We start from the raw sequence: 57,671 nt of genomic DNA on the forward strand, positions 1-57,671 counted from the left end.
ATCGAGATATCGTGCGCGGTCAACAGCACCTGCCCCACGGTGCGGCCGTAGCGGGCAAAAGCGGCGCTCCAGGAGTTCACCAGGGCCACCTGCCCGACGCTGGCCGCGGCCTGTTTGGTCGCCAAATCCTTGGGCCGACGCGATAATCCGAGCGGCTCGATGCCTGCGGCGATGGCACCCGAGGACACGATGACGACGTCGGTGCCCGCCTTCATGCGGGTCTCGATGGCGTCGGCGAGGACCGCCAACCGGCCGGCGTCGAACATGCCGGTCTCGGTGGTCAGTGCGGTGGTGCCGACCTTGACGACGACACTGCGCGCCGTTCGGATGGCCTTGCGGTGCTCGCTGATCACGACTCGTGCTCGCGGCGTTGGCGCCGAGCGGCCTTTCGCTCCGCGGCGCCGACGCGATCATTGCGCTCCAGCCGGACATCGGTGCCCCGACCGGTCAGCGGAACCTGCACTCCCGCGGGAGTCTGCGGTTCCCAGTCGAACGTCATCTCACCGATCGTCACCGCGCAGCCGGGCCGCGCGCCCAGTCGCAGCAGTTCATCCTCGACGCCGAGGCGGGCCAGGCGGTCGGCGAGATAGCCGACGGCCTCGTCGTTGTCGAAGTTCGTCTGACCGATCCAGCGCTCGGGACGCGCACCGGTCACCACAAAGCCACCCGCGCCGTCGGGTTCGACGGTGAAACCGCTCTCATCGACAGGAACCGGACGGATCACCGGCCGGCGCGGCACCGGCGCCGGCCGCGCCGCATTGTATTCCGAGACCATCTTCCACAGCCCGAAGATCAACGGCTGCAAGCCTTCCCGCGTCGCCGTGGAGACCAGGAACACCGGCCAGCCGCGTTCGGCGATCTCGTCGAGGACGAACTCGGCCAACTCACGCGCCTCGGGAACGTCGATCTTGTTCAGCACCACCGCACGCGGACGCTCGGCCAGGTCACCGAGCACCGCATCGCCCTGCAGAGTGGGCGTGTACGCGGCGAGTTCGGCTTCCAGCGCATCGATGTCGGAGATCGGGTCGCGACCGGGATCTGCCGTCGCACAGTCCACTACGTGCACCAGCACCGCACAGCGCTCGATGTGCCGCAAGAAGTCCAGACCCAGGCCGCGGCCCTCCGAAGCGCCCGGAATCAAACCCGGCACGTCGGCGACGGTGAACGCATGCTCGCCGGCCGACACCACGCCCAGGTTGGGCACCAGCGTGGTGAACGGGTAGTCGGCGATCTTGGGTTTGGCCGCTGAGATCACCGATACCAGCGAAGACTTTCCGGCCGAGGGAAACCCGACCAACCCGACGTCGGCGACGGTCTTGAGCTCGAGGGTGAGATCCCGGGCCTGCCCGGGCTCACCGAGCAGTGCGAAGCCGGGCGCCTTGCGGGCACGCGAGGCCAGCGCGGCATTGCCCAGACCACCGCGGCCGCCGGCGGCGGCTTCGAACCGGGTGCCGATGCCCACCAGGTCGGCCAGCAGTCGGCCGTTCTCGTCCAACACCACGGTCCCGTCGGGAACCTTGACCTCCAGATCGGCACCCGCGGCGCCGTCGCGATTGTTGCCCGCCCCCTGCTTGCCGGACGGCGCGGTGACATGCGGTCGGAAATGGAAGTCCAGCAGGGTGTGCACCTGCGGGTCGACGACGAACACGATGCTGCCGCCGCGGCCGCCGTTGCCGCCGTCGGGCCCGCCCAGGGGCTTGAACTTCTCGCGGTGGACGGACGCGCAGCCGTTGCCGCCGGAACCCGCGCGTGCGTGAATGACCACCCGATCGACGAATCGAGCCATCGGGCTTCCCCTCAATAAGCCGGCGGGCGCACCCGCGGCACTCGGGCCCGGACTAGTCCGAGCTGGGCCCGACGATGCTGACGGTCTTGCGGCCGCCCTTGACGCCGAACTGGACCGCCCCGGCCGCCTTTGCGAACAGGGTGTCGTCACCGCCGCGCCCGACGTTGACGCCGGGGTGGAACTTGGTGCCGCGCTGGCGGATCAGAATTTCGCCGGCCTTGACGACCTGACCGCCGAACCGCTTGACGCCCAACCGCTGAGCTGCGGAATCCCGGCCGTTGCGTGAGCTGGAAGCGCCCTTCTTGTGTGCCATGTCTGCCGCCCTTTTACTTGATTCCGGTGACCTTGAGGACCGTCAGCTGCTGACGGTGTCCCTGACGCTTGTGGTAGCCGGTCTTGTTCTTGAACTTGTGGATCCGGATCTTGGGGCCCTTGGTGTGCTCGAGCACCTCGCCGGTGACGGCGACCTTCGCGAGCGCATCGGCGTCGGTGGTGACGTCGGCGCCGTCCACGACCAGGGCGACCGGCAGCGACACGTTCGAGCCCGGCTCGGATTCGATCTTCTCGACCTTGACGACGTCGCCGACGGCAACCTTGTACTGCTTACCGCCGGTCTTGACGACTGCGTAGGTAGCCATCGGTCTCACTCCTGCCTGTTCTGCTGCCTGCGTTGGCTCGCGCACGTGCCAGCGACTCTGCGCGGTGGGTGGTCTGGTGCGGGCTTGCGTGTCCCGCTGTCGTCGGCCAGCGTCCGCACGGCCTGACGACAACTGTCCTAGGGTACGTGACCAGCGGCTACAGGGTCAAACCGACCCCGGCCGTCAGTCCCCGTGGATGGGTGGCCCGGCCGGCCGGCCGGCCGCACGCCGCCGGCGCGGTGCGACCGACACCGGCGCGGACACCTGCTCGACGCCGGTGGCGACGCTGACCACGTCGTCCTCGTCGTCGTCGCTGTCCTCGTCTTCACCGTCCTCGTCGTCGTCGCTGTCCTCATCGTCGTTGTCCTCGAGGTCTTCGTCGTCGAGTTCGTCGACATCTTCGTCGTCGAGGTCCTCGTCATCGTCATCGAGGTCCTCGTCGTCGTCAGCATCTTCCTCGTCGTCCGTGTCGTCATCGTCCGTGTCGTCATCGTCCGTGTCGTCATCGTCCGCGTCGTCGTCGTCCTCGTCGGTGTCTTCGATGTCCTCGAAGACTTCGACGGCGGCATCAGCATCCGCAACCGCGCCCTCGGTGGTCTGCTCGGCCTCGACAGATGCGTCCTCGCCCGCGTCGTCGGCGTCATCGTCGTCGTCACGCGACGATGCGGCCATCGCCTTGAACATCGGGTGTTCTCCGGGCGCGTGCGTGGGGACCTTCGCCACCACCGCCTTCTCCACGGATTCTTCGGACCGGTTCTTCTTCGACCGCCGGTTGCGACGGCCGCTGGTCTCGGACTTGCGCCCGGTCGCCGGGGCCGAGTCGACCGGATCGGCGTGCAGCAGAATCCCACGGCCGGCGCAGTTGGGACACGATGACGAGAACGCCTCGATCAACCCGGTGCCCAACCGCTTGCGGGTGAGCTGGACCAGGCCCAGCGAGGTCACCTCCGACACCTGGTGGCGGGTGCGGTCGCGGGCCAGCGCCTCGGTCATCCGGCGCAGCACCAGGTCGCGGTTGGATTCGAGCACCATGTCGATGAAGTCGATGACCACGATGCCGCCGATGTCGCGCAGCCGCAGCTGTCGCACGATCTCCTCGGCCGCCTCCAGGTTGTTCTTGGTGACGGTCTGCTCCAGGTTTCCCCCGGAACCGGTGAACTTGCCGGTGTTGACGTCGATCACCGTCATCGCCTCGGTCCGGTCGATCACCAGCGTGCCACCGGAAGGCAACCACACCTTGCGGTCCATGGCCTTGGCGAGTTGCTCGTCGATGCGGTGCACCGCGAACACATCGGGCCCGTTGCCGTCCGCCGGCTCGTACTTGTTGAGCTTCGAAACCAGCTCGGGGGCAACAGAATTCACGTACTCGTTGATGGTCGTCCAGGCCTCGTCGCCGGACACGATCAGGCTGGAGAAGTCTTCGTTGAACAGGTCCCGGATGACCTTGACCAGGACGTCGGGCTCTTCGTACAGAGCGACCGCGGCGCCGGCCGCTTTCTGCTTGGTCTCGGCGGCCTTGGCGTCGATTTCGTTCCAGCGCTCCTGCAACCGGGTGACGTCGCCGCGGATGTCCTCTTCTTTGACTCCCTCGGATGCGGTGCGGATGATGACCCCGGCGTCCGACGGCACCACCTCGCGCAGGATCTCCTTGAGCCGTTGACGTTCGGTGTCGGGCAGTTTGCGGCTGATACCGGTCGACGAAGCTCCCGGCACATAGACCAGGAAACGTCCGGCCAGCGACACCTGCGTGGTCAGCCGCGCGCCTTTGTGCCCCACCGGGTCCTTGCTGACCTGCACCACCACGTAGTCGCCGGGCTTGAGGGCCTGTTCGATGCGGCGGTCGGACCCGCCCAGACCGGCGGCCTCCCAATTGACCTCGCCCGCGTAGAGCACGCCGTTGCGGCCACGGCCGATGTCGACGAACGCCGCCTCCATCGACGGCAACACGTTCTGCACGATGCCCAGATAGATGTTGCCGACCAGCGATGCCGAAGCCGCAGAGGTCACGAAGTGTTCCACCACGATGCCGTCTTCGAGCACCGCGATCTGCGTGTAGCGGTCGCCGGGGTGCGGCGGCTCGGTACGGACGCGGTCACGCACCACCATCACCCGATCCACGGCCTCACGGCGGGCGAGGAATTCGGCTTCGGTCAGGACCGGCGGGCGCCGCCGGCCGGCGTCGCGCCCGTCCCGGCGGCGCTGACGCTTGGCTTCCAGACGGGTGGAACCGTCGATTCCCTTGATCTCGTTGGAACCGGAACCGCTGCCGTTGTCGCCGCCCTGCTTGCCGCCACCGCTGCGCGGTGCCCGCTCGTGCACGACGGTGTTGGGCGGATCGTCCGGCGAAGGACTGTCGTCGCCTTCCTCGGCGGCTCCGGACTTGCGCCGTCTCCGGCGCCGCCGGCGGCGGCTACCGCCGTCGGCCGAACCGTTCTCGTCGTCGCCGTTGTCGGAGTCATCGGACTCGTCGGCATCGTCGGAGTCCTCGTCCTGGTCGGCACCGTCCGCCTCGCCAGCACGCTGGTCGCCGCTGGGGCCTGCGGAGTCCCCGTTCGGGCTGTCCTGGGGACCGTCGCCGCCCTGCTCGCCACGACCGCGACCACGGCCACGACGTCCCCGGCGACGCCGCTTGTTGGCCGGACGATCTCCCGCTCCCTCGTCGTCAGCATCGCCGGCGCCGTCACTGTCGTCGGAATCGTCGGCGGAGTCGTCGGTGGACTCGTCGTCATCCACTGCCACGTCGACTCTGGCCTCGACCCGCACCGGCTGGGGGGCGACGAACAGCGGCATGTACGGCGGTCGCTCGACGACGCCTTCCGCGGTTTCCAGCATCAGCCGCGATTCCGGCTCGGCACCGGCATCGGGTGCCGCAGCGGTCGCGGGGGCGTCGGGGACGGTGTCGGGCTGGGCCGCCAGGAGATCCCGAACCCGTACCGCGTCGACCTGGTCCACGCTGGAATGCGCGCTGCGGATTCGTCCGTCCAGCGCGGCCAGGGCATCGAGGACCCGCCTGCTGGTGGTCCCCAGGGTGCGCGCGAGCGAATGGACTCTCAGGCGGTCCGGCAGTTCCTGTGTCGGCTCATTTGTCTGGTCTGAAGATGGGGCACCGTCTACCACGTTTCTCCTCAGGCCCCCGGGCGCGTCCTATCGACGCGGCCACGCGAGGGCTTCGCTATGGGTCCGGGTCACTTCTCCCGGACTTGTGATGGTCTCGCGCCGAGCGACCCAGATCGGACCCACTCGGCACCGTACTGAATGACGGCTTGACATGCTGCGCCGCATAGCGGACTGGCGATGGTCGCGCTTGCCCAAGTCTTCATTCGGGTGTCCGCCGCCAGTTCGACGCCGTTCACCCGAGAGTCAGTATCCCACACCCGGGAATGAAGTCCGTCACCCCGGAGACCGATGGCCGGCAAACCGGCCTGAGAAGCGGTTAGGAGCTGGGGAACCAGAGGCCGATCTCGCGTTGCGCCGATTCGGCCGAATCGGACCCGTGCACCAGGTTGAACTGCGTTTCCAGCCCGAAATCACCGCGAATGGTGCCGGGTGTGGCCTTCTCCACCGGGTCGGTGCCACCAGCGAGTTGCCGGAACGCCGTGATGGCGCGGGGCCCCTCGACGACCGCGGCCACCACCGGTCCCGACGTGATGAACTCCAGCAGCGACCCGAAGAACGGTTTGTCCTCGTGCTCGGCGTAGTGGCTGCGGGCCAGCTCGTCGTCGACGTTCCTGAGCTCCAGCGCCGCGATGGTGAGGCCTTTGCGCTCGATGCGGCTGAGTATTTCGCCGATCAACTGCCGTTGCACACCGTCGGGCTTGATCAGTACCAGGGTCCGTTCGCTCACGGTGCCCAAGAGTAGAGGCCCGCCGGTCCTGGCACTAATCCGGCGGCGGTTCGAGGGCCTGAGCCGCCTGCCGGCGTTGCACCTCGGCCCGCAGATAGGCGATCAACGCCCACACCCCGGTGAACAGCAGCCCGATGAAGCCGACGGCCGGATCCAGCAGGAAGCCGGCCACCAGCGCCAGCTGGAACCCCAGATTGACCCAGATCGCCCAGGGCTTGCGCTGCAGTCCGGACAGCACCACCAGCAGCACGGCCACCCCGATCAAATAGCTCAGTGACGCCGCGTGCAAGCCGCCACCGACCGCGCCCACCACCGGTATCGCCAGCAGCACCACGATCGCTTCCAGGATCAGGGTCCCGGCCATCACCCCGGCGAAGCTCTTCCACGGGTCGGGCCGCGGCGGCCCCTGTTCAGTCACTGCGGATCACGCCCGAACAGGGTTCGTGCCGCCCCGGCGGTGACCACCGACCCGGTGATGATGATCCCGGCTCCTGACGCGATCCCGTCCTCGGCACCGGCATCGTCGACCAGGGCGGTTGCGGCGTCGATGGCGTCGCGCATGTTCTCGGCCGTGACCACCCGGTCCGGACCGAACCGCTGCTGCGCCGCCAGCTCGAGCGCCTCGACGTCCAGCGCGCGTGGTGAGCCGTTATTCGTGACGACGACGGAATCGAGCACCGGTTCCAGGGCCGCCAGAATGCCGTCGGCGTCTTTGTCGGTCAGCACGCTGAGCACGCCGACCAGCGTGCGGAAGTCGAATTCGTCGGTCAGCGTCCGGGCCAGCGCGGCAGCCCCGGCGGGATTGTGCGCGGCGTCGATGAAAACCGTTGGGGCGCTGCGCATCCGTTCCAGCCGTCCCGGGCTGGCGACGGCGGCGAAGCCGGCCCGCACGGCGTCGATGTCGAGTTGGCGCTGGGCGCCGGCGCCGAAGAAGGCCTCGACCGCGGCCAGCGCCAGCGCCGCGTTGTGCGCTTGATGTTCGCCGTGCAGCGGCAGGTAGATATCGGAGTACACCCCGCCCAGGCCCTGCAGTTCCAGCACCTGGCCGCCGATGGCGACCTGACGTTGCAGCACCGCGAACTCCGAATCCTGTCGGGCCACTGCGGCATCGGCGCGCACCGACTGCGCCAGTAGCACCTCCATGGCTTCGGGCGTCTGCCGGCCGATGACCGCGACGGTGTCGGGCGCGCCGTCGGGCGCGCGGGTGATGATGCCCGCCTTCTCCCCCGCGATCCCGGCGATGTCGTCGCCGAGATAGTCGACGTGGTCGACGCTGATCGGGGTGATGACCGCCACCGGCGCGTTGATCACGTTGGTGGCGTCCCACCGGCCGCCCATGCCCACCTCGACGACGGCGACGTCGACGGGCGCGTCCGCGAACGCGGCGAACGCCATTGCGGTGAGCACCTCGAACTTGCTCATCGCCGGGCCCCCGGTTGCCTGCGACTGTTCGTCGACCATCTGCACGAACGGCTCGAGCTCCCGGTAGGTTTCGACGTAACGCGCCGGGGTGATCGGCGTGCCGTCGATCGAGATGCGCTCGACCGCGGACTGCAGATGCGGGCTGGTGGTGCGCCCGGTGCGCATCTGCAACGAGGTGAGCAGCGCATCGATCATGCGGGCGACTGAGGTCTTGCCGTTGGTGCCGGCGATGTGGATGGCGGGATAGCTCAGTTGCGGCGAACCGAGCAGATCCATCAGCGCGCTGATCCGGGTCAGGCTGGGTTCGATGCGGGTCTCCGGCCAGCGCTGGTCCAGCAGGTGTTCCACCTGTAACAACGACGCGATCTCGTCCGGGGTCGGCGCCGCGTCGGTGGCCTGTTCGGACCAGTCGGATGCCTCGGAACTCACCGCAGCGCCGCCAATCGCGCGGTGATGCGGTCGGATTCCTCCTGCGCCAACTGCTGTCGGTCGCGAATCTTACCGACGACGGCTTCGGGCGCCTTGGCCCGGAAGTCTGCGTTGGCGAGCTTGGCGGCGGTGGACGCCAGTTCCTTTTGCGCCGCCGCCAAGTCCTTTTCGAGCCGACGCCGTTCGGCGGCGACGTCGATGGTGCCCGACGTATCCAGCTCGACGACCACCGTCCCCGCGCTCAGCCGCACCTCCAGCGACACCGAGGCCGCGAAGTCCGCACCCGGTGAGGTGAGCCAGGCCAGTGACGTCACGGCGGGCACCTGCTCGTTCAGATCGACGTCCTGGACACCGACCAACCGTGCCGGCACCTTCTGCCGATCGGCCAGACCCTGGTCGCTACGGAACCGGCGCACCTCGGTCACCAGTTTCTGCATGTCGGTGATCCGTTGTGCGGCAACGTTGTCCAGCTCGATGTCGGACGAACTCGGCCATTCGGCGATGACCAGCGACTCCTGACCGGTGAGCGCCTGCCACAGCGCCTCGGTGAGGAACGGAATCACCGGATGCAGTAGCCGCAGCAGGGCGTCCAGCCCAGCGGCCAACACCGCCGCAGTGTGCGGATTACCTTGCGCGAGTTGCGTTTTGGCCAGTTCGACGTACCAGTCGCAGAATTCGTCCCAGGCGAAATGGTACAACGACTCGCAGGCGCGGCTGAACTCGTAGCTGTCGAAGGCCGAATCCACCTCGGCCCGAACCTGTTCCAGCCTGCCCAGAATCCAGCGGTCGGCGTCGGTCAACTCGTCGAGGGCGGGGAAAGGTGCCCGGAAGGCTGCTGCCGCGCCGTTCATCAGCGCGTACCGGGTGGCGTTGAACAGCTTGGTGCCGAAGTTGCGCGACGCGCGGACGGCGTCCTCGCCGATCGCCAGGTCACCCCCGGGACTGGCCCCCCGCGCCAACGTGAACCGCAACGCATCCGCGCCGTATTTGTCGATCCAGTCCAGCGGGTCGATGACGTTGCCCTTGGACTTACTCATCTTGCGGCCGAATTCGTCGCGGATCAGACCGTGCAGGAACACGTCGGTGAACGGCACCTGGGGGCCGCGCTGACCGGCGAGGGTGATGGTGTCGTCGCCGCCGACGAACGTGCCGAACATCATCATCCGGGCCACCCAGAAGAACAGGATGTCGTAGCCGGTGACCAGAACGCTTGTCGGGTAGAACTTTTCCAGTGCGGCGGTCTGTTCCGGCCAACCCAGAGTGGAGAACGGCCACAGTGCCGAAGAGAACCACGTGTCCAGCACGTCGGGGTCCTGCTCCCACCCGTCGGGCGGTGTCTCGTCGGGACCGACGCACATCTGCTGGCCGTCGGGCCCGTACCAGATCGGGATGCGGTGACCCCACCACAGCTGGCGCGAGATGCACCAGTCGTGCATGTCGTCCACCCACGCGAACCACCGCGGTTCAAGACTGGCGGGGTGAATCACGGTGTGCCCGTTGCGAACCGCGTCGCCGGCCGCCTTGGCCAGCGACTCCACCCGGACCCACCACTGCAGCGACAACCGTGGCTCGATCGGCTCACCACTGCGCTCGGAGTGCCCGACACTGTGCAGATAGGGCCGTTTTTCGGCCACGACTCGGCCCTGCGCCGCCAGTGCCTCGCGCACCGCGACCCGGGCCTCGAAGCGGTCCATGCCGTCGAACTGCGTCCCGGTGCCGACGATGCGCCCCTTGGTATCCAGGATCGACGGCATCGGCAACTGATGCCGCAATCCGATCTCGAAGTCGTTCGGGTCGTGGGCGGGGGTGACTTTGACTGCGCCGGTACCGAATTCGGGATCCACATGCGCGTCGGCAACGACGATCATCTCGCGGTCGACGAACGGGTGCGGCAACTTGGTCCCGACCAACTGACGGTAGCGCTCGTCGTCGGGGTGTACCGCAATGGCGGTGTCACCCAGCATCGTCTCGACCCGGGTGGTGGCGACCACGATGTGGGGTTCGGCGTCGTCGAGGGAGCCGTAACGGAACGACACCAACTCGCCCTCGACGTCCTGGTAGTTGACCTCGAGATCGGAGATGGCTGTCTCCAGCACCGGTGACCAGTTGACCAGTCGCTCGGCTTGATAAATCAGCCCGGCGTCGTAGAGCCGCTTGAACATCGTCCGTACCGCCCGCGACAGACCTTCGTCCATGGTGAACCGGTCACGGCTCCAGTCCACGCCGTCGCCCAACCGGCGCATCTGACCGCCGATCGCGCCGCCGGACTCCCGCTTCCAGTCCCACACCTTCTCGACGAACAGTTCACGGCCAAAGTCTTCCTTGGTCTTGCCGTCGACCGCGAGTTGTTTCTCCACCACGCTCTGGGTGGCGATGCCGGCGTGATCCATGCCCGGCTGCCACAGCACCTCGTAGCCCTGCATGCGCTTGCGACGGGTGAGCGCATCCATCATGGTGTGCTCCAACGCATGACCCATGTGCAGCGTGCCTGTCACGTTGGGCGGCGGCAGCACGATCGAGTACGGCGGCTTGTCGCTGTGCGGGTCCGCGGTGAAGTAGCCGGCATCCAGCCACTTCTGGTAGATGGCGCCCTCCATCGCGGCCGGATCCCACGACTTGGGCAGCTGGTCGTCGGCGGGGCGGGGGCTGGCGGTCACCGCACAATTCTAGGAACCGCCAGCCGCGCCGCCGGGTTGGGCCTCCGAGACCGGAGCCGATTACGGAATCGTGAGCACCTGACCGGGGTAGATCAAGTCGGGGTTGGGGATGCCGCTGGCGTCCGCAATCAGCTGGTACTTGCTGCCGTCGCCGTAGAAGCGCTCGGCAATGGCCCACAGCGTGTCGCCGGACTCGACGGTGTGGGTACGGGCAGCAGGCTCGGCCGGGGGCGGTTCGGCGGGTGCCTCTTCGTGGGATTCAGCGACGGCGTTCTGGGCCGGCTCGTCTGAACCCCACCAACCGCCCTTGGCGGACTCGGAACCGGACTTCTCTGCCTCGGCGACCGGCTCGGGGGGCGGGGGCGCGTCGGTCTCGGTTTTGGTCGACCACGCGGCTTTACCGTCACCGGCGTAGAGCACCAGGTTGCGGTCGTCCTGCAGGACCAGCCGGACCTGCTTCTTGCCCTTGGTGTCGCTGTGCCACACCGGCTTGTCCGACGTGTAGAGCACGAAGTTGCCATCGGTCTGCACCTCGGCGCGCACCACATTCTGACCGTTGGTCCCGGTGTCCCACAACGGCTTTCCCCGAGCGGCCAGCACCAGGTTGCCGTCGTCCTGCAGGGTCAGGGTGTAGGCGCCGTTGTTGGAGACCAGCGACTCCCCTCTGACCAGCTTCTGTCCTTCGGTGAGCGTGTCTGACATGACTTACCCTCTCCATCCCTGTCGTTTCCAAGTACGGTCGACACCCGCCGACCGTCCGTCCTGGTACCCCTGAACACAGACTTACCCATCTTGCTGCGCCCGAAACAGGTTTGCACTCAGCGCAATCCTGTTGTCGCACAGTCTATTTCTTGCCACCGAGGAGCCCGCCGAGGATGTCCCCGAGGCCACCGCCCTTATTGCCCAGCACGCTGCCCAGGATGCCGCCGAGTGACTTGTCGTTGCCGCCGCCGAGGATGCTGCCCAGGATGTCTCCCAGCCCGCCACCGGACGTCCGTTGCTGCGACGCCGTGGTCTCGGCGGCGGCGCCGTCCGATCCAAGTTGTTTGCCTATGTACGCCAACACAATTGGCAGCACGACCGGCAGTAGTTGCTTGAGCAGGTCCCTGTTGCCCGCGCCCCCGCCGGCTAGCGCCGCCGCCACCTGGTCGGTGTCCTTGCCGCCGAATAGGGTCGCCACGGCCTGGTGCCCGTCCTGCTCGTCGACCTGGTCGACACCGCCGCCGGCGTCAAGCAGGCCGCGGGCGGCGTGGCCACTGGCTGCCGATTCGATCTTGCTGGCGTGCTCGGGATCTTGGGAATTGTGCTGCAGACCGCTGAGCAATACCGGCACCAGCGTGTGTACCGCCTTTTCGACTTCGCCTTGGTCGGCATCGAGTTTGGTGGCGATGTCTGAGGTGGGAATCTGCGCATACAGGTCATCGAGTCCGGCCATCGCTGTCCACCTTCGTTGCTGGTATGAAAGACGCCCCGATTCGACACTAGACTCGCGCGATCTGGTTCGTCACCCCTGGACGCAGCCCAATTTCAACCCGCACGTCAAATTAACCGTTCGGTCTCCAGCGAGATACCCGCGCCCGGGAAGCGGGCCAGCAGCGCATCACCCATGGCGGCCGCCGGGGTCAGCACGCCGTGCAGGTCAGGAAGCTTGTCGCGGTCCTGTGCCAGCGCGAGGCCGCATTCGCCCAGCATGACCGAGGTCGCCTTATACCCCGGGTCGCCCCGCTGTTCCATGCGCGCCACGTAGCGGGCGCCGGACGTCGTCGTGGTGTAGGTCTCGACTTTGTAGTAACCACGCTCGCGGGCCTGGGCACTGGGACCGGTGCCGGGTTTGGGCAGTACCCGTTCCATCAGGTTGGCGGGCAACAGACCGAGGAAGCGACTGCCCAAGCCGAACACCGCGTTGCTGGCACTGGTGATCAGAGCAGAGGCCACCGGGGAGATCGCGGAAGATCCGAGGTTCATGCTCTCGGCGTAGCGGAACTCGCGGCCGTACGCCCAGTCCAGCAGTGCGTTGCTCCGCCGCACGATCCGAGTGTTGTACGGGGCCATCACGAACCCCGCCGTCCACAAACCGTTGAGCTCCGGCGCGATCTGGCGACCACGCCGCAAGGGCAGATCGGGTTGCGGTCCGACATCGGGTTCTGCACCGCGGTCATCGCTGAGGGTGTAGGGATCCAGGAGCTGACGGCGCACCTCGGCATCTTTGGACGCAGCGCGCATCAGTTCGAGCATCGATGCGATGGTGCCGCCGGACAGTCCACCCCGGAAGGAACGCACCACGAGGTTGGTGTCGGTCAGATCTCCCGCGTCGTCCTGCTGAGCGGCGCGATGCAACGCAAATACGGTCAGATCGGATGGCACCGAGTCGAATCCGCACGCGTGCACGATCCGGGCACCGGTATCGGCGGCCTGCTTGTGGTAGACGTCGATGCTCTCCCGGACGAAGTTGGCCTCGCCGGTCAGGTCGGCGTAGTCGGTGCCGGCGGCGGCGCACGCGGCCACCAGCGGCAGCCCGTATCGGGTGTAGGGACCTACCGTGGTGATGACCACCCGCGTGCGGGCGGCCATTTCCTTCAGGCTCGACGGGTCGGTGGCATCCGCGGCTACTTCAGACCACTGCTCTGCCGACGCGCCGATGGACCGTCGTACCTCTGCCAGCCGCTCTTTCGACCTGCCGGCCAGGGCGATGCGCGCATCGCCACCGGCCCGGGCCAGGTATTCCGCAGTCAGCTTGCCGACGAAGCCGGTTGCGCCGTAAAGGATGATGTCGAATTCGCGTGGCGTATCAGTCACCCGCCCGACGCTACTCCCGGCGATGTGGGCAAGCTGGCGCGGTCTGCGTCACCGGCCCCGGTCACTGCTCGGCGGACTCGCCCCAGCCCGTCGTTTGACCTGCCAACAGCGACACCCGATACGACGAAGTGCCGGGCCCGAAGGCCCGGCACCCTGCCGTACATCAGTTGATCAGCCGCGTCGACCGCAGACCGGCCACGCGCCGATGCCCTGCGAGTGCAGCACATTCTCGGCCACGCGGATCTGCTCCTCACGGCTCGCGCCGGCAGCGGAACCCGCACCACCGTTGGCACGCCAAGTGCTCGGGGTGAACTGCAGACCACCGGAGTAGCCGTTACCGGTGCTGATGCCCCAGTTACCACCGGACTCGCACTGCGCGATCGCGTCCCAGTTCACGCTGTACGCCCTGGCCGGCGCGGGCGCCGGAACCTGGTCGACAGGCGGAGCATCCGGGGCGGGCAGGTTGGGGTCGAAACCAACCGGCGCATCCGGGGCCGGCGGCGCATCCGGGGACGGTGCGGTGGGGTCGAATGCCACGGGCTCGGGCGCCGGCGGCGCGTCGGGAGCCGGGGCGTTCGGGTCAAAACCAGGCGCCACGTTCGGGTCCACACCCGGGACATCCGCATGAGCGATGCCGGTAGTCGGCACGGTCACGAGCGTCCCTGTAATCGCGGCGACGATGAGCGTCTTGCGGACGTTCTTCAACCTATTTCCTTTCGTTGCGCGCGCGCTGAAACCAGCCCACCGAAGTGGGTTGAGGGTTGTGATTGGTGCATAAAATCGCTTCAGGGCGTGCCGTCTCGTTTCGGCACGACAGCGGAGGACTCAATCGTCCGGGGCGGCCGGTGGCCAGTCACCCGTCGGGGCGACCCACCTTGGCGTCGTCCCCAGTTCCGCTCACACGCGGGTCCGTGGATTCAATTTTTGATCTATTTACCGCGCCCGTTTCTGGGCTAAATGGACCGTACGATAACGATTTGAATTCGTCACCTCGATGATGCGGATATCTCGACCGGATCACGGACTGATCACGAGTCGAATCCAGAATGATCACTGCAGGTCATCAGCGCATTCCGGCACGACGAACAAGGGGCGGTGCGAGCAACGCTTCGTGAGCCGAATCACGCACTAATTGTGAGCTGGGACACCGGATTTCGATATCCGACATGCGAACAAAACCAGCCTCGCACAAAGCTTATCGGAGTGACCAGAGCCACAAACAAGTTCGATAGTGACCTAGACCAATTCAGCCGGCCGCAGTGCACTGATCCTCTAGATACCCACTTTTGCAACACTTCTCGCGAAGGCGCCCGAGTTCGAGCGGCATTAGCGCTGACGAGCAATGCCCGTCAAACGCCGTTGTATGCATCGCGTTTAGCGACAATGACCGCATCTACAAGCAGATCATCAACCAATAACGTAATGAAGTCCCCAAACGCGTTGGGGCGCCTCGGATGCCGGGTCAGCGGGCCGAGCGGGCCGGCGCCCGCAGGTCCGACTCGGTGTTCACATTGGTCAACACATCGGTGTCGGCCAGCACGATCTGCTGGGAGTCCGATGCGTCGATCAGCGCACTCATCTTGCGCTGGCCGGCAGCGACCAGCGCATCGATCCGGTCGGCCAGGTCCGTGCGGTACACCGCTGCCAGATAGTGGCTGCGGCCATCCCACGGCATCACCACCTCGGCGTCCGTCTCCGCGGCGAGACGCATCAGGTCGTCGATCAAATCCGCTGTGAGAGAAGGCATGTCGACCGCCGATACGAATGCCCAGCGGGCTCCCGCCTGGGCTGCCGCGCGCAGGCCACGACCGGTTGCCGGCAACGGTCCGAGGCCGCGAAGTTCGTCACGCAGAATTGGCACCGGCAAGGCAGGCAGGGGCTGCCCCGGAGCCGCCACCACGTAGACCGGTGAGCAGCGCTGACCGAGGACGTCGACAACATGCTCGACCAACGTGGTGGAACCACCCGGCACGGTCAGAGTGGCCTTGTCGCGACCCATGCGCCGCGACTCTCCGCCGGCAAGGACCACCCCGGCCAGCGAACCGGCGGCTGCACCCTCGTCAGACACCTGCGCTGCCACCTCAGCCCACGGTCCAGGTGTCGCGCCCGCGCAGCAGCGACTGCAGCGCGGCCTCGTCGGAGGCGCGCGACTTCTGCGCGGCTTCGACCTGCGATCGGGCCGCGTCGTCGTAGGTCGGGCGGCTGATGTCGCGGAAGATGCCCATCACCATGTGGTCGAGGTTCTGGTCCGACAACCGGGACAACGCGAAGGCGTATGCCGAGTCGTCAGTGTGCGCGTCGTGCACCACGATCTCGTCCGCGGGCACGTCTGCGGTCTTGGCGACCTCGAGGCCGAAGCCGGACTTAACCACGCAGAACTCGCCGTTGCCGCCGAAGACGATCGGCTCACCGTGGCTCACCTTGATCACACGCTCTTCCGCACCCTCTTTGCGCAGCGCGTCGAACGAGCCGTCGTTGAAGATCGGGCAGTCCTGCATGATCTCGACCAGGGCGGCACCGCGATGTTGGGCGGCCGCTCGCAGCACCTCGGACAGACCAGCGCGATCGGAGTCCAACGCGCGGCCGACGAACGTCGCTTCGGCGCCCAGCGCCAGCGACACCGGGTTGAACGGATGGTCCAGCGAACCCATGGGCGTCGACTTGGTCACCTTGCCGACCTCGGACGTCGGCGAATACTGACCCTTGGTCAGACCGTAGATCCGGTTATTGAACAGCAGGATGGTGATGTTGACGTTGCGGCGCAACGCGTGGATCAGGTGGTTGCCGCCGATCGACAGCGCGTCACCGTCGCCGGTGACCACCCAGACGGACAGATCTTCACGGGCCAGAGCCAAACCGGTGGCAATAGCCGGTGCGCGGCCGTGAATTGAGTGGAACCCGTAGGTTTCCAGGTAGTAGGGGAAACGGCTGGAGCAGCCGATACCGCTGATGAAGACGATGTTCTCGCGACGCAGCCCGAGTTCGGGCAGGAAGTTGCGGATCGTGTTGAGGATGACGTAGTCACCGCAACCCGGGCACCAGCGCACCTCCTGGTCGCTGGTGAAGTCCTTGCCCTTCTGCGGCTGGTCGGTAGTGGGCACCCCGTCGTTCTTGGTCAATCTGCGATGTGACTCCGGGGTGATACCGAGGTCTGTGCCGATCACGCTAGTCATCTGCGCCGCTCCTCCTCATCGCTACGCTCTGCATCGTCACCGGCGGAAGTCATCTGCGCCGCTCCTCCTCATCGCTACGCTCTGCATCGTCACCGGCGGAAGTCATCTGCGCCGCTCCTCCTCATCGCTACGCTCTGCATCGTCACGCGTTCGCTCCGACCGTTGCCGCGCCCAGCCTGGCGACCATCGCTTTGTCCTGTTCGATCTCGGCCAACGTGCCACCCAAGGCAGCACGGATGATGCGGCCCACTTCGTCGGCGAGGAACGCCAGGCCGTGCACCTTGCTGACCGATTGCACGTTGACCAGGTACTTCGCCCGCAACAGCATCGCGAGTTGGCCGAGGTTCATCTCCGGGCACACCACCTGCGGATAACGCCGCAGCACGTCCCCGAGGTTGGCCGGGAACGGGTTGAGGTAGCGCAGGTGGGCGTGGGCCACCTTGACGCCCTTGCGGCGCGCCCGTCGGCAGGCTTCACCGATCGGTCCGTAGGAGCTCCCCCACCCGATCAGGAGCAGCTCGGCGTCGCTGGTGGGATCATCCACCTCGAGATCCGGGACACTGATGCCGTCGATCTTGGCCTGCCGGATCCGGACCATCAGGTCATGGTTGACCGGCTCGTAGGAGATGTCACCAGAACCGTTCGCCGCCTCCAGGCCGCCGATGCGGTGCTCCAGACCCGGCGTTCCGGGCACTGCGAACTGTCGGGCCAAGGTGTCCCGGTGGCGGGCATACGGCTGGAACGGCTCGTCCGGTTTGGCAAAGACGTGCTTGATCGGCTTCAGCGAAGTGACGTCCGGGATGCGCCACGGTTCGGAGCCATTGGCGATGGCGCCGTCAGAGAGCACGATCACCGGGGTGTGGTACGACACCGCGATGCGGACAGCTTCGATAGCTGTCTCGAAACAGTCCGAGGGTGACCGGGGCGCCACCACGGCCACCGGGGACTCACCGTTGCGGCCGAACAGCGCCTGCAACAGGTCGGCCTGCTCGGTTTTGGTCGGCAGACCCGTTGACGGACCGCCGCGCTGCACATCAATCACGATCAGCGGCAGTTCGGTCATCACGCTCAACCCGAGTGCTTCGGACTTCAGCGAAATGCCGGGGCCTGAAGTGCTGGTGACGCCCAGCGCGCCGCCGTACGAGGCGCCGATGGCGGCGCAGATGCCACCGATCTCATCCTCGGCCTGGAAGGTGATGACGTTGAAGTTCTTGTGTTTGGACAGCTCGTGCAGGATGTCCGACGCCGGCGTGATCGGGTAGCTGCCGAGCACTACCTGCTTGTCGGCCAATTGGCCCGCGGCGACGATGCCATAGGCCAGCGCGGTGTTACCGGAGATCTGCCGGTACTCGCCGGCCGGCAGCGAAGCCTTGGACACCTCGTAAGTGGTGCCGAACGCCTCGGTTGTCTCGCCGTAATTCCAGCCCGCTTTGAGGGCCAGCACATTGGCCTCGGCCACATCGGGCTTGCGGACGAATTTCTCCCGGATGAAGTTCTCACTGGTCTGGATCGGACGCCCGTACATCCACGACAGCAGGCCCAGGGCGAACATGTTCTTGGCGCGCTGACCGTCTTTCTTGGTCGCCCCGATCGCTTCGACGGCGCCGAGAGTGAGCGTGGTCATCGCAACGGAATGCACCACATATTCCTCGAGCTCATCAGTCTCGAGGGGATTGGTGACGTAGCCGACCTTGGTGAGATTGCGCTTGGTGAATTCGTCGGAATTCACGATCACCATGCCCCCGCGCGGCAGGTCGCCGATGTTGGCCTTGAGGGCCGCGGGGTTCATCGCGACCAACACGTCCGGCCGGTCTCCGGCGGTCAGTACGTCGTAGTCGGCGATCTGTATCTGGAAGGACGAGACGCCCGGCAAAGTCCCTGCGGGAGCGCGGATCTCGGCGGGATAGTTGGGCTGCGTGGCCAGGTCGTTGCCCAGCAGGGCCGCGTCTGAGGTGAACCGGTCACCGGTCAGCTGCATGCCGTCGCCGGAGTCCCCGGCGAATCGGATGACGACGTTCTCCAGCCGCTGTCGGCCGACTTGACTTTGCGATCCGTTGTGAGACTCTGTCCCGGCGCCGTTGCCGTTCGGATTCACGCCTCCGCCTTCCATTGGCCCTCCGGACGGGCACTCCGCTGCAGCTCGACGATACGCGCGCCGAAGTGCCATCTCCGCTAACACGTTTTTGCTGTCACCAGCGGTACCAATTATGACACTTTTCTAAGGATGTCTGTTCGACGCCTCAGGCTTATTACCGGCGAGTACGCAGGTAAATGCCGATGTCACGGTGACGCCGGTGGGCGTCAGGAGCAAAACTGTGGTTTTGGTCACTGTGCCGGCGAGACGGCGCGCTCCGCCCGCGCACGAGCTACGGCTCGCGCAGGAAGCCGGGGCGTTTAAGCGGTCTTGTCGCGTCGCTCGCTGCGGGACTGCTTGCGCGGCACGATCGTCGGCAACACGTTGTCCTGCACCGTTTCTTTGGTGACGACCACCTTGGCGACGTCGTCGCGGCTCGGGATGTCGTACATCACCGGCAGCAAGACTTCTTCCATGATGGCGCGCAGGCCACGGGCACCGGTGCCGCGATGAATCGCCTGGTCGGCGATGGCCTCGAGGGCGTCGCCGGTGAATTCCAGCTCCACGTTGTCCATCTCGAAGAGCCGCGTGTACTGCTTGACCAACGCGTTCTTCGGCTCGGACAGGATCTTGACCAGGGATTCTTTGTCCAGGTTGGTGACCGACGCGACGACTGGGAGGCGGCCGATGAACTCCGGGATCAGGCCGAACTTGATCAGATCCTCCGGCATCACTTCGGCAAAGTGGTCGGTGGTGTCGATCTCGGCCTTCGAACGCACCTCGGCGCCGAAGCCCAGGCCCCGCTTGCCGACCCGTTCGTAGATGATCTTTTCCAGACCGGCGAAGGCGCCCGCGACGATGAACAGCACGTTGGTGGTGTCGATCTGGATGAACTCCTGGTGCGGGTGCTTGCGGCCGCCCTGCGGCGGCACCGAGGCCTGGGTGCCCTCCAGGATCTTGAGCAGGGCCTGCTGGACGCCCTCGCCGGAAACATCACGGGTGATCGACGGGTTCTCACTCTTGCGAGCGATCTTGTCGACCTCGTCGATGTAGATGATGCCGGTTTCGGCACGCTTGACGTCATAGTCGGCGGCCTGGATGAGCTTGAGCAAGATGTTCTCGACGTCTTCGCCCACATAACCGGCCTCGGTCAGCGCGGTGGCGTCGGCGATGGCGAACGGCACGTTGAGCATCTTGGCCAGCGTCTGGGCCAGGTAGGTCTTGCCGCAACCGGTCGGACCCAGCATCAGGATGTTGGACTTGGTCAGTTCGACGGGCTCGTAGCGCGAGTCACGGCCCTTTTCGCCAGCCTGGATGCGCTTGTAATGGTTGTAGACCGCGACCGCCAGCGTCCGCTTGGCGGTGTCCTGCCCGATGACGTAACCCTCGAGGAAGTCGCGGATCTCGATCGGCTTGGGCAATTCGTCGAGCTTCACATCGTCAGCGTCGGCGAGTTCCTCTTCGATGATCTCGTTGCACAGGTCGATGCACTCGTCACAGATGTACACACCGGGGCCCGCAATGAGTTTCTTGACTTGCTTCTGGCTCTTTCCGCAGAACGAGCACTTCAGCAAGTCACCGCCGTCTCCGATGCGCGCCATGATGCTTCAGGGCCTACTTCCTGTGTCGCCGTATCGTCTTGCCTGCCGCGTGTTCCCCACGACGCTACCCGTTTGTTCCGGCTCGCCGCGACCGTTAACGCCGAATAGCTTGCTTGGGATTCACTGGATGATCGCGCTTCTCGTGTGCAAGCAACATATCGCCCGTCGGGGTCCGTCACTCGACGAGACGCGCTTTACGTGTCTCTGGCGTGTCGCGGTCGTTACGCCACCGACGCTCAGAGTGCCGGCGGTCAGGCGTTCTGCGCGGAAAGTTTCCGGTACTCCAGCACCGTGTCGATGATGCCGTAATCCTTGGCGTCCTCGGCGGTGAGGATCTTGTCCCGGTCGGTGTCCTTGCGAATCACCTCAGCATCCTTGCCGGTGTGGCGGGCCAGCGTGGTCTCCATCAGCGTGCGCATCCGCTCGATCTCGGCGGCCTGGATCTCCAGGTCGGAGAACTGCCCCTGGATCACGCCGGACAGCGACGGCTGGTGGATCAGCACCCGCGCGTTGGGCAGCGCCATCCGCTTACCGGGTGTGCCGGCAGCCAACAGCACCGCGGCCGCAGACGCGGCTTGACCCAGGCACACGGTCTGGATGTCGGCCCGCACGTACTGCATCGTGTCGTAGATCGCCATCAGTGAGGTGAACCCGCCACCGGGCGAGTTGATGTACATGGTGATGTCGCGGTCGGGGTCCAACGATTCCAGCACCAGCAGCTGCGCCATGATGTCGTTGGCCGACGCATCGTCGACCTGGACGCCGAGGAAGATGATGCGTTCCTCGAACAGCTTGTTGTACGGGTTGGATTCCTTGACGCCGAAGCTGGAGTGCTCGATGAACGACGGCAGGATGTAGCGCGCCTGCGGCTGGATCTGGGGATTCATTATGCGTCTCCGTTGATGTGTGCGGCGCGGGTGATGATGTGGTCGACAAAGCCGTATTCCAGGGCTTCCTGGGCGGTGAACCAGCGGTCGCGATCCGAGTCGGCCTCGATGCGTTCGATGGACTGACCGGTGAACTCGGCGTTGAGGCGGAACATCTCTTTCTTGATGACGGCGAACTGCTCAGCCTGGATGGCGATGTCGGCCGCGCTGCCGGTGACTCCACCGAGGGGCTGGTGCATCAGGATGCGGGCGTGCGGCAACGCGTACCGCTTACCCTTGGTACCTGCTGCCAGCAGGAACTCCCCCATCGAGGCGGCCATGCCCATCGCGTAGGTCGCGATGTCGCAGGGCGCCAGAACCATCGTGTCGTAGATGGCCATGCCGGCGCTGATCGAGCCGCCCGGCGAGTTGATGTAGAGGTTGATGTCCTTATCGCCGTCCTCGGCGGCGAGCAGCAGAATCTGCGCGCACAACCGGTTGGCGACCTCGTCGTTCACCTCCGAGCCCAGGAAGATGATGCGCTCGGAGAGCAAGCGCTCATAGACGGAGTCCGTGAGGTTGAGACCCACCGAGTTCGATCGCATGTCAGTCACTTTTCCCACCGCGGGGACACCTGCTTTCTTTGTTGCTTGTTGCACCGACACTAACGAACCCGACCCGCCCCATGACTACCTGAAACGGGCGCGTTCGCTCACAGCGTCATGTGGTGGATTCGTCGCTCTTCTCGGCGTCGTCCGCTGCCGATGTTTTTTCGTCGGCGTCTTCGTCGGACTCCGCCGGCTCGACCTGGTCGACACTCCCTGGCTCATGGTCGTGATCATGGTCGTGATCGTCATGGTCATGGTCATGGTCATGGTCGTGGCCCGCGTGCCGCTTGCCGAAGAAGTCACTGGTGTCGATGGCATTGCCGGCGTTATCGGTGACCGTCGCCTTCTCGATCACCGCGCCGATCGCCAGACCGCGCCGCACGTCGGCGAACATGGCGGCCAACTGGTTGTTCTCCTGCAGGTAGGCGAACAACTGCTGTGGCTCAATGCCGTATTGGCGCGAGGTCAGCACCAGCCGTTCGGTCAGGTCCTCCTGACCGACCTGGACGTCGAGTTCGTCGGCGATGGCGTCGAGCAGCAGCTGACGCTTCACGTTCTTCTCGGCGGCGGCACGGGCTTCGGCGTCGAACTCCGCACGTGAGGAGCCCTGCTGCTCGAGCACCTCGGCGAACTTGGCCTCGTCCTGGTTCAGGCCGCTCATCGCGGCGTGCACGGTCTCGTCGATCTGGGATCGCACCACCGCATCCGGCACCGGCACGTCGACGTGCTCGAGCAGCGCGTCCAGGGCGGCTTCGCGGATCTGGTCGGCCTGCTGCGCCCGCTTGGTGTTGCGCACCTGCTCGCGGAGGCTCTCGCGCAGCTCCTCGATCGTGTCGAACTCGCTGGCCAACTGGGCGAACTCGTCGTCGGGCTCGGGCAGTTCGCGTTCCTTGATCGACCGCACGGTGACGGTGACCTCGGCGTCCTGACCGGCATGCTCCCCGGTCGCCAGCTTGGCGGTGAACGTCTTGGACTCGTCGACACCCAGGCCGATCACCGCGTTGTCCAGCCCGGCGATGAGTCGACCCGAGCCCACCTCGTGGGACAGTCCCTCGGCCGCGGCGCCCGGCACGTCCTCACCGTCGACGGTCGCCGACAGGTCGATTGAAACGAAGTCCTCCATCAATACCGTCCGGTCCACGCCGGTCAGGGTGCCGAACCGGGCGCGCAGCGAGTCGAGTTCGGCCTCGACCTCCTCGTCGGTCACCTCGATGGGGTCGACGGAGACCGTGAGCGCATCCAGGTCGGGGATCTCCAGCTTGGGACGGACGTCGACCTCGGCGAAGAACTGCAGTTCCTCGCCGTACTCCTTATGGGTCACCTGGATGTTGGGGCGGCCGATGGGTTGCACATCGGATTCGGTGAGCGCCTGGCCGTAGCGGCTGGGCACGGCCTCCTCGATGACCTGGTCGAGCAGCGCCTCGCGTCCGAAGCGCGCCTCGAGCAACCGCGCCGGAGCCTTGCCGGGGCGGAAGCCCGGCAGCCGGACCTGCTTGGCCAGCTCCTTATAGGCCCGCTGGAAATCTGGCTCGAGCTCGGTGAACGGCACCTCCACATTGATGCGAACCCGGGTGGGGCTCAACTGCTTGACGGTGCTCTTCACGGGCGTGCTCCTCGATGTGTTCGTTTCGGCGCGCGGCAGTGCGCTTGTGGACGTGGTCGGGGTGACAGGATTTGAACCTGCGGCCTTCCGCTCCCAAAGCGGATGCGCTACCAAGCTGCGCTACACCCCGCGGTGACCACGAAATCCTACGGCCCGGTCACACCGGCCACGCAGCGACCTCAGACCTCACGGAGCGGTCACGTGACAGCGTCGATTAGATTTGATCTCCGCCACCACGTATCGTCTCGCTCGACTAATACATGCGGGCGTAGCTCAATGGTAGAGCCCTAGTCTTCCAAACTAGCTACGCGGGTTCGATTCCCGTCGCCCGCTCTGGGCGTATATTTTGCTCAACGGAAAGGCGCCATGAGCGACGTCGAAAGCGTCAGCAACGTGAGCATTCAAGGCTCGTGCGTGCCGAAATTCCAGGGCGTCCGCGAGGCATTCGAGCGCAATTTCGTGCTGCGCCACGAAGTAGGCGCCGCGGTCGCGGTCTGGGTCGACGGCGACCTGGTCGTCAATCTGTGGGGCGGTTCCGCCGACGCCGCCGGCACCCGTCCGTGGCAGGAGGACACCCTCACCACGGTGCTCTCCGGCACCAAGGGTCTGACGTCCACCTGCGTCCACCAACTCGCCGACCGGGGTGAATTGGACCTGCAGGCGCCGGTGGCCCGCTACTGGCCCGAGTTCGGGCAGGCCGGCAAGCAAGACATCACGCTGGCGATGGTGCTGAGCCACCGATCCGGGGTGATCGGGCCGCGTACCCGGTTGACCACCGAGCAGTTGCTCGATTGGGACTTCGTCTGCGAGCAACTCGCCGTCGCCGAACCGTGGTGGCGGCCGGGCACCGCGCAGGGCTACCACATGACGACCTACGGCTTCATCGTCGGTGAGGTGTTTCGTCGCGTCACCGGCCGTACGGTCGGCCAGTATCTGCGGACCGAAATCGCCGAACCGATCGGCGCCGAGATCCACATCGGTCTGTCGCCGAGCGAGCAGCTGCGCTGCGCCGACCGGGTGAACAAACCCACCGGCCGCCAACTGCTGGCCGAACTGCACGCCCCCGGCTACCCGACCAGCCTCGCCGAGCACCCCAAGGCCGGCATGGCGATCTCGATGGGCTTCCTCGCCGATGACGACCTGGACACCGAGAACCTGCAGCTGTGGCGGCAGCTCGAGTTCCCCGGCACCAACGGCCAGGTGTCCGCGTTGGGGATGGCCACCTTCTACAACGCGCTGGCCCAGGAGAAGCTGCTCAGCCGCGAACACATGGACCTGGTCCGGGAATGCCAGGGCGGATTCGAACCCGACCTGGTGCTGGGTCCCCGCGTCGCCGACCACGGCTGGGGTCTGGGCTACATGCTCAACCAGCGCTGCATCAACGGGCCCAACCCGAAGATGTTCGGCCACGGCGGGTTGGGTGGTTCGTTCGCGTTCGTCGACCTGGAACACCGGATCGGCTACGGCTACGTGTCGAATCGCTTCGATGCCAGCAAGGCCAACGCCGACCCGCGCAGTGTCGCCCTGAGCAACGAGGTCTATCGGGCGCTCGGGGTCATCCCGAGCTGAGCAGGGCCACCGCGTCGAGACGGTATTCAGGACGCCACATTCGCCGCGGAAACGCGCTGAGTTCAGTCTCGGCGCCACCACTACAGGCTCGAGGCCTAAGGTCGCTGCAGGTGATGAGTCAGGTCTGGCAATTCGGGCACCAGAACAGATTTCGGCCCTCCAGCACTTCAGTGCGCACCGTTTCCCCACACACCCGGCACGGGTCGCCGGCTCGCCGGTATACATAGGTGCGCGGCCGGCCGCGTCCGTACGAGGGCGCGCCGTGATCGTGTTCCGGGCGGACCACAACGATCTTGCCGCGACGCAACCCGACCTTCATCAGCGCCACCAGATCGGTCCATGCGGTGCTGAACTCGGGCTCGGAGATGTCCACGCCCGGTCGGTGCGGGTCGATGTTGTGCCGGAACAGCAACTCGTTGCGGTAGACGTTGCCCACCCCGGCGATGACGGTCTGGTCCATCAGAAGCGCACCGATTGGCCTGCGAGACTTACTGATTCGCGCCCAGGGCCGGGCCGGGTCGGCGTCGGCGCGCAACGGGTCGGGACCCAGCCGGGCGACTACTTCGTCGACCTGGCTCTCGTCGAGTAACTCACACACCGTCGGGCCGCGCAGATCGGTGCCGTACTGCGCCCCGACCATGCGCATCCGCACCTGTCCGACCGGTTCTGGAACGGTGCCGTCCTCGGGTCGTTGCCATTCGGTGAAGGCGCCGTAGAGCCCGAGGTGCACGTGCACCACCGGGCCACCGGCGTAATGGTGGAACAGGTGCTTACCCCAGGCGCTGGCACGGCGCAACACCCGACCGTTGACCACTGCGGCGGCGTCGTCGAACCGGCCCTGCGGGCTCGACACCGCCACCGGCGCACCGGCGAACCGGCGTTGGTGCAACCGGGCCAGCCGGTGCAGGGTATGCCCTTCGGGCACTGCTCACTCTCCGGCGCCGGGCACCGGAGGCGCTTCGTGTGTGCGTTCGTAGGCGGCGAGAATGTCGATACGGCGTTGGTGGCGTTCAGCTTTCGACCACGGCGCGGACAGGAAGGCGTCGACGATGGCCAGGGCCTCGTCGACGGTGTGCATGCGCCCACCGATACCGATCAACTGCGCGTTGTTGTGCTCGCGGGCCAGCGTTGCGGTCTCCACACTCCACGCCAGGGCGCAGCGCGCGCCGGGCACTTTGTTGGCGGCGATCTGTTCGCCGTTGCCCGACCCACCCAGCACGATGCCGAGGCTTTCCGGGTCGGCAACCGTGCGTGCCGCCGCAGCTATGCAGAATCCGGGGTAGTCGTCCTCGGCGTCATAGCTGAACGCGCCGCAGTCGATCGGCTCGTGGCCGGTCTTCTTCAGGTGCTCGATGATTTGCTGCTTGAGCTCGAATCCGGCGTGGTCGGATCCCAAGTAGACGCGCATGCCGGACATTGTGCCCGACGTCCCGGCGCCGGCAGCAGCGAACCGGCACCGCCGCCCGCCGAGTGTGCACTCGGTGGGAGGTCAGTCGAATTCGGGAGCCTCGGTACGACTTCGCTTGAGCTCGAAGAAGTGGGGGTAGGCCGCAAACGTCACCGATGCGTCCCAGAGCTTGCCGGCCTCCTCGCCGCGCGGGATCTTCGACATCACCGGCCCGAAGAACGCGCTCCCGTTGACGTGGATCGTCGGAGTACCGACGTCGAGTCCCACCGGGTCCATGCCGGCGTGATGGCTCTTGCGCAACGCTTCGTCGTAGGCGTCGTCGGAGGCCGCCTGCGCCAACTCGGCGGGCAGGCCGGCATCGACCAAGGCTAGTTTGACGACTTCGTCGAGATCTGTGTTGCCCTCGTTGTGAATTCGGGTGCCCATCGCGGTGTAGAGCGGTTCCAGCACCTTCGCGCCGTGCGCCTGCTCGGCGGCGATCGCCACCCGCACCGGCCCCCAGGCCTTTGACATCTTCTTCCGGTAGTCGTCGGGCAGACCTTCCCGGTCTTCGTTGAGCACCGCAAGGCTCATGACGTGGAACTGCACCTCGATATCGCGGACCTTCTCCACCTCGAGGATCCAGCGTGAGGTGATCCAGCACCACGGACACAGCGGATCGAACCAGAAATCGGCTTTCGACTTTTCAGGCATTGCTGCGGTCCTCTCCTCGGTAGTGGGTCCGCTCAGACACAACCGCAACCGCGGGCGGACTGTTCCCGCCGCCGCGAACCCCGCGATGTCAGCCGATATGTTGGAACGCGTGGCCCTACCCAACCTCACCCGCGACCAGGCGGTCGAACGCGCCGCCCTGGTCACCGTGCACAGCTACCGGATCAACCTCGACGTCACCGACGGGGCGGGGGCTCCCGGCTCCCGCACGTTCCGCTCCCACACCACCGTGGCGTTCGACGCGCTCGCCGGCGCCGACACAGTCATCGACATCGCCGCCGACAAGCTCCACAGCGCCACCCTCAACGGCCGGGACATCGACGTCTCCGGCTACGACGAATCGACCGGGATCCCGCTGCAAGGCCTGGCCGACCGCAACGTCGTGGTGGTCGACGCCGACTGCCGTTATTCCAACACCGGCGAGGGACTGCACCGCTTCGTCGACCCCGTCGACGACGAGACGTATCTCTACTCGCAGTTCGAAACCGCCGACGCCAAACGCATGTTCGCCTGCTTCGACCAACCGGACCTCAAAGCCACCTTCGACATCCAGGTGACCGCACCCGAGCACTGGAAGGTGGTCTCCAACGCTGCAACAGTGTCGGTCGAGAACGGCGTGCACACCTTCGCTACGACGCCGCGGATGAGCACCTACCTGGTTGCTCTGGTCGCCGGGCCGTACGCCGTGTGGAACGACAACTACACCGACGAGCATGGTGACATCCCGTTGGGCATCTACTGTCGGGCGTCGCTGGCGCCCTACATGGACGCCGAGCGGTTGTTCACCGAGACCAAACAAGGATTCGGGTTCTACCACAACAACTTTGGCCTACCCTACGCGTTCGGCAAGTACGACCAGTTGTTCGTGCCCGAATTCAACGCCGGCGCAATGGAAAACGCCGGCGCGGTGACATTCCTGGAGGATTACGTCTTCCGCAGCAAGGTCACCCGCGCATCCTATGAACGACGCGCGGAGACGGTGCTGCACGAGATGGCGCACATGTGGTTCGGCGATCTGGTCACCATGACCTGGTGGGATGATCTGTGGCTCAACGAATCCTTCGCCACCTTCGCCTCGGTGTTGTGCCAGGCGGAGTCCACCGAATACACCCAGGCGTGGACGACCTTCGCAACGGTGGAGAAGTCGTGGGCGTACCGGCAGGACCAGCTGCCCTCGACGCACCCGATCGCCGCCGACATTCCGGACCTGCACGCGGTCGAAGTGAACTTCGACGGCATCACCTACGCCAAGGGCGCTTCGGTGCTCAAGCAACTGGTCGCCTATGTGGGCTTGGAGGGCTTCCTGGCCGGCCTGCGCGACTACTTCCAGACCTACGCCTTCGGCAATGCCACCTTCAGCGATCTCGTCGCCGCGTTGGAGAAGGCATCGGGACGTGACCTGTCCGACTGGGGACAGCAGTGGTTGAAGACCACCGGATTGAACACCCTGCGGGCCGATTTCGACGTCGATGACGAGGGCACGTTCACCCGGTTCGCAGTCGCGCAGAGCGGCGCGGCACCCGGCGCGGGCGAAACCCGGGTGCACCGACTGGCCATCGGGATCTACGACGACGACGGTTCCGGGAAATTGGTGCGCGTGCATCGGGAGGAGATCGACGTCGAGGGTTCGACGACGGAAGTCCCTGCGCTGGTTGGTGTTTCGCGAGGAAAGTTGATCCTGGTCAACGACGACGACCTCACCTACTGCTCGCTGCGGCTCGACCCGGAGTCGCTGCAGACCGCACTCGACCGCATCGCCGACATCGCCGAACCGCTCCCCCGGTCGCTGGCGTGGTCGGCAGCGTGGGAGATGACCCGCGACGCCGAACTACGCGCGCGCGATTTCGTGGCGCTGGTGTCCGGCGGCATCCAGGCCGAGACCGAGGTCACCGTGTTGCAGCGGCTGCTGTTGCAGGCCCAGACCGCGGTGGGGTCCTACGCCGAGCCGGGCTGGGCGCGCGAGCACGGCTGGCCGCAGCTCGCCGACCGGTTGCTGGAGTTGGCACGCGGCGCCGAGCCCGGCTCCGACCATCAGCTCGCCTTCGTCAACGCCCTGCTGTCCTCGGTGTTGTCGCCGCGGCATGTGGAAGTGCTGACCGGCCTGCTCGACGGCGATCCCGCCGAGCAGGGGCTGGCAGGTCTGGACGTCGACACCGACCTGCGCTGGCGGGTGGTGGTCGCACTGGCCACCGCGGGCGTGATCGACGCCGACGGGCCCGAGACCCCGCGGATCGACGCCGAGGTGCGCAACGACCCGACTGCGGCCGGCAAACGGCACGGTGCGCAGGCATCGGCCGCGCGCCCGCAACTTGCCGTCAAGGAACAGGCGTTCACCGCGGTGGTCGAGGACGACACCCTGGCCAATGCCGTCAGCCGCGCCATGATCGCGGGCATCAGTGCGCCGGGACAGAGTGAGCTGCTCAAGCCGTTCACCGAGCGCTATTTCGCGGTCATCGCCGGCGTCTGGGCCCGGCGATCCAGCGAGGTCGCGCAGTCGGTGGTGATCGGCCTGTACCCCCACCAGGACATCAGCGAGGAGGCGATCGCCGCCGCCGACGAGTTCCTGTCCGACCCGCAGGTGCCACCGGCGCTGCGCAGGCTGGTGCTGGAAGGGCAGGCCGCGGTGCAGCGGTCACTGCGCGCGCGCAACTTCGACAGCGGCGGCGACTAGGGCATCGGGCCCTAGGCCGGCGAAATCCCGGCGCTGAGCACGCGGATTGCGCTGACCAGTCCGTCGATCAGATGCCCCTGTTCGAAGGCCGACGACGCAGCGGCGACCCCGAGCGGCGCAGCGGACTCCGCGCCCCGACCACGCACCGCCGACCCGTAAACCACTTCGATGGCGCTCTGGTCCGGGGACACGGCGAGCAGCACCGCGTTGTTGGGCGTCGGCACCTTGGCCAGAATTTCGCGCGCGCGGGCGGCAGTGTCGCTGCCCAAGTCACCGAGATAGATGGCGAACCGCGCCTTGGACGCCCGCGACGCGTATTTCAGCGCATCGTCCACGGCGACCAAATCGCTGATCGGGAACGGGTAGTGCACGGAGAGCTCACCGGGCTGGGTGACTCCGGACAGACGTCCGCTGCTGGTGACCACCCAGCCTCTCGGCAGATCGGCCGGGTCTATCGTCGCAACTTCACCATGTGCCACTTGCGCCACCTCCTACCGAGAACTCCGACCCGTGTCCGCCGTGGCCGCCGCCGACAGCCTCGTCGGTGGCCGCCCACAGGATCGGGGCGTGGGTCCACTTCTCCGACATGTCATAGGTTGCCGGGTGCGGTCCCTTGCGGGTCATGTACACCAACAGCAGCAGGCCCGCCAGCACCAGCGGGATCCCGAGAAACATCAGGTGCAACTCCATAGCGTTCACGAGGCAAACGCTATCCCACCCGAGTCGGATACGGCACACCTGGCGGCCGGGAAATCAGGCCGCGCCCTCACCCAGGTACCGCGCCCAGTGCGGGTCCAGCTCCTTGACTGTGGACAACAGCCGCCAGTGCTGTCCCGTCGGCGGCAGCGGCGCCCGCCGCAACGACCAGCCGAGTTCGGTGAGTAACTTGTCGCCCTTGCGGTGATTGCAGGTGGCGCAGCAAGCGACGCAGTTCTCCCAGGAGTGGTCACCGCCGCGACTGCGGGGCACTACGTGGTCGATGGTGTCCGCCTTCGCCCCGCAGTATGCACAGCAGAACCGGTCTCGATGCATCAGCGCCGCGCGCGTCATCGGAACCCGGGCGCGGTACGGCACCCGGACGTAGGAGCGCAGCTGGATCACCGATGGCACCGCGATCGCCCTGGTAGCGGAGTGAATGACCGGGCCGGCCGGGTCGGCGTGCACCACGTCGGCCTTGCCGCACATCACCATCACGATGGCGCGGCGCAACGGCAGGGCGGTGAGGGGCTCGTAGGTGGAGTTCAGCAGCAGCACCCGACGGCGATTCCAGACCGATGCGCTCTCCACCCGCGTGGGCGGATGAGACGGTGAATCGACGCTGTGCAGACATGACGCGGTGGCTGGCCCGGTTCCATTTGCCGTGCTGCCGACACCTCGGTGGCCACGACGTTTGTTGCGCTGCGCCATAAATCCTCCGCCGACAGTCCACCATGATTTGCTGCCGATCGCACGACATTTGTTCCGGCTACGTCGTGTCGATCCGGTGAACACCGGGGCGGTGGCTGCGCCGCCCTGTGGCGGTGGGCCCACAATGGAGGGCGATGGAACAAGCAACCGAGTCTTTTTACGACGCCGTCGGCGGGGCGGAGACGTTCGACGCGATCGTGGCGCGCTTCTACGAACAGGTCGCCGACGACGAGATCCTGCGGCCGTTGTATCCCGAGGAGGACCTGACCGGCGCCGAGGAGCGCCTGCGCATGTTCCTCGAGCAGTATTGGGGCGGCCCACGCACCTACTCCGACCGACGCGGACATCCCCGGTTGCGGATGCGGCACATGCCGTTCCGCATCACGCCGATAGAGCGCGACGCCTGGTTGCGGTGCATGCACACCGCGGTCGCGTCCATCGATTCGCAGACCCTGGACGACGAGCACCGGCGCCAGTTGCTGCAGTACCTGGAGATGGCCGCCCACTCGTTGGTCAACTCCGCGTTCTGATGACCGCTCAACAGGACTGGTGGCGCTCCGCGGTCTTCTACCAGGTGTATCCCCGCTCGTTCGCCGACAGCGATGGCGACGGCGTCGGCGACCTCGACGGTCTGACCGACCGGCTGGAACATCTGGAACAACTTGGCGTGCAAGCGATTTGGATCAACCCGGTCACCGTCTCGCCGATGGCCGACCACGGCTACGACGTCGCCGATCCCCGCGACATCGACCCGCTGTTCGGCGGGATGGCCGCCTTCGAGCGATTGATCGCCGCCGCGCACGCCCGTGGCATCAAAGTCACTATGGACGTGGTGCCCAACCACAGCAGCTCCCAGCATCCGTGGTTCCAGGCCGCGCTGGTTGCCGGTCCCGGCACCGAGGCACGTGACCGCTACTTTTTCCGCGACGGTCGCGGACCTGACGGGCTGCTGCCGCCCAACAACTGGGAATCGGTGTTCGGCGGACCGGCCTGGACGCGGGTGATCGAGCCGGACGGCACTCCCGGCCAGTGGTATCTGCACCTGTTCGACACCGAACAGCCGGACCTGAACTGGGATAACCCGGAGATCTCCGACGACTTCGAGAAAACGTTGCGGTTCTGGCTGGAGCGCGGTGTCGACGGGTTCCGCATCGACGTGGCGCACGGGATGGCCAAGCCCGCGGGGCTGCCGGACTCACCCGACGTGACCGAGGTGCTGCGTCACACCGACGACGACCCGCGGTTCAACCGGCCCAACGTGCACGCCATCCACCGCGACATCCGCAAGGTCATCGACGACTATCCGGGGGCGGTCACCGTCGGCGAGGTGTGGGTGCACGACAACGCCCAGTGGGCGCAGTACCTGCGCCCCGACGAACTACACCTCGGCTTCAACTTCCGGCTCACCCGTACCGGCTTCGACAGCACCGAGATCCGCGATGCGATACAGAACTCGCTGGACGCCGCCGCATTGGAAAACGCCACCCCGACCTGGACGCTGTCCAACCATGACGTCGGCCGCGAGGTCAGCCGGTACGGCGACGGCGAAGTCGGACTGCGCCGCGCCAAGGCCATGGCGATGGTGATGCTCGCGCTGCCCGGCGCGGTGTTCCTCTACAACGGCGAAGAGCTCGGGCTGCCCGACGTGGACCTGCCCGACGAGGTGCTGCAGGACCCGACCTGGGAACGTTCCGGGCACACCGAGCGTGGCCGTGACCGCTGCCGGGTGCCGCTGCCCTGGTCGGGCGAGGTCCCCCCGTTCGGGTTCTCCACCAATCCCGACACCTGGTTGCCGATGCCGGCGGACTGGGCGGGGCTGACCGTGGAAAAGCAGCTCGCCGATGCCGGGTCGACGTTGATGTTCTTCCGGCAAGCGCTCCGATTGCGTAGGGAGCATGGTGAATTCGACGGCGCAGAGGTCTGGTGGCGGCCTGCTCCCAAGGACGCGGTGGTGTTCGCGCGTCCCGGCGGGTTGGTGTGCGCGCTGAATGCCGGCGAACTCCCGATCGCGCTGCCCCCGGGGGACGTCATTCTCACCAGCGCCCCGCTGACCGAAGGGCGGTTGCCACCGGACAGCACGGCCTGGGTGCTTGGTTAGCCGTTTCGCGATTCGGTGCCCGCTGCTCTATATCTGATGCATGGCGCCCTACGCGTGGACAGTGATCGGAGCCGGCCCCGCCGGAATCGCCGCGGTGGGACGACTACTCGATCAGGGCATCGGGCCGGAGCAGATCGCCTGGATCGATCCCGCCTTTGCGGCGGGTGATCTGGGCGGCAAATGGCGTTCCGTCTCGAGCAACACCATCGCCGGGACGTTCCTGGAGTATCTGAACGGCTCGTCGGCGTTCCGGTTTTCCGAAGCGCCGCCGTGTCCGCTGCGAGAGGTCGACCCGGCAGAGACCTGCGCCCTTGCGCTGGTGGCAGATCCGTTGCTGTGGATCACCGGGCAGCTGCGCGACCGGGTGACGAGTTTTCAGTCCACGGCCAAGGCGCTGTGGTTGGCGAACCGGCGCTGGCGAGTCGACACCGAGGACGCCGAAATCGTCTCCGACAACGTGATTCTCGCGGTGGGTGCCGTCCCGAAGACGCTGAATTATCCGCAGCTCGAGGAGATTCCGGTGGACGTCGCGCTCGATCCGGAGAAACTCGCGCAGGTGACGTTGGACGGCGTGACCGTCGCCGTGTTCGGTTCGTCGCACTCGTCGATGATCGTGTTGCCGCATCTGCTGCGCCGGCCGGTGGCAAAAGTAATCAACTTCTACCGCGGTCCACTCAAATACGCGGTTTATCTTGATGATTGGATTCTCTTCGACGACACCGGCCTCAAGGGCCGGGCAGCGGAGTGGGCCCGCGAGAACATCGACGGCCGGTACCCCGACCGGTTGGAGCGGTGCTGGGTTTCCAGCGCCGAGTTCGACGGGAAACTCGCCGAATGTGACCGCGTCGTCTACACCGTGGGATTCCAGCGCAGGACGCTACCCGAGACCCCGCAGTGGGGCCCGTTGGACTACAACCCTCAGAACGGGATCATCGCGCCCGGACTCTTCGGGCTGGGCATCGCGTTCCCGGAATACGCCGAGGACCCTTACGGCTACGGTCAATATCGAGTGGGGCTGAAGAAGTTCATGGACTACCTCAACTCCGTGCTGCCGCTGTGGATGGTCTACCGCACGTGAGTAGGCAGGCCGATAAAATCGGCCTGATTGATGCGCCCGGTCAGTTCAGCATCAGCGCGGCATGGGCGCGCCGCCGGTAGACCGAACCGAACCGCGCGTCGATCCGCAGCCACGACGGCGACACCCGGACCCGGATCATCTCGCCGGCGTCGATCGTTTCGGCCGACTGGGCCACGAAACCCATCGCAGTCAAAGCGAATACGCTGCGCATCGGCAGTCCGACGACGACATCGCCGGAGCTGACTTCGATGACTTCCTGGTCGAGCAGCGACACCGGGGGGCCGTGGGCACTACCCTGCTCCCGGGCCAGTTGGGCACCGTCGCGCGCCAGGTCCACCACGACGCGCGCCGGTATGTCCTCGAGGTGGGTGAAGCCTGACTCCGGCGGTAACCCCCCGCGCCAGGCGGAGTCCATCGCGAAGCCGGGGTCCACGAAGCCCGTGGCGTCCACATTGGCCAGACCGCGCGCCAGCGCGTCAGCGCCGACAGACATGTCGTCGGGACGTACCCTGCCGGCTACCACCCGGCTGGCCAGCACATCGAAACCCGTTGCCACCCAAGCCGTCAGCAGTCCCGGCGAGCGGGCACGGATGCGGATGACCGCGGCGTCGTCCAGGCGCAGTGCATGATCGACGAAGGTGGCCAGATCCGCGCGGTGGGCGGCCAACCCGTCCGGGTCAAGCCACAGCCCCCGCTCGCGCACGCCTTCTAGTCCCTGAGCCACCGCTGCAGATACTCCCGATGGTGAGGTGTCAGGCGCACCAGGCGCTGCTCCTCGATGTGCACTGCGGCGAGTTGCGACTCGGCGATCACGGCGGGTTTGGATTCCGGGTCGGCATTGACCGAACGAACCTCGTAGCCCAGGGTGAAGTCCACCGCGCGCAGCCGCTTGGTCCAGATGGTGACCTGCAGCGGCGAATCCACCAGCCGCAATTGATCTTTGTAGGTAACCCGCACGTCAGCGATCAGCAGACCGATGGTGGTGATGTCGGCGCCGAACGGCTCACGCAGGAACGGCACCCGCGACTCTTCGAGAATCGTGACCATGGTGGCGTGGTTGACATGCTGGTACATGTCGATGTCCGACCACCGCACCGGTACCGGCGCGACGTATCCGATGCTCACCCTGACGATCCCCGTCCGCTGGTCCGTGTCATGCGCCGGATCTGACGGGCCGCCACCGACAGCGTCGCAAGATCCTTGGCACCGCTCTGCTGAATCTCGTCGAGCGTCCGCCGCGCCCGATCCACCCGCGAGGCGCTGATGTGCTCCCACTCGGCGATCTTCTCTTCACCGCTCTCCCCGGGCTCCCCCACTGCCAGCACGTCGAAACACAGCGACCGCAACGAGGCGTAGATGTCGTCGCGAATCGCCAAGCGCGCCAAGGAGTGCCAGCGATCGTTGCGCTCCAGCTCGGAAACCGCGGTCAGCAGTGAGTCGGTGCCCAGGTGGTCCATCAATGCGAAATAGGTGTCGGCGACGTCGGCGGTCTCGATCTCGGTGATATCGGCGATGTCGATGATGTCGAGCAGGCTGTAGCGGTACAGGCCGACCGCGACCCGGTAGGCCAGGTCCGGTGGTGCGCCGAGCGCGGTGAATTCCGCCGCTTCCTTCTCGACGATGGCCTTGTCGTCGCCGCGCAACCACTCCGACATGCGCGGTGTCAGCGCCTTCACCTTGGCGGCGAAACGGTTGATCTCGGCCCCGACGGCCAGCGGCTGCGGCCGGTAGTTGAGCAACCAACGTCCGGCCCGGTCGATAAGCCGCCGGGTGTCCAGGGTGAGGCGGTCGGACAGAGCGACGGGCAGGTTGGCCGCGCGGATCCGCCGCCACACGTGGCCCACGCCGAAGATGGCGTCGGTGGCTGCGTAGGTGCGCACCGCGTCGAGCGGACCGACACCCACGTCCTCGGTGATCCGGAACGCATACGTGATGCCCGCGGTGTCCACCAGGTCGTTGATCAGCATCGTGGTCACGATCTCGCGGCGCAGTTGGTGCGTGCGGATTTCCGGAGTGAACCGGTCCCGCAGCGGCTTCGGGAAGTACTGCGGCAGCCGCGAGGCGAACACATCCTGGTCCGGCAGCTCGGTTTTCAGCACCTGCTCCTTGAGCGCGAGCTTGACGTGCGCCATCAACGTCGCGAGTTCGGGCGAGGTCAGACCGATGTGGGCCTCCGCGCGCCGTAGGATCTCTTTCTCCGACGGCAGCGCTTCCAGTTCCCGGTTCACACCGCGTTCGGCTACCAAGTACTTGATCTGGTCGGCGTGCACCGGCAACAGGCTGGCCGCGTTGGCCCTGCTGGTGCCCATCAGATCGTTCTGGTCCTCGTTGTCGGTGAGAACCAGGCGGGCGACCTCGTCGGTCATCGATTCCAGCAGCGCGGTGCGCTCCTCGGGTTTGACCTTGCCCGCGGTGACCAGCGAGTCGATCAGGATCTTGATATTGACCTCATGGTCGGAGCAGTCGACGCCGGCGGAGTTGTCCATCGCATCGGTGTTGATGCGACCACCCGAGAGGTCGAACTCGACGCGGCCCAACGCCGTCACCCCGAGGTTGCCACCCTCGCCGACCACCTTGGCGCGCACCTGGTTGGCATTGACGCGCACCGGGTCGTTGGCGCGGTCACCGACGTCGGCGTCGGATTCCGATTCGGCCTTGATGTAGGTGCCGATGCCGCCGTTGAACAGCAGGTCGACCGGCGCCTGCAGAATCGCCCGGATCAAATTGGGGGGCGACATCTCGGAGACCTCGCCCTCGATGCCGAGCGCCGCGCGCACCTGGGCGCTGACCGGGATCGCCTTCTGATCGCGGCTGTACACGCCGCCGCCCTCGCTGATCAGCGAGACGTCGTAGTCCTCCCAGCTGGACCGGGGCAGGTCGAACATCCTGGCGCGCTCGGCCCACGACGTCGCGGCGTCGGGGTCGGGGTCCAAGAACACGTGCCGGTGATCGAAGGCGGCGATCAGCCTGATGTGCTTGCTCAGCAGCATGCCGTTGCCGAACACATCGCCACTCATGTCGCCGACCCCGACGACGGTGAAGTCCTGGGTCTGGGTGTCTACCCCGATTTCCCGGAAGTGGCGCTTGACGGCTTCCCAGGCGCCGCGGGCGGTGATGCCCATCGCCTTGTGGTCGTAGCCGACCGATCCGCCCGAGGCGAACGCGTCACCGAGCCAGAATCCGTAGGACTTGGCGACGTCGTTGGCGATGTCGGAGAAGGTGGCGGTGCCCTTGTCGGCGGCCACCACGAGGTAGGCGTCGTCGCCGTCGCGGCGGACCACTTCGGCCGGCGGATTCACCGCACCGGTCAGCTGGTCCACGTTGTCGGTGACGTCGAGCAGCCCGGAGATGAACAGCTGGTAGCAGGCCACACCCTCGGCGCGGGTGGCGTCGCGGTCGGCGGCAGCGTCCCCGGTGGGCAGCGGTGCCCGCTTGAGCACGAACCCGCCTTTCGCCCCGACCGGCACGATGACGGCGTTTTTCACTGCTTGTGCCTTGACCAGGCCGAGGATCTCGGTGCGGAAGTCGTCGCGACGGTCCGACCAGCGCAGCCCGCCGCGCGCGACCGGGCCGAACCGCAGATGCACGCCTTCGACACGGGGCGAGTAGACGAAGATCTCGTATTTCGGTCGCGGCAGCGGGAGTTCGTCGAGCAGCTGAGCATCGAGCTTGAGCGCCAACACGTTCCGGCTGCGCGCCGAACCTTCGCGCGTCACAAAGTAATTGGTGCGCAGCGTGGCCTGCACCAGCGAGGCGAACGCGCGCAGGATGCGGTCGGTGTCCAGGCTCACCAGTGCGTCGATGTCCGCGGCGACGGCGGCGGCCGCGGTCTGTGCGTCCCGGCCCGACGGCGATGCCGGCGACGGGTCGAAGAGCGCCTCGAACAACGCCACCAGAGACGTTGCGGTAGAAGCGTGTTCGTTCAGGACCGATTCGATGTAGGACTGGCTGTAGGGAAAGTTCGCCTGCCGCAGGTACTTGGCGTAGGCGCGCAGCAGTACGACCTGCTGCCAGGTTAGTCCGGCACGCATGACCAGTTCGTTGAACCGGTCGATCTCAACGCGCCCGTGCCAGATTGCGGTGACCGCGTCGGCGAACCGTCGGGCGGTCGCTTCGCGCTCGGCCGCACTGGAAGCCGGCCGGATGGTGGGGTGCGGCGAGATCTTGAACTGATAGATCCACACCGGCAGCCCGTCGCGCCGGGTCACGGTGAACGGCCGTTCTTCGAGCACCACCACACCCATGCTCTGCAACATCGGCAGCAATTGACTCAGCGAGGCGCTGCGCCCGCCCAGGAACCAGGTCAGTTGGGCCAGTCCCTGTTCGTCGCCGTCGGCGAAGACCAACTTGACTGTGTCATCGGCCAGTTCGTTGATGACCGCGATGTCGTCGATGGCCTGGGCCGGGGTGACGGCCTGCTTGTAGGCCTCAGAGAAGGCCGCGGCGTAATGCTCGGCATCGGCGGATTCGACGGCGCTCTCCGGCAGCGCGGCCGCCGCAGCGATCAGACGGTCCGACCAGGTTCGGGCGGCCTCGCTGAGCAGCGCCTGAATTCGGGTGCGGTTGGCTTCGGAGACGTCGACCGGCGCGAGACCGCCGTCGGCGTCACCCTGTGGCAGCCGCACCATGAAATGCATGAGCGCCCAGGGCGATTCACTGACCCGGGCGGTGAATTCCAGTCGGGTACCGCCGAATTCGCGGACCAGGATGTCCTCAATCTGCAGCCGCACCGGCGTGGTGTAGCGGTCGCGCGGCACGTAGACCAGGCACGAGACGAAGAACTGTAGCCGGTCCGCGCGCAGGAACAGCAGGGCACGCCGTTGCGACCCCATGTCGACGACGGCTTTGGCCATGGTGAGCAACCGGTGGGCGCTCAGGGTGAACAACTCGGGCCGCGGAACGGTCTGGATGACGTCGAGCAGCAACTGGCCCGGGTGGCTCGGGTCGCTGCCGGCCAGGGTGAGCGCGTCGCGGACCCGATGCGAGATCATCGGGATCTCCAGGACGTCGGCGTTCATGGCGGCCACCGTGAACAACCCGACGAAGCGGTGCTCGATCACGCCGTCGTCGACGTTTTCGCGGACGGCGATCGCGTACGGGTAGGCGCCGTACCGCAGGTAGCTGCCGACCGAAGCCTGCGCCAGCACGAGCAGCTTGTCGTCGTCGGTGAGGCGCGGCCGGGTGCCGCTGCGGGCGCGCAACACGCCCAACCCGCTGGAGCCGTCGCCGATGACCAGACCGTCCTGCACCCGGCACGGCTGGTAGCCCAACAGCAGGAAGTTGCCGTCGTCCAGCCAGCGCAGCAATTCGGCGACCTCGTGGCGGTCGGGCGCCGCATAGTGCCCTTCGGGGTCCTCGTCGACGGTCGTGGCCAGCTCGCTCAGCGTCGCGATCATCGCCGTCGCATCGGTGGCGACCCGCTGCACATCGGCGAGCACCTTCGGCAGCAGCCGTTCCACTTCGGCGAGAGCTTTGCGGTCGACGGACGACGAGAGTTGCACGTGGATCCAGGCCTCGCCGACGTAGGGCGATTTGTCCTGCGACTTCGCCTGGATACCGAGCAGTTCTCCGGTCGGGCTGCGCTGCACCTCGAACACTGGGGTCATGATCGCCGTGTAGAACACGCCTAGCCGGTGCAGCAGCACCGTCACCGAGTCCATCAGCATGCTGCCGTGCTCGGTGACCACCTGCAGCGCCGGACCGAAGCCGCCCGAGTCATCCACGGGGTAGACGGCGACCCGGCTTTCCCCCGGCGGGCGGAGACGACCGAGCCGGTAATGGGCAGCCAGCAGTGCCGGTGTCACCGCCAGCGCGGGCGCCGACCCGGGTTGAGATCCGTCTTCCTGCGATCCCCGGTAGCTGTCGGTGTAGGCCTTGACTATCCAGTCAGGGATGTCTGCGTCCTGCGTGAATGAGGTCCACGCCGCGACGTCCTCCTTGGCTCCGGGATCGATCGTCATTCCGATTGCTCCCCACTCGTGACGGACCCAACTGGGTTGGCAGAGCTGACACTAGTCCCGTGTAAGCCTGCGATGGGTCACTCTGTGCGGACGCGCCGCATCGGCACCGAGGCGTTCGACCTTGTTCTCCTCGTAGGCGCCGAAGTTGCCCTCGAACCAGAACCATTTGGCCTCGTTGTCGTTGTCGCCCTCCCACGCCAGGATGTGGGTGCAGGTGCGGTCGAGGAACCAGCGGTCGTGGGAAATCACCACTGCGCAGCCGGGGAAGTTCACCAGCGCATTTTCCAGTGAGCTCAGCGTTTCGACGTCCAGGTCGTTGGTCGGTTCGTCGAGCAGGATCAGATTGCCGCCCTGTTTGAGGGTCAGCGCGAGGTTCAGCCGGTTGCGTTCGCCGCCGGACAGCACGCCTGCGGGTTTTTGCTGGTCGGGACCTTTGAACCCGAACGCCGACACGTAGGCCCGCGACGGTACCTCGGTCTGGCCTACTTCGATGTAGTCCAGGCCGTCGGAGACGGTTTGCCACACCGTCTTCTTGGGATCGATGCCGGCCCGGCTCTGGTCGACGTAGCTCAGCTTGACGGTGTCGCCGACCTTCACCGTGCCGCTGTCCGGCTCCTCGAGCCCGACGATCGTCTTGAACAGCGTCGTCTTACCGACCCCATTGGGTCCGATGACACCGACGATGCCGTTCCGGGGCAGCGTGAAGGACAGGTCCTTGATCAAAGTGCGGCCTTCGAAGCCCTTGTCGAGGTGGTCGACCTCGACCACCACCGAGCCCAGGCGGGGTCCGACGGGGATCTGGATCTCCTCGAAGTCGAGCTTGCGGGTCTTCTCCGCCTCGGCAGCCATCTCCTCGTAGCGCTGCAGTCGGGCCTTGCTCTTGGCCTGACGCGCTTTGGCGCCGGATCGGACCCAGGCCAGTTCCTCTTGCAGCCGTTTTTGCAGCTTGGCGTCTTTGCGCCCCTGCACTGCGATCCGCTCGGCCTTCTTCTCCAAATAGGTCGAATAGTTGCCTTCGTAGGGGTAGGCGCGGCCGCGGTCGAGCTCCAAAATCCATTCCGCGACATTGTCGAGGAAGTAGCGGTCGTGGGTGACCGCCAGGATTGCCCCCGCATAGCTGGCTAGGTGCTGTTCGAGCCACTGCACGCTTTCGGCGTCCAGGTGGTTGGTCGGTTCGTCGAGCAGCAGCAGATCCGGTTTGGATAGCAGCAGCTTGCACAGTGCGACGCGGCGCCGTTCACCGCCGGAGAGGTTGGTGACCGGTTCGTCCGGCGGCGGGCAGCGCAACGCGTCCATAGCCTGCTCCAACTGAGAATCCAGGTCCCACGCGTCGGCGTGATCCAAGTCCTCCTGCAGCCGGCCCATCTCCTCCATCAGCTCATCGGTGTAGTCGGTGGCCATCAGCTCGGCCACTTCGTTGAAGCGGTCGAGCTTGACCTTGATCTCACCCAGGCCCTCTTCGACATTGCCCCGAACGGTTTTCTCTTCGTTGAGCGGTGGTTCCTGCAACAGGATGCCCACCGTTGCGTTGTTGGCCAGGAAGGCGTCACCGTTGTTCGGCTTGTCCAACCCGGCCATGATCCGCAAGACGCTCGACTTTCCGGCCCCGTTGGGGCCGACGACGCCGATCTTGGCGCCGGGATAGAAGCTCAACGTGACGTCGTCGAGGATCACCTTGTCGCCGTGCGCCTTGCGGACCTTCTTCATCGTGTAGATGAACTCAGCCATGCCGCGGTGTTGCCTTTCTGGTCTTCAAGAAACTCGCTGTGAAATATCCGCGGACCATCCTATGCACCACCGCGGTCCGCTAGGCCGACAGTGGCAGCGCCCGGCGTCCCGCCGCATCGGCACCGACGGTCAGATCCAGAGCGGGTTCATCCGTCCCGGCGAGTTCGCCGTCGGTTGCGGCGGCGTCCGGTAGGCCGGTTGCCGCGGTGGTCGCGGCGTCCTCCCCGGTGCGGCCCGGGGTCTCGACCCGCAACCGGGACAGGTCCGGTCCCACCGCCGTCGCGCGCATCTCGACCGAGGAGCGACGGTTGCCGTCCTTATCGTCATATTCGCTGGTGTAGACGTGGCCCACGACGATCACCGGAGAGCCCTTACCGAGGGTGGCGCCCACACCCGCGACCAGCCGGCCCCAGCAGTTGACGGTGATGAACAGGGAGTTGCCCGACTCCCACCCACCGTCACTGGTGCGCCGCCGCGAGTTGCTGGCTACCCGGAACTTGATCAGGTCCTGCTCGCCGACCTTGCGGCGCTGCAGGTCGTTGACGATGTGACCGACGACGGTGAGGGATGTTTCGAACATTGCGCTGATTCCTTCCGATTCGCCGGGGGTCCTTCCCCGGTCGCGTGCTTGTCTGGAACCCATTGAGCGCCGAGTCACCGACACCCCGAGCCGGTGATCGCTGCGAGGGTGGCACCCTGTGGAAAACCCCGCGACTGTGGATAGGTCGATGCGGCGCGATTACCGTGGACGACGTGGCGGCGGTGGGGGCAATGAACGTCGTTGATGACATGTGGCCAGCACGCTGGCTAACCGAGAGCGTCCGAAGCTTCGCCCACAATGTGGGGTCGCTGTTGCCGGCTACCTTCGCGGCCTTCGCCCGGGTGTTCCACCCAGCATTTGACGGCTCGGAACAGGTGCGCTGGGCGGAGGTCGCGCACGCCAACAACAAGGTTGCCCACCCCCGGATGCAGTTCACCGCGCTGACCGGTTACGCGTCGCGTTACGACCCCGCCTATCGCGCGTCGCGACCCGGAGTGTTCGAGGAAGCACCGGCGGCGGGGACCCTGCGGCCTGAGATCGCCGGGCCGCTGTCGCGGATCCTGGCGCGGCACACGACGACGGCCGACAAGTGCTGGTTCGCGGTATGGCACGGTCGCAGTGACCTTGACCGGGCGTTTCACGGTCGGCCGACCTTCGAGTTACCCGCCCGCAGCTATCACCTTGCCTGCGGTCCGATCACCGCCGCCGCGCAGTCGGTGGCAGCGCCGGGTTTTCGGCACCTCTCCCCCAACCTGTGGTGGCCCGATGACCAGGCCTGGTGTGTGATTACCGAAATCGACCTGGACAGCACCTATCTGGGCGCCTCGGCGGCCTGTGTTGAGGAAATCGTGGCCGCCCCCGGTCTGGAAACGGCACGCGTCAGCGTGAGCGTCGGCATCACCGCGGACAGCGACGCCCTCAATCCGACGGGGACGACGGATCCGCCCCAGCAAGTTTGGCCGCGCCGGTGACACCAACCTCCCGGTGTTTTGCGATGCGTTGTTGGCGCGCCTGAAACTCCCGCTCGGCGAACCGGTTGCGCGCGATCTGCCCCACGTAGGTGAAGTCCCGCAAAATATTTCGCAGTTCGCGCCGGAACGTCTCGCGGCGCTCAGCAAGGTCCGGACCCCGCGCGATCAGATCCTGGTCGGCGGCCACCTGTCGGGCGGTGTCGAACAACAGCGTCGACACCGACTCGCTGCTGCGAACCCGTCCCTGTGCGACGTACTGCCGGCCCACGCCAAGTGCCAGGTCGGTCAGTTCCTCCCGGCCGATGTCTGCCGGGGCATCGCGCAGCACATCGGCGACAATCTCGTAGGCCTCGAAGAACACCCGCAACATCGCTTCGGACATCAACGGGCGCTTGGCGTACAGAATCTTCTCGATCTGCTCGCCACCGGCCGCCACGTGCGCTTCCCAATCTTGGTGCCAGGCAATCTCTTCGGCGATGTTGGCGCGGAAGGACGCCGAGTCGGCGAAGTAGAAGTCGAATTTCAGCAGATCCCGCAGCCGCATCGCCTGCGCCCAGAACGCCTCGACCCGGTCGCCCTCAGCGTGCCGGGCGTGCGCCAGCGCCAGTTCGACGATCGATGTCTCCAAGAATGCGTGAATCACCGAGTTGCGATAGAACGCCCCGGCGTGCTCGTCCTCAGGTGCGATGTACCACACCGGTTCCCGCCCGCTGTCGACGCGAGTCACCGGGTGCCCGTTGGACAATGCGTCCACGGCTGCCCGCACTCCCTCACGGGAACGCAACCGCAGCGCACTGGTGGACACCGGCGTCTGCTTGCGGTCCAGGTAGTCCAACGAATCCTGCAATGTGTGGTGCAACTGATCGAGGGTCAGCGCTGTACCGCGAGTCGTCAGCAGCAACGCCGAGACCAGCCCGGTCGCCGTCACCGGTGTGGACTGCAGGATGCGCCATGCCACCTCGAATGACATCTTCTGCAGCGCAAGCCTTTTGGCGGCATCATCGTGGGCCAGCGGACCGTGCGGTTCGCCGAGATACTGGCGCATCGACACCGCTTCGGGGAAACGCACGTAGATCTTGCCGTAGTTGCGTTCGCCCTGGGCTTTGATGAAGTTGTAGAGCCAGCTGAAACCTTCGGGTGTCTTCTCCGCACCTTGGGCGTAGGCCGCGTATTCGGCGATCTCGTGCAACTGGTCGAAACAGATCGAAACACCCTGCAGCAGAATGTCTTCACTGCGACCGTCGAGGTAGGCATCGGCGACATAACTCATCAGCCCGAGCTTGGGCGGCAACATCTTTCCGGTACGCGACCGGGTGCCCTCGATGGACCAGCTGAGGTTGAACCGCTTTTCGACGATGTAACCCACGTATTCCTTGAGCACATACTTGTAGAGCTTGTTGTCGCCGATGTTGCGCCGGATGAAGATGGTCCCCGACCGCCGCATCAACGGTCCCATCACTCCGAAAGACAGGTTGATGCCACCGAACATATGGACCGGGGGTAATCGGTTGTCCTGCATCGCAACCGGTACCACCGCGCCGTCGATGTAGGAACGATGCGAGAACAGCAGCACCGCGGGATGGGCTTCCAGCGCGGTCCGCATGGCCGCGACTTCATACTCGTCGTAGTCGAATTCCGGATCGAAGCCGCGGCTGAGCAACTTGCCAAGGACCGAGATCACGTCTACCGAGGCCTGGCTCCAACCCGTCGCCAATTCGTCGAGCATTTTGCCGGCTTCCTCGACGGTGGCGCCGGGGATCGCATCGAGTCCGGCGCGAAAACGCGCTGAGGCCAACATTTCCGGCTTGACCAGTCGAGGTGACTTGTACTGCGGTCCCAGGATCCGGTACTCCGCGCGGGCCAACGCCAGCAATGCGCGCCGGGTGACGAACTGCGCGAATTCTCGGGGGTTCTCAGCGACGGTTGTTTCGTGCCACTGCTGGCGCAGCTCGGACACCCTGGCCGACTCGCCGGCCACCACTCGTGCGCGCCACGGCTCGGTGCGCAGTATGCGTCGCTGCTGACGTTGACTGGGGTGATAGGGATCCCGGCCTGGGAGCAGCGCGGCCACTTTGGCCACCTTGCCGCGGTCGGCGGGCGGCAGCCAGAAGACCCGTACCGGCACGATCGACCGGTCGCCCCCCGACTCGAGCTGCTCGATCAGCGCGGTCAACGCCTCCGGCGGCGCGTCCTCCGACGGCAGCTGCACCACATCCAAGGATGTCTGCGGGCAGCGGTCCCGCTGCGCGCCCAACCAATCGGTGACCAGCTTCACCTCGACCGCTGTGTCCATCGACGCGAGTACCAGCGCGTCTTCGGCAGTCAGGTCTGCGCTGGTGTCGGCGGCCGGCTTCGTCACGGCCGTCCTCACTGATCCGCGTTGGGCTGGTGCGCCTCAACATCTTTGGGTTCGACGGTTGATTCGTGCGGGGTGATGTTCGGCGTCGCCTTCGGGGTGGCTGGCAGTTTAGTCGGCGCCTTTTTGGCGGGCGCCTTCTTCGCGGCAGCCTTTTTCGTCGTCTTGGCCGGGGCCTTCTTGGCGGCAACCTTCTTAGCAGGGGCCTTCTTGGCAGCAGCCTTCTTCGGCGGCGCTTTCTTCGCGGGTTTCCGCGGTTTGTACAGCGCGGGCTCGGGCAGCTCGTCGATCGGCCAATTCGACAGCGTGTCGAGGTAGAGCTGGCGAATTTCGGCAATCCGTTCGGGCAGGTTGTCCAGCGTCCAATCATCGACCGAAATCGGCGGGAAGACTGCGACATCGACCGTGCCAGGGTTGATGGTGGACGAATTGCGGGATGCGACGATCTCCGCGTTACGGATCACGATCGGGACGATTGGTATCCCGACCGTCATCGCGATCCGGAACGGCCCTTTCTTGAACGGGCCGACTTCGGTGGTGTCGAGCCGGGTACCTTCCGGCGCCATCAAAATGGACAGTCCGTTCTTGGCGCGTTCCTCAACGGTGTGCAGTGTCTCCACGGCTGCGGCCGAGTCGTCGCGGTCGATGAACACCCCCTCCAGCACCTTGCCCAGCGTGCCCATGATCGGGTCTTTTTCGAGTTCTTTCTTGGCCACGGCAACCCAGTTGTCGCGGATCAGCGCGCCACCGATGATCGGATCAACTTGGTTGCGGTGGTTGAAGATAAACACCGCTGGACGCTGCGCGGTGAGATTCTCCCTGCCGATGACATTCAGGTGCACTCCAGCGGCAGTCAGCACCGTCTGGGAGAAGTTGGACGTGAAGAAATTCACCCCCCGCCGCCGGTTGCGGGTCAAGAGCCCGACCCCGACCGCGCCGGCGGCGATGGGCAACATCGAACCGAACCCGGCCAGGGTACGGATCTGCCGGCGCAGCCCTACCCCGCCCCGGCTGTCGAATTTGAGGATCGGCCAACCGCGACGGTTGGCGACGGCGGCCATCTTGCCTTCGGGATTCGTCGGGCGCGGGTTGCCGACGAGATACATCAGGGCGACGTCCTCGTCACCGTCGGCGTAGAAGTAACTGTCCTTCAGGTCGATGTCGTGCTCAGCGGCAAACCGTTGCACCGCAGCGGCTTTGCCCGGCCCCCACAGGATCGGCTTCACCACACCACCGGTGAGGATCCCGTCCTCGTTGGTCTCGAACTTGTTGGTGAGGGTGTTGGAGATGCCCAGGAACCGGGCGACCGGGTTGACCTGAATGGTCAGCGCCGACGAACTGAGCACCACGGTGTGCCCGCGGGCCACGTGGGCGCGCACCAATTCCCGCATCTCGGGGTAGATCCGCGATTCGATCCGCTGGTTGAACAGCCGTTCCCCGATTTCATCCAGATCGGTCAGGACCCGTCCGGCCAGCGCCATGGACGCCCGGCTGATGAGTTCCTCGAACTCGATGCGGCCCAGCGAGTGATTCAGCGCCCCCTGCACCATGCTGAGCAGCTCACCAACCCCCATGTCGCGGCGGCGTAACCGTTCCTGGGTGAGGATGACGGCGGTGAACCCGGCCACCAACGTTCCATCCAGGTCGAAGAACGCGCCGACTTTCGGGCCCGGCGGACTGGCCATGATCTCGGCGACCGAACCGGGCAGCCTCAGGTCCTTGGACCGCCCCGCGTCGTTTTCGTCCGCTGCGCTCACGACGACACCGCCTGCTCAGACTCGAAGGACGCCGCCACCGCACGCGGCGGCGGATCACCGGCGAGCGCCAAGATCTCGTCGAATCCGTCCAGCAGGCACTGCGCGAACAACTCGTCCTTTCGCACCGAAGCTCGGTCGTAGCGCACGGTGATGGTGCACCAGCCGCCGCGCGAGATCAGCACCACCATCATCGCCACACCGGGCAGCGGCCCGATGCCGTACTGCCGCAACACTTTTGCCCCGGCGATGAATGTGTCCCCCGGGTACACCGGGACATTGCTGGCCTGCACGTCGGACCCGATCACCGAGCCGGTGATCCCTTCGAGCACCGCGGTGGGCAGCACACTGAGGACCGGCGCGATGGATCCGACGATGTTCATAGCGGGTTCGTCGCGGCGCTGGGTCATCTGCGCGCGGATCTTCTTGATCCGCGCCACCGGGTCGACCGTGCCGACCGGCGCCGCCAGGTTGACGCCGGTGAAGTTGTTCCCACCCGCCGCGTCGCCGTCGGACCGCAGGTTCACCGGCACCGCCATCGGCAGGGTTTTGATCGGCACTCCGAGAGCTTCGTGGTAACGCCCCAGCGCACCGCACAGGCCGGCGAGGTACGCGTCGTTGATGGACCCGCCGGCGGCTTTGGCGGCCTTGTGCAGATCGGCGAGTCGGATGTCGATCACCTCGGTGCGGGTGGTCAGGCTGCGCCGCCGCAGCAGCGGCGAAGGCTCGGCGGCCCGGTTCAGCACCCGCGCTCCCGACACGGCGTAGCCGACGACACCCGACACCGTCGACACCGGATCCAGCACCGCGCGTCCGGCCGCCGACACCGCACCGGTCAGCGCGCCCAGCGCACCGCCAACGATGGCGAGGGGCAGGTGGTTGATGCCTTGGCGCATCAGGTCGTTGGGGGTGAGATCCTCCGGAACCGGCTGCGGGGGCATCGGCCTGGGCGGTGGGTCGCGCTCCAAGTCGTAGATCTCGGCGAACATCTCCACGCTGCCCACCCCGTCGGTGACCGCGTGACTGAGGTGCAGCAGAGTGGCGGCCGTGCCATCGGCCAGACCCTCGACCAGGGTGGCCGTCCACAGCGGTCGCGAGATGTCCAACGGCGACTGCAACATCACTTCGGCGAGATCAAGAACCTCGCGCAGCGTGCCGGGTTCGGCCACCCGCATGCGACGCACATGGAAATCCAGGTTGAAATCGGGATCGACCACCCAGCGCGGCGAAGCCGTCGGGAGCGTCGGCACCACGACTTTCTGCCGCAGCCGCAACACTTTTCGGGACGCATTCTCGAAACGGGACCGGAATCGATCCCAGTCGGGAGTCGTATCCAGCAGTTCCAGCGCCATGATTCCCGAGCGCGTTCGCGGATTCGCCTCGCCCCGGTGCATCAGATAGTCGACCGGTCCCAACTCGTCCGACAACCCGACGGGCCCGCCGGACTCAGCCACGGTCACGTCCCTTGGCGAGCCGGGCAACTCGACACCTCACCGCTGATCGAACCTCCTGCTTGAACCCCGCCATCGAAATGCCAACACAACGCTAGTCGCGTTGCGGCGGTGGTGAAAGGTGAGGATCGGCTCAGGTATCGCGCGGATGCCGGTCAACTGGCCGAATTGGCCACCAGCGCCAGCGAACCCAGCGACGCGCTGTCCCGTCGCCCGTAGACGACGCCCAGGAAGTCGGCGACGGCATCAGCGGCCAGCCGGGAGCGGACCGTCGGGGTGATGTCGAATGCGTGGTGCGCGTTCGCCAATTCGGCATACGTCACCGTCTCCGCCCCGGCCTGACGCAGTGCGGCGCAGAACGCCCGGGCCTGGCCGCTGGGCACCAGCTCATCCTTATCCCCGTGCAGCACGAAGAACGGCGGGGCCTCGCTGTGCACGTAAGAAATGGGCGAGGCGGCGACGTAGCGTTCCGGGTGCTTGTCGAAGCGGGCCTTCATCACGAACTGCTCGAGGAACGGCAACATCATTTCGTGCATGTTGTCGAAGTCGGTGAAGTCGTAGACGCCGTAATAGGGGGCGACCGCCTGAACCGTGGTGTCAGCGCGTTCGAAGCCCGGCTGGAACGTGGGGTCGTTCGGGGTCAGCGCGGCCAGCGAGGCCAGGTGGCCGCCTGCTGAGCCGCCGGTGATCGCAATGAAGTCGGAGTCGCCGCCGTAGTCGCCGATGTTCTCTCGCACCCACGCGATGGCGCGTTTGACGTCGACGATGTGGGCGGGGAACTTGGCGCGCGGGCTCTTGCTGTAGTTGATCGACACGCAGATCCAACCGAGTTCGACCATCCGGCTCATCAGCGTGTAGGCCTGCGGACGCTTGCCGTTGAGGCTCCATGCGCCGCCGGGAACCTGAATCAGCACCGGGGCGCGGTGACCGGGCGCCAGGTCGGGCCGACGCCAGATGTCCAGCAGATGCTCGTTGCCGCCCGGACCGTAGGAGATGTTGGAGGTCTTGGCCGCGTAACGCCGGTGTGGGCCGGGCTTGGGCTTGGGCAGCAAGCCGCGCCGGGGCAGCACCGAGCGGTTGGTGGTCGGGTGCGAGACGAGGTCGCGGAATTCTGGTCCGAAGGCGTGCTCGAGCGCGGCGTTCAGCGCCTCGCCGGCGCGCTGCGCCGCCCAGTTGGCACCCACCCGGTTGATCGACGGCGGAGCGATCCGGGTCAATGCGTGCCCGGTGACGACGTGCGGCGGGAACTCGGTGGCCACCCAGCCCGCCACCCACCCGACGGCGAACGGTGATCCGCGCAGGAGGAGCGAACTGGCCCGATAGGTCGTCTTGGCGTCAGCAGCCAGCTGCGCGCCTTGCCGTCGCGCCTCAGCACCGACCCGCGAGCACCGCGTAGCCACACTGGACAAGCACATAACGAAGTCCACCCCTCGACGTCAGGCACACGCCTCATTGCGGTTAACGGCCGATTACCGGCCGATGTTGTACGTGTGTCGAGGCTCACACAATAACCCATTCGTAGCTGACTTAAACATCTTTCGCGGGTGTTGTGTCGGCTGTGCCGCTTGATATTTCGCGGTTGGATAGACTGACCTGCGCATTGCCTCCGTAGCTCAGGTGGATAGAGCAAGGGCCTTCTAATCCCTAGGTCGCACGTTCGAGTCGTGCCGGGGGCGCGTCGATAGGTGATCACCTCGGTCGGTGGCTGACATTTCTGCGGCAACGGTGATAGTGCCGGAGTCGGCGCGGGCACCGCGGGCCCGGGCACTCCGGCGGATCGGAGGGGGCCGGCGCAACGGGCGCGGCCGGTGTCGGCGGCGTGGTGGCGGCGGCGCCTACAACCGCTCCGGCAATGGGTCGCCGGGCCTGATACCGGCAGGTGGCGCCGGCAACCCGGTATTCGACAACAATGGTGGCAACGGCGGCGCGGTCGGCGGGATGGGTGGCCAGGGCGGCTTCGGCACCTTCTATTCCAGTGACAACGGCAGCGACGGCCAAAGCGCATCGTGATCGAGCACTTGCGAAGCCAACGGTGGGCAGTGCTGGATATATCAGTCGAGCCCGCGGAAGTGTGCGGGCAGTTCTTTCCCTCTAGTCAGCGGCTACGCTGCGGCTTCGATGTTTGGAAAGCGCCCCGCCCGGGTCATCACTGCGCGGCGGGTCACTGTACATGGGCGCGGCGCCTACATTGTCGACTCCGGGAAGGCCCCTATGAGCGCGACGCCTACGCAGGAGACCACGGTCGTCGTGATCGGCGCCGGGATCACCGGGATCAGCGCCGGGTACTACCTGGCCCGTAACGGCTTCGACTACGTCGTGCTGGAGGCCGATGACGACGTCGGGGGCATCTGGCACACGCAGCGCTGGCACGGCGCGCGGTGCGACTCGGATTTCGTCAAGTATTCCTACAGCTTCAAGCCGTACACGTCGGAACGATGTCTGGTGGACCGCGAGGATATCCAGCGGTATCTGCGGTCGGTCGCCGAGGAGTTCTCGATTCTGGAGCACATTCGTTTCGGTACCCGGGTCATCGCCGCGAACTACGACTCCGGCACGCAGTGTTGGGACGTGCACACCACGCGCGGCAGTTTTCGTTCGCAATTCCTGATCAACGGCAACGGCTATTTCTCCCTGCCGCACATTCCGGTGTTTCCAGGCGCCGAGACCTTCGCCGGTGAAATCATTCATTCGTTCGACCTGGATGCGGCGCGCACATTTCCCGGCCAACAGGTGGTGCTGGTCGGCAGCGGCTCCACCGCGGTGTGTGCGGCGCCCGAACTGGGACGAGTTTCGGGATCGATGACCATGCTGCAACGTTCCCCCTCCTATATCTACGAGATCGACAATCGCGCCACCGTGTTCATGCGACTGTGCCAGTCTTTGCACAACCGCGGCCATAAGCTGCCGATGAGGATGCTGCGCACTTACCTGCAGGCACGCGACGACGCAATTTTCGTCGGGTTCCGTAAATTTCCCCGGGTTGCGCGGTGGTTTTTCCGCCAACACTGGCGACGGGCGGTGAGCAGCGCGGACCTCAAGGAACACTTCTCCCCGTCCTACTCGCCGTGGGAGCAGCGGATTCCAGTGGCAATCGGTTTCAAGGACGCGGTGCGCCGCGGTGACGTGCGAATGAAGACCGGCGCCATCGAGCGCTTCACTTCCCGTTCCATTGTCCTGGTCGGCGGCGAGGAACTGGAATGTGACGTGTGCATCCTGGCGACCGGATTCGAGCTGGACTTCTTCAAATTCCGGCTCTGCGTGGACGGGGTCGAAGTCGATACGGCAGGAATCAACTTCTACAAAGGCATCATGATGGGTGGGGTGCCGAATTATTTCCAGCCCGTCGGAGTGTGGCATTCCGCTTGGACGCAACGTTCCGAGGCATCCACCAGATTCGCCATGAAGATCATCAATTACATGGCGTCGCACGGGTTGCGTGAAGTCAGCATCGAACGCAAAGAGGTCGAGTACACACCGTCGATCACGCCCAACTACCTGATGCGGGACCTGTCGGCGTTGCCCCGGCTTTACGGCAGTTGGGAATTGCCTACGGTCGACAACCTGTTTCGCTATCGGTTCGAGCCGCGCAAGCTGAGTTTCGCCTGACAGATCCGGAATTTAATTTTCGCGTCGGCACGACTCGTCGTATTCCGGTAAAATTTGAAAGTGATCAAGTTTTTCCACACCCCTTGTGGCCATCCGTACGACTGCACTGGAACAGACGCCGATTTACTGGCTGAACAACTTCGGCGAATCGAAATCGATTTCGCTCAGGATCTCGAGCGAGCCCTCACCACCGGACTACTCGGCTATCGCTCGAGTTCGATGCCGGACATCTTCACCCAGCAGGCTTTGAACGCCGTGGCCGCCGAGTACCCCTACCCGACACCGGAAACGTTGCAGGCCGCACACGACACCTACGACGCGCATGTCGCGTGGACGAAGCAGGACAGAGAGTGCTGACGTCGCCCCTGCCACCTGTTTCAGCCCTTGATCAGCAGGGCGAATCACCGGGCGTGTAGTAGGGGACACCTTCGGCCGTGTAGCACGGCGGCATCCCCGCATCGCGCTGCCGCACCTCATCCCACGCCTCGGCCACTGCAATGCTGCCCACCGGGCACTCCTCGGCGTTGGTATACCGGCCCGACCCGACTTCCCGGCAAATCGTCGCCTGCGCCGCGGGTGCCAGAGCAATTTGCACAGCGGCAGCGGCGGCCGCGGCGAGAAATGCAGCCGAGAATTTTTTCATGGCGACAAACCCTATCGTGTTGTGAACGGATACGGCATTTATATTCCGGTAGCCAGTAACGACGGGCTCGAGTTACACAGGGCCGTCCGAGACGATGGCAGTGACATCAAAAACAATGGATATTTCGCCGCAATTAAGCGGGTGAGTCCTCGACGTTAAGACTGTTTCGCCGCGGCACCAGCGACCAATGCCCCGCTCAGGCCGGCACCGGTTCCCGACTCGTGACGTCAGCCGAGTTCGTCAGTTGCAGATGCGGGTCGGCGACCTCATCGTCGCGTAGCATCTCGACGTCGGCGTGATAGCTCGTCGACGTCATCCACGGTCGGCCGGCGCCCTGACGGGGCAGCTGGTCCACCGCCCGCTGGACATAACCCGCCGCAAAGTCGAGCAGAGGCCGGGTCTGCATGTCCGGATCGTCGAGCACCGGGCGGGCGGTGTCGTAGTCGTTGGCGTCCATGTAGGACAGCAGCCGGCAGAAGTGTTCGCACAGCAGGCCGACCTTGAGCGTCCACGAGGAACTGGTGTAACCGATCGCATACGCGAAGTTCGGCACGTCGGTCAGCATCATCCCCTTGTATGCGACGTGCTCTGGCAGATTGACCACCGCACCATCGACGGTCAGCGACATGCCACCGAACGCCTGCAGGTTCAGGCCTGTCGCAGTGACGATGGCGTCGGCCTCGACTTCCCGACCGGATTCCAGCAGGATGCCGCGTTCGGTGAAGGTCGCGATGCGGTCGGTCACCACCGACGCACTTCCGCTGCTGATCGCGCGGAACAGATCGGAGTCGGGCACCGCGCACAGCCGCTGGTCCCACGGGTTGTAAGCCGGGCTGAAATGCTGGTCGACCGGATATCCGGCGGGCAGCCGCCGGGCATTGACGTAACGGATGATCCGCCTGGCCAGCGCCGGATACTTCTGGCAGAACTGATACACCGCGCGCTGTTGACCGATGTTCTTGCGCCGCGCCAGGGCATAGCCGAGGCGGTCACCGAGCACCTTCTTTGCCGAGTTGGCAAAGGCGTCTTTCGACGGCACCGGCATGATGTAGGTCGGCGAGCGTTGCAGCATGGTGACGTGCCCGGCCCGCTCCGCCATAGCAGGTACCAGGGTGACCGCGGTAGCGCCGCTGCCGATGACGACCACTTTCTTGCCGGTGTAGTCCAGATCTTCGGGCCAGTGCTGCGGGTGCACGATCGCTCCGGTGAACCGTTCGCGGCCCTCGAAGCGCGGGGTGAAGCCTTCGTCGTAGCGGTAGTAGCCACCGGCGCAGAACAACCAGTTGGCGCTGATCTGGACCCGCTGTCCGCTATCAGTCCGTTCGATGTCGACGACCCAGCGTGCGTCGGCACTCGCCCAGGCCGCGCCCCGCACTTTGTGATGGAAGCGGACCATGCGGTCAATGCCATTCTCGGCAGCCGCCTCGCGCAGATAGGCCAGGATCTTGTCAGCGGTCGCGATGGCGTGGTCGTCGCGCCACGGCTTGAATTCGTAACCGAACGTGTGCAGGTCGGAATCTGAACGAATGCCGGGATAACGGAACAGGTCCCAGGTCCCCCCGGTCGCCCCGCGCGCCTCCAGGATGGCGTAGCTGCGGCCCGGGTGCTCGCGCTGCAGGTAGTACGCGGCACCGATGCCCGAGATACCAGCGCCGACGATGAGTACGTCAACGTGCTCGACGGTGCGGCCTGCGTGGGTGGACGTGTGAGGCATGACATTGGCTCCTGACGGGGACAAAACGCTGAGGTGTTTCCATCGTCGCGATCGCAGCTGCCGGAACCAAGATGAGATCCGCTCATTTACCCGCTCGTCATGGTGCAATTTGCACCATCGCAATATGCTGCTGAAATGTCGTGGAAGCGCCCGTCGGAGCCGGTCAGAGAGTTGATACGGCAGTGCGCCCAGATCACCGTGAACCCGCGCGCCGAATGGCTCGAGGAGCTGGACGCGGAGGTGCTTGCCACGAGCCCCGCCCTCGCCGGGGATCCCGAGCTCGCCGCTGCGGTCAGCCGAAGCAACCGGGCCAATATGTACTTCTGGGGAACGGCGAACGTGCGCGACCCGGGGGCTCCGGTGCCGCCGAACACCGGACCCGAACCGATGATCATCGCGCGTGAGGTGGCCCGCCGCGGCCTGACGCCCTACATTCTGGACGGTTACCGGATCGGCGAAGGCGTGGCGTGGCGCCGGTTCATGGAGATCGCGTTCGAGCTGACGTCGGACCCGGCCGAACTACGGGAGCTGCTTGATGTGTGCTCCCGCTCGATCAGTGCATTCATCGACGCCACTTTGGCCGGGATCGCCGCCCAGATCGAACTGGAACGCGACGAACTGACCCGCGGGACGCACGCCGACCGCCGCGAGACCGTCGCACTGATCCTGGACGGCGCCCCCATCGCGCGCCAGCGGGCCGAGGATCGGCTCGGCCACCCACTGACCGGACCACACATCGCAGCGGTCATCTGGAGCGACGATCCGTCCGGTGACATGGCCCGGCTCGACGCGGCGGCCGAGGCGCTCGGACATGCCGCGGGCACGCGGCCACTGACCGTGCTGGCCAGCACGGCCACCCGCTGGGTCTGGACGGCAAGTCGATCGATAGACACTGTCGCGCTTCGCGATTCGATCGACACCATGCCCGACATCCGCGTCGCCATCGGGCCGTGCAGCGACGGTATCGATGGCTTTCGGCGCAGTCATTTCGACGCCATCACCACCCAACAGATGATGGCCCGGTTGCGATCTCCGCACCGGGTGGCGCTGTTCGCCGATGTCGAATTGGTCGCGATGCTCACTGCGGACACCGACCGCGCCACCGAATTCGTGCGTCGCACCCTGGGCGATCTGGAATCCGCGAGCAGTGAATTACAGCGCAGCGTCAGGGTTTTCGTGGGCGAGCAGTGCAACGCTTCGCGCGCGGCGGCACGTCTCTACACCCATCGCAACACGCTGCTCCGACGACTGGCGCGCGCCGACGAGCTGCTGCCCCGCCCCCTGGCCGAATGCAGCGTCAACGTGGCGGTCGCGTTGGACGTGTTGCGCTGGCGGGGCAACTAGCGCGATCTCGTTCCTATGAATTTGGCGATTCCGCTTCGCGCTGGCATACGTGCGAATAATGTCCGATTCGGGGTCGGGGGACCCAAACTTCATAGATCGTCGCGGGGTTCGAACAGTCACGATCGCTGATCAATCCCGCAACACAGCACGCCGTCGGAACATTATCGACACGAGGTAGCCCAGAATGCGGGCATGACGGTTCCGGAGAAGCCAGCGGCGCAGATATCGCGGCAGACGTTTCTGCGCGCGGCAGTTGGAGCTGTTGCGGCGGGAACGGTTTTCGGGTCGGGCCGGGTCGGCGCCGCTCCGGGCGTCGCTGATTGGGGCAGCCTGTCCGGTGCCATCGGCGGGCAGGTGATCGGCCCGGACAATGGGCAGTTCGCCTCAGCCAAGCAGGTTTTCAACACCAACTACAACGGTTCGGCACCCGCCGCCGTCGTCACCGTGACGTCGGTGGCGGACGTGCAGAAGGCGATGGCGTTCGCGGCTGCTCGTAATCTGAAGGTCGCCGCCCGCAGCGGCGGTCATTCCTACACAGGCGCCTCCACAGCGGACGGAACGCTGGTGCTTGATCTGCGGGGCCTGCCCGGCGACATCAACTTCGACGCCGCCAGCGGTCAGATCACCGTGACGCCCGCCACCCCCTTGTTCGCGATGCACCAGGCGCTGGCCGCGGCCGGGCGGGGACTCCCGACGGGCACGTGCCCCACCGTGGGAGCTGCCGGGCACACCCTCGGCGGCGGAATCGGGGCCCACTCCCGGCATGCCGGTCTGCTCTGTGACCAGTTGACCTCGGCCAATGTGGTGTTGCCGGGTGGGCAGGCGGTCACCGCTTCGGCCACCAGCAACCCGGACCTCTTCTGGGCGTTGCGCGGCGGTGGCGGCGGCAACTTCGGCGTGGCGACCTCACTGACCTACGCCACCTTCCCCACCGAGGACGTCGACGTCGTCAACATCAACTTTCCGGCGCAGTCGTTCGCGCAGGTCCTGTTGGGTTGGCAGAGCTGGCTACGGACGGTCGACCGGAAATTCTGGGCGCTGGCCGACGCGACCATCGAGCCGATGGGCACGCAATGCCGCATCATGGCGACTTCCCCGGTCGGATCGGGCGGCAGCGTTGCCAATGCGATCGTCGCCAATGTTGGGGTGCAGCCCACCAGAACC

Annotated in this window: 48 protein-coding genes and 3 tRNA genes (2 of these 51 running past the window's edge); 13 read left to right on the forward strand and 38 right to left on the reverse strand. The window is 65.9% G+C overall.

What is annotated here, in order from left to right; translation table 11 throughout:
- From proB to AC5Y3Z_RS18640, 21 genes are all read right to left on the reverse strand, one after another.
- Positions 1–353, reverse strand: the beginning of a protein-coding gene (gene proB, locus AC5Y3Z_RS18540) for a glutamate 5-kinase (RefSeq protein ID WP_463824849.1). The gene continues 766 nt to the left of window position 1, outside the view; only the first 353 of its 1,119 coding nucleotides appear in the window; its start codon is at positions 351–353; the stop codon falls past the left edge of the window.
- Complete coding sequence (gene obgE, locus AC5Y3Z_RS18545; RefSeq protein ID WP_463824850.1) at positions 350–1,786, reverse strand: GTPase ObgE; 1,437 nt, start codon at positions 1,784–1,786, stop codon at positions 350–352. The genes proB and obgE overlap by 4 nt, the downstream gene beginning before the upstream one ends.
- 52 nt (positions 1,787–1,838) lie before the next feature.
- The gene (gene rpmA, locus AC5Y3Z_RS18550; protein WP_463824851.1) at positions 1,839–2,099 is read right to left on the reverse strand and encodes a 50S ribosomal protein L27; all 261 of its coding nucleotides are present in this window, start codon (positions 2,097–2,099) and stop codon (positions 1,839–1,841) included.
- Positions 2,100–2,112: 13 nt separating this feature from the next.
- Positions 2,113–2,424, reverse strand: a complete 312-nt coding sequence (gene rplU / locus AC5Y3Z_RS18555) for a 50S ribosomal protein L21 (protein WP_463824852.1) — start codon at positions 2,422–2,424, stop codon at positions 2,113–2,115.
- A 183-nt stretch (positions 2,425–2,607) separates the two neighbouring features.
- Positions 2,608–5,541 carry a ribonuclease E gene (gene rne / locus AC5Y3Z_RS18560; RefSeq protein ID WP_463824853.1) on the reverse strand — a complete coding sequence of 978 codons (2,934 nt, stop codon included), beginning with the start codon at positions 5,539–5,541 and terminating at the stop codon, positions 2,608–2,610.
- A gap of 316 nt (positions 5,542–5,857) precedes the next feature.
- Positions 5,858–6,268 carry a nucleoside-diphosphate kinase gene (gene ndk / locus AC5Y3Z_RS18565; RefSeq protein WP_463824854.1) on the reverse strand — a complete coding sequence of 137 codons (411 nt, stop codon included), beginning with the start codon at positions 6,266–6,268 and terminating at the stop codon, positions 5,858–5,860.
- A 34-nt stretch (positions 6,269–6,302) separates the two neighbouring features.
- Positions 6,303–6,632: a DUF4233 domain-containing protein gene (locus AC5Y3Z_RS18570; protein ID WP_463824946.1), complete on the reverse strand. Its 330-nt coding sequence runs from the start codon at positions 6,630–6,632 to the stop codon at positions 6,303–6,305.
- 50 nt (positions 6,633–6,682) lie between these two features.
- Positions 6,683–8,119 (reverse strand): bifunctional tetrahydrofolate synthase/dihydrofolate synthase, encoded by a 1,437-nt coding sequence (gene folC, locus AC5Y3Z_RS18575; protein WP_463824855.1) that lies wholly within the window; start codon positions 8,117–8,119, stop codon positions 6,683–6,685.
- Positions 8,116–10,776: a valine--tRNA ligase gene (locus AC5Y3Z_RS18580; protein ID WP_463824856.1), complete on the reverse strand. Its 2,661-nt coding sequence runs from the start codon at positions 10,774–10,776 to the stop codon at positions 8,116–8,118. The genes folC and AC5Y3Z_RS18580 overlap by 4 nt, the downstream gene beginning before the upstream one ends.
- Before the next feature lie 60 nt (positions 10,777–10,836).
- Positions 10,837–11,478, reverse strand: coding sequence for a LysM peptidoglycan-binding domain-containing protein (locus AC5Y3Z_RS18585; protein WP_463824857.1), 642 nt, complete (start codon positions 11,476–11,478; stop codon positions 10,837–10,839).
- 142 nt (positions 11,479–11,620) lie between these two features.
- Positions 11,621–12,211, reverse strand: coding sequence for a DUF937 domain-containing protein (locus tag AC5Y3Z_RS18590; protein WP_463824858.1), 591 nt, complete (start codon positions 12,209–12,211; stop codon positions 11,621–11,623).
- Between the two features lie 104 nt (positions 12,212–12,315).
- A complete protein-coding gene (locus tag AC5Y3Z_RS18595) occupies positions 12,316–13,572 on the reverse strand; it encodes a saccharopine dehydrogenase family protein (protein WP_463824859.1) in 1,257 nt (418 codons plus the stop codon).
- Positions 13,573–13,743: 171 nt separating this feature from the next.
- Positions 13,744–14,277 carry a transglycosylase family protein gene (locus tag AC5Y3Z_RS18600; RefSeq protein ID WP_463824860.1) on the reverse strand — a complete coding sequence of 178 codons (534 nt, stop codon included), beginning with the start codon at positions 14,275–14,277 and terminating at the stop codon, positions 13,744–13,746.
- A gap of 757 nt (positions 14,278–15,034) precedes the next feature.
- Entirely contained in the window at positions 15,035–15,640 is a 606-nt protein-coding gene (gene mobA, locus AC5Y3Z_RS18605) for a molybdenum cofactor guanylyltransferase (RefSeq protein ID WP_463824861.1), read from the reverse strand.
- 13 nt (positions 15,641–15,653) lie between these two features.
- Positions 15,654–16,745 carry a 2-oxoacid:ferredoxin oxidoreductase subunit beta gene (locus AC5Y3Z_RS18610; RefSeq protein ID WP_463824862.1) on the reverse strand — a complete coding sequence of 364 codons (1,092 nt, stop codon included), beginning with the start codon at positions 16,743–16,745 and terminating at the stop codon, positions 15,654–15,656.
- Positions 16,746–16,887: 142 nt separating this feature from the next.
- A complete protein-coding gene (locus AC5Y3Z_RS18615; RefSeq protein WP_463824863.1) occupies positions 16,888–18,840 on the reverse strand; it encodes a 2-oxoacid:acceptor oxidoreductase subunit alpha in 1,953 nt (650 codons plus the stop codon).
- Positions 18,841–19,139: 299 nt separating this feature from the next.
- A complete protein-coding gene (gene clpX / locus AC5Y3Z_RS18620) occupies positions 19,140–20,420 on the reverse strand; it encodes an ATP-dependent Clp protease ATP-binding subunit ClpX (RefSeq protein WP_463824864.1) in 1,281 nt (426 codons plus the stop codon).
- Positions 20,421–20,671: 251 nt separating this feature from the next.
- On the reverse strand, positions 20,672–21,307 hold the full coding sequence (clpP2, locus tag AC5Y3Z_RS18625; protein WP_463824865.1) for an ATP-dependent CLP protease proteolytic subunit ClpP2: 636 nt from the start codon (positions 21,305–21,307) through the stop codon (positions 20,672–20,674).
- The gene (locus AC5Y3Z_RS18630) at positions 21,307–21,909 is read right to left on the reverse strand and encodes an ATP-dependent Clp protease proteolytic subunit (protein ID WP_463824866.1); all 603 of its coding nucleotides are present in this window, start codon (positions 21,907–21,909) and stop codon (positions 21,307–21,309) included. The genes clpP2 and AC5Y3Z_RS18630 overlap by 1 nt, the downstream gene beginning before the upstream one ends.
- A gap of 97 nt (positions 21,910–22,006) precedes the next feature.
- The gene (gene tig, locus AC5Y3Z_RS18635; RefSeq protein ID WP_463824868.1) at positions 22,007–23,497 is read right to left on the reverse strand and encodes a trigger factor; all 1,491 of its coding nucleotides are present in this window, start codon (positions 23,495–23,497) and stop codon (positions 22,007–22,009) included.
- Between the two features lie 53 nt (positions 23,498–23,550).
- Positions 23,551–23,627 (reverse strand) — tRNA-Pro (locus AC5Y3Z_RS18640).
- A 132-nt stretch (positions 23,628–23,759) separates the two neighbouring features.
- Here AC5Y3Z_RS18640 and AC5Y3Z_RS18645 point away from each other — a divergent pair.
- Both AC5Y3Z_RS18645 and AC5Y3Z_RS18650 read left to right on the forward strand, forming a co-directional pair.
- Positions 23,760–23,830: transfer RNA gene (locus tag AC5Y3Z_RS18645), tRNA-Gly, on the forward strand.
- Positions 23,831–23,863: 33 nt separating this feature from the next.
- Entirely contained in the window at positions 23,864–25,066 is a 1,203-nt protein-coding gene (locus tag AC5Y3Z_RS18650; protein WP_463824869.1) for a serine hydrolase domain-containing protein, read from the forward strand.
- 118 nt (positions 25,067–25,184) lie between these two features.
- Here AC5Y3Z_RS18650 and AC5Y3Z_RS18655 read toward each other — a convergent pair whose 3' ends face one another.
- From AC5Y3Z_RS18655 to AC5Y3Z_RS18665, 3 genes are all read right to left on the reverse strand, one after another.
- On the reverse strand, positions 25,185–25,991 hold the full coding sequence (locus AC5Y3Z_RS18655; protein WP_463824870.1) for an Fpg/Nei family DNA glycosylase: 807 nt from the start codon (positions 25,989–25,991) through the stop codon (positions 25,185–25,187).
- Positions 25,992–25,994: 3 nt separating this feature from the next.
- Positions 25,995–26,474, reverse strand: coding sequence for a ribose-5-phosphate isomerase (locus AC5Y3Z_RS18660; protein WP_463824871.1), 480 nt, complete (start codon positions 26,472–26,474; stop codon positions 25,995–25,997).
- 81 nt (positions 26,475–26,555) lie between these two features.
- On the reverse strand, positions 26,556–27,167 hold the full coding sequence (locus AC5Y3Z_RS18665; protein ID WP_463824872.1) for a mycothiol-dependent nitroreductase Rv2466c family protein: 612 nt from the start codon (positions 27,165–27,167) through the stop codon (positions 26,556–26,558).
- A gap of 109 nt (positions 27,168–27,276) precedes the next feature.
- Here AC5Y3Z_RS18665 and pepN point away from each other — a divergent pair, with 109 nt between their 5' ends.
- On the forward strand, positions 27,277–29,856 hold the full coding sequence (pepN, locus tag AC5Y3Z_RS18670; protein ID WP_463824873.1) for an aminopeptidase N: 2,580 nt from the start codon (positions 27,277–27,279) through the stop codon (positions 29,854–29,856).
- A gap of 11 nt (positions 29,857–29,867) precedes the next feature.
- Here the strand turns inward: pepN and AC5Y3Z_RS18675 are convergent, their stop codons facing one another.
- From AC5Y3Z_RS18675 to AC5Y3Z_RS18685, 3 genes are all read right to left on the reverse strand, one after another.
- The gene (locus tag AC5Y3Z_RS18675; RefSeq protein ID WP_463824874.1) at positions 29,868–30,335 is read right to left on the reverse strand and encodes a DUF5130 domain-containing protein; all 468 of its coding nucleotides are present in this window, start codon (positions 30,333–30,335) and stop codon (positions 29,868–29,870) included.
- A complete protein-coding gene (ctaJ, locus tag AC5Y3Z_RS18680) occupies positions 30,322–30,546 on the reverse strand; it encodes an aa3-type cytochrome oxidase subunit CtaJ (RefSeq protein ID WP_463824947.1) in 225 nt (74 codons plus the stop codon). The genes AC5Y3Z_RS18675 and ctaJ overlap by 14 nt, the downstream gene beginning before the upstream one ends.
- Before the next feature lie 63 nt (positions 30,547–30,609).
- Positions 30,610–31,263, reverse strand: a complete 654-nt coding sequence (locus AC5Y3Z_RS18685; protein WP_463824875.1) for an HNH endonuclease — start codon at positions 31,261–31,263, stop codon at positions 30,610–30,612.
- A 134-nt stretch (positions 31,264–31,397) separates the two neighbouring features.
- Here AC5Y3Z_RS18685 and AC5Y3Z_RS18690 point away from each other — a divergent pair, with 134 nt between their 5' ends.
- The 3 genes from AC5Y3Z_RS18690 to AC5Y3Z_RS18700 all read left to right on the forward strand — a co-directional run bounded on the left by AC5Y3Z_RS18690 (position 31,398) and on the right by AC5Y3Z_RS18700 (position 34,439).
- Positions 31,398–31,793 (forward strand): globin, encoded by a 396-nt coding sequence (locus AC5Y3Z_RS18690; RefSeq protein WP_463824876.1) that lies wholly within the window; start codon positions 31,398–31,400, stop codon positions 31,791–31,793.
- On the forward strand, positions 31,793–33,361 hold the full coding sequence (locus AC5Y3Z_RS18695; protein WP_463824877.1) for a glycoside hydrolase family 13 protein: 1,569 nt from the start codon (positions 31,793–31,795) through the stop codon (positions 33,359–33,361). The genes AC5Y3Z_RS18690 and AC5Y3Z_RS18695 overlap by 1 nt, the downstream gene beginning before the upstream one ends.
- A gap of 61 nt (positions 33,362–33,422) precedes the next feature.
- Positions 33,423–34,439, forward strand: a complete 1,017-nt coding sequence (locus AC5Y3Z_RS18700) for an FAD/NAD(P)-binding protein (protein WP_463824948.1) — start codon at positions 33,423–33,425, stop codon at positions 34,437–34,439.
- 40 nt (positions 34,440–34,479) lie between these two features.
- Here AC5Y3Z_RS18700 and AC5Y3Z_RS18705 read toward each other — a convergent pair whose 3' ends face one another.
- The 5 genes from AC5Y3Z_RS18705 to AC5Y3Z_RS18725 form a co-directional block, all read right to left on the reverse strand.
- The gene (locus AC5Y3Z_RS18705) at positions 34,480–35,142 is read right to left on the reverse strand and encodes a DUF8010 domain-containing protein (protein ID WP_463824949.1); all 663 of its coding nucleotides are present in this window, start codon (positions 35,140–35,142) and stop codon (positions 34,480–34,482) included.
- A 5-nt stretch (positions 35,143–35,147) separates the two neighbouring features.
- Positions 35,148–35,564: an acyl-CoA thioesterase gene (locus tag AC5Y3Z_RS18710; RefSeq protein ID WP_463824878.1), complete on the reverse strand. Its 417-nt coding sequence runs from the start codon at positions 35,562–35,564 to the stop codon at positions 35,148–35,150.
- Entirely contained in the window at positions 35,561–40,399 is a 4,839-nt protein-coding gene (locus tag AC5Y3Z_RS18715) for an NAD-glutamate dehydrogenase (protein ID WP_463824879.1), read from the reverse strand. The genes AC5Y3Z_RS18710 and AC5Y3Z_RS18715 overlap by 4 nt, the downstream gene beginning before the upstream one ends.
- A 51-nt stretch (positions 40,400–40,450) precedes the next feature.
- On the reverse strand, positions 40,451–42,127 hold the full coding sequence (gene ettA / locus AC5Y3Z_RS18720; RefSeq protein WP_463824880.1) for an energy-dependent translational throttle protein EttA: 1,677 nt from the start codon (positions 42,125–42,127) through the stop codon (positions 40,451–40,453).
- 79 nt (positions 42,128–42,206) lie between these two features.
- Complete coding sequence (locus AC5Y3Z_RS18725) at positions 42,207–42,707, reverse strand: single-stranded DNA-binding protein (protein ID WP_463824881.1); 501 nt, start codon at positions 42,705–42,707, stop codon at positions 42,207–42,209.
- 191 nt (positions 42,708–42,898) lie between these two features.
- Between AC5Y3Z_RS18725 and AC5Y3Z_RS18730 the strand changes: the two genes are divergently transcribed.
- Complete coding sequence (locus AC5Y3Z_RS18730; RefSeq protein ID WP_463824882.1) at positions 42,899–43,639, forward strand: hypothetical protein; 741 nt, start codon at positions 42,899–42,901, stop codon at positions 43,637–43,639.
- On the opposite strand, the gene AC5Y3Z_RS18735 is transcribed toward AC5Y3Z_RS18730, so the two are convergent.
- The 4 genes from AC5Y3Z_RS18735 to lipQ all read right to left on the reverse strand — a co-directional run bounded on the left by AC5Y3Z_RS18735 (position 43,587) and on the right by lipQ (position 50,615).
- Positions 43,587–45,998, reverse strand: a complete 2,412-nt coding sequence (locus AC5Y3Z_RS18735) for a glycerol-3-phosphate 1-O-acyltransferase (protein ID WP_463824883.1) — start codon at positions 45,996–45,998, stop codon at positions 43,587–43,589. The two genes, AC5Y3Z_RS18730 and AC5Y3Z_RS18735, sit on opposite strands and share 53 nt — an antisense overlap.
- Positions 45,999–46,006: 8 nt before the next feature.
- On the reverse strand, positions 46,007–47,752 hold the full coding sequence (locus AC5Y3Z_RS18740) for an HAD-IB family hydrolase (RefSeq protein ID WP_463824884.1): 1,746 nt from the start codon (positions 47,750–47,752) through the stop codon (positions 46,007–46,009).
- Positions 47,749–49,203, reverse strand: coding sequence for a WS/DGAT/MGAT family O-acyltransferase (locus AC5Y3Z_RS18745; protein ID WP_463824885.1), 1,455 nt, complete (start codon positions 49,201–49,203; stop codon positions 47,749–47,751). The genes AC5Y3Z_RS18740 and AC5Y3Z_RS18745 overlap by 4 nt, the downstream gene beginning before the upstream one ends.
- A 152-nt stretch (positions 49,204–49,355) precedes the next feature.
- Complete coding sequence (gene lipQ / locus AC5Y3Z_RS18750; RefSeq protein ID WP_463824950.1) at positions 49,356–50,615, reverse strand: esterase LipQ; 1,260 nt, start codon at positions 50,613–50,615, stop codon at positions 49,356–49,358.
- A gap of 187 nt (positions 50,616–50,802) precedes the next feature.
- Between lipQ and AC5Y3Z_RS18755 the strand changes: the two genes are divergently transcribed.
- From AC5Y3Z_RS18755 to AC5Y3Z_RS18770, 4 genes are all read left to right on the forward strand, one after another.
- Positions 50,803–50,876 (forward strand) — tRNA-Arg (locus tag AC5Y3Z_RS18755).
- A 25-nt stretch (positions 50,877–50,901) separates the two neighbouring features.
- The gene (locus tag AC5Y3Z_RS18760) at positions 50,902–51,210 is read left to right on the forward strand and encodes a hypothetical protein (RefSeq protein WP_463828933.1); all 309 of its coding nucleotides are present in this window, start codon (positions 50,902–50,904) and stop codon (positions 51,208–51,210) included.
- A 201-nt stretch (positions 51,211–51,411) separates the two neighbouring features.
- Positions 51,412–52,806, forward strand: coding sequence for a flavin-containing monooxygenase (locus tag AC5Y3Z_RS18765; RefSeq protein ID WP_463828934.1), 1,395 nt, complete (start codon positions 51,412–51,414; stop codon positions 52,804–52,806).
- 54 nt (positions 52,807–52,860) lie between these two features.
- Positions 52,861–53,163: a hypothetical protein gene (locus AC5Y3Z_RS18770; protein ID WP_463828935.1), complete on the forward strand. Its 303-nt coding sequence runs from the start codon at positions 52,861–52,863 to the stop codon at positions 53,161–53,163.
- A gap of 31 nt (positions 53,164–53,194) precedes the next feature.
- On the opposite strand, the gene AC5Y3Z_RS18775 is transcribed toward AC5Y3Z_RS18770, so the two are convergent.
- Both AC5Y3Z_RS18775 and AC5Y3Z_RS18780 read right to left on the reverse strand, forming a co-directional pair.
- Positions 53,195–53,449, reverse strand: coding sequence for a hypothetical protein (locus AC5Y3Z_RS18775; protein ID WP_463828936.1), 255 nt, complete (start codon positions 53,447–53,449; stop codon positions 53,195–53,197).
- 196 nt (positions 53,450–53,645) lie between these two features.
- Complete coding sequence (locus AC5Y3Z_RS18780; RefSeq protein ID WP_463828937.1) at positions 53,646–55,163, reverse strand: flavin-containing monooxygenase; 1,518 nt, start codon at positions 55,161–55,163, stop codon at positions 53,646–53,648.
- A 135-nt stretch (positions 55,164–55,298) separates the two neighbouring features.
- Here AC5Y3Z_RS18780 and AC5Y3Z_RS18785 point away from each other — a divergent pair, with 135 nt between their 5' ends.
- Complete coding sequence (locus AC5Y3Z_RS18785; protein WP_463828938.1) at positions 55,299–56,507, forward strand: PucR family transcriptional regulator; 1,209 nt, start codon at positions 55,299–55,301, stop codon at positions 56,505–56,507.
- 192 nt (positions 56,508–56,699) lie between these two features.
- On the forward strand, positions 56,700–57,671 hold the 5' portion of the coding sequence (locus AC5Y3Z_RS18790; RefSeq protein WP_463828939.1) for an FAD-dependent oxidoreductase. Its footprint extends 483 nt past the window's final position; only the first 972 of its 1,455 coding nucleotides appear in the window; the start codon lies at positions 56,700–56,702; its stop codon lies off the right edge, out of view.

The organism is Mycobacterium sp. NGS61 (assembly GCF_059812325.1).

Coding starts and splice junctions, on each gene's coding strand:
- AC5Y3Z_RS18715 (WP_463824879.1), bottom strand. CDS start 40,399: ATGACGATCGATCCCGGAGCCAAGGAGGACGTCGCGGCGTGGACCTCA.
- ctaJ (WP_463824947.1), bottom strand. CDS start 30,546: ATGGAGTTGCACCTGATGTTTCTCGGGATCCCGCTGGTGCTGGCGGGC.
- ettA (WP_463824880.1), bottom strand. CDS start 42,127: ATGGCTGAGTTCATCTACACGATGAAGAAGGTCCGCAAGGCGCACGGC.
- AC5Y3Z_RS18780 (WP_463828937.1), bottom strand. CDS start 55,163: ATGCCTCACACGTCCACCCACGCAGGCCGCACCGTCGAGCACGTTGAC.
- AC5Y3Z_RS18785 (WP_463828938.1), top strand. CDS start 55,299: ATGTCGTGGAAGCGCCCGTCGGAGCCGGTCAGAGAGTTGATACGGCAG.
- rpmA (WP_463824851.1), bottom strand. CDS start 2,099: ATGGCACACAAGAAGGGCGCTTCCAGCTCACGCAACGGCCGGGATTCC.
- AC5Y3Z_RS18570 (WP_463824946.1), bottom strand. CDS start 6,632: ATGGCCGGGACCCTGATCCTGGAAGCGATCGTGGTGCTGCTGGCGATA.
- AC5Y3Z_RS18690 (WP_463824876.1), top strand. CDS start 31,398: ATGGAACAAGCAACCGAGTCTTTTTACGACGCCGTCGGCGGGGCGGAG.
- clpP2 (WP_463824865.1), bottom strand. CDS start 21,307: ATGAATCCCCAGATCCAGCCGCAGGCGCGCTACATCCTGCCGTCGTTC.
- obgE (WP_463824850.1), bottom strand. CDS start 1,786: ATGGCTCGATTCGTCGATCGGGTGGTCATTCACGCACGCGCGGGTTCC.
- AC5Y3Z_RS18775 (WP_463828936.1), bottom strand. CDS start 53,449: ATGAAAAAATTCTCGGCTGCATTTCTCGCCGCGGCCGCCGCTGCCGCT.
- AC5Y3Z_RS18765 (WP_463828934.1), top strand. CDS start 51,412: ATGAGCGCGACGCCTACGCAGGAGACCACGGTCGTCGTGATCGGCGCC.
- AC5Y3Z_RS18610 (WP_463824862.1), bottom strand. CDS start 16,745: ATGACTAGCGTGATCGGCACAGACCTCGGTATCACCCCGGAGTCACAT.
- AC5Y3Z_RS18585 (WP_463824857.1), bottom strand. CDS start 11,478: ATGTCAGACACGCTCACCGAAGGACAGAAGCTGGTCAGAGGGGAGTCG.
- AC5Y3Z_RS18665 (WP_463824872.1), bottom strand. CDS start 27,167: ATGCCTGAAAAGTCGAAAGCCGATTTCTGGTTCGATCCGCTGTGTCCG.
- AC5Y3Z_RS18590 (WP_463824858.1), bottom strand. CDS start 12,211: ATGGCCGGACTCGATGACCTGTATGCGCAGATTCCCACCTCAGACATC.
- AC5Y3Z_RS18695 (WP_463824877.1), top strand. CDS start 31,793: ATGACCGCTCAACAGGACTGGTGGCGCTCCGCGGTCTTCTACCAGGTG.
- AC5Y3Z_RS18685 (WP_463824875.1), bottom strand. CDS start 31,263: ATGGCGCAGCGCAACAAACGTCGTGGCCACCGAGGTGTCGGCAGCACG.
- clpX (WP_463824864.1), bottom strand. CDS start 20,420: ATGGCGCGCATCGGAGACGGCGGTGACTTGCTGAAGTGCTCGTTCTGC.
- AC5Y3Z_RS18660 (WP_463824871.1), bottom strand. CDS start 26,474: ATGCGCGTCTACTTGGGATCCGACCACGCCGGATTCGAGCTCAAGCAG.
- AC5Y3Z_RS18730 (WP_463824882.1), top strand. CDS start 42,899: ATGAACGTCGTTGATGACATGTGGCCAGCACGCTGGCTAACCGAGAGC.
- lipQ (WP_463824950.1), bottom strand. CDS start 50,615: ATGTGCTTGTCCAGTGTGGCTACGCGGTGCTCGCGGGTCGGTGCTGAG.
- AC5Y3Z_RS18650 (WP_463824869.1), top strand. CDS start 23,864: ATGAGCGACGTCGAAAGCGTCAGCAACGTGAGCATTCAAGGCTCGTGC.
- rplU (WP_463824852.1), bottom strand. CDS start 2,424: ATGGCTACCTACGCAGTCGTCAAGACCGGCGGTAAGCAGTACAAGGTT.
- AC5Y3Z_RS18725 (WP_463824881.1), bottom strand. CDS start 42,707: ATGTTCGAAACATCCCTCACCGTCGTCGGTCACATCGTCAACGACCTG.